This is a genomic window from Arthrobacter sp. MDT2-3 (assembly GCF_059090465.1).
Window position 1 is genome coordinate 1 of the sequence record NZ_JBNHFS010000003.1, and the last position, 55,983, is coordinate 55,983.

The 55,983-nt window shown below is 65.6% G+C and carries 54 protein-coding genes (1 of these 54 only partly in view); 12 read left to right on the forward strand and 42 right to left on the reverse strand.

Features of this window, described 5'->3' with window-relative positions:
• Window positions 1–419: 419 nt before the first annotated feature.
• The 3 genes from tyrS to AC5RUQ_RS10065 form a co-directional block, all read right to left on the reverse strand.
• Window positions 420–1,733 (reverse strand): tyrosine--tRNA ligase, encoded by a 1,314-nt coding sequence (gene tyrS, locus AC5RUQ_RS10055; protein ID WP_493947202.1) that lies wholly within the window; start codon window positions 1,731–1,733, stop codon window positions 420–422.
• 91 nt (window positions 1,734–1,824) lie between these two features.
• A complete protein-coding gene (locus AC5RUQ_RS10060; protein ID WP_493947203.1) occupies window positions 1,825–4,053 on the reverse strand; it encodes a HelD family protein in 2,229 nt (742 codons plus the stop codon).
• 51 nt (window positions 4,054–4,104) lie between these two features.
• A complete protein-coding gene (locus AC5RUQ_RS10065; RefSeq protein WP_493947204.1) occupies window positions 4,105–4,767 on the reverse strand; it encodes a DNA-3-methyladenine glycosylase in 663 nt (220 codons plus the stop codon).
• A gap of 114 nt (window positions 4,768–4,881) precedes the next feature.
• Here AC5RUQ_RS10065 and AC5RUQ_RS10070 point away from each other — a divergent pair, with 114 nt between their 5' ends.
• Both AC5RUQ_RS10070 and AC5RUQ_RS10075 read left to right on the forward strand, forming a co-directional pair.
• The gene (locus tag AC5RUQ_RS10070; RefSeq protein WP_493947205.1) at window positions 4,882–6,429 is read left to right on the forward strand and encodes a DNA-3-methyladenine glycosylase 2 family protein; all 1,548 of its coding nucleotides are present in this window, start codon (window positions 4,882–4,884) and stop codon (window positions 6,427–6,429) included.
• The gene (locus AC5RUQ_RS10075; protein ID WP_493947206.1) at window positions 6,426–6,920 is read left to right on the forward strand and encodes a methylated-DNA--[protein]-cysteine S-methyltransferase; all 495 of its coding nucleotides are present in this window, start codon (window positions 6,426–6,428) and stop codon (window positions 6,918–6,920) included. The genes AC5RUQ_RS10070 and AC5RUQ_RS10075 overlap by 4 nt, the downstream gene beginning before the upstream one ends.
• A gap of 17 nt (window positions 6,921–6,937) precedes the next feature.
• Here AC5RUQ_RS10075 and AC5RUQ_RS10080 read toward each other — a convergent pair whose 3' ends face one another.
• From AC5RUQ_RS10080 to argC, 10 genes are all read right to left on the reverse strand, one after another.
• Entirely contained in the window at window positions 6,938–7,705 is a 768-nt protein-coding gene (locus AC5RUQ_RS10080; RefSeq protein ID WP_493947207.1) for a maleylpyruvate isomerase family mycothiol-dependent enzyme, read from the reverse strand.
• A gap of 10 nt (window positions 7,706–7,715) precedes the next feature.
• Window positions 7,716–8,252: a pyridoxine/pyridoxamine 5'-phosphate oxidase gene (locus AC5RUQ_RS10085; protein WP_493947208.1), complete on the reverse strand. Its 537-nt coding sequence runs from the start codon at window positions 8,250–8,252 to the stop codon at window positions 7,716–7,718.
• Window positions 8,253–8,404: 152 nt separating this feature from the next.
• Window positions 8,405–9,844, reverse strand: coding sequence for an argininosuccinate lyase (gene argH, locus AC5RUQ_RS10090; RefSeq protein ID WP_493947209.1), 1,440 nt, complete (start codon window positions 9,842–9,844; stop codon window positions 8,405–8,407).
• Between the two features lie 5 nt (window positions 9,845–9,849).
• Window positions 9,850–11,055, reverse strand: coding sequence for an argininosuccinate synthase (locus tag AC5RUQ_RS10095; protein WP_163164604.1), 1,206 nt, complete (start codon window positions 11,053–11,055; stop codon window positions 9,850–9,852).
• 45 nt (window positions 11,056–11,100) lie between these two features.
• Complete coding sequence (locus tag AC5RUQ_RS10100) at window positions 11,101–11,631, reverse strand: arginine repressor (protein WP_102976225.1); 531 nt, start codon at window positions 11,629–11,631, stop codon at window positions 11,101–11,103.
• Complete coding sequence (gene argF / locus AC5RUQ_RS10105) at window positions 11,631–12,665, reverse strand: ornithine carbamoyltransferase (RefSeq protein ID WP_493947210.1); 1,035 nt, start codon at window positions 12,663–12,665, stop codon at window positions 11,631–11,633. The genes AC5RUQ_RS10100 and argF overlap by 1 nt, the downstream gene beginning before the upstream one ends.
• Window positions 12,662–13,915 carry an acetylornithine transaminase gene (locus tag AC5RUQ_RS10110; protein ID WP_493947211.1) on the reverse strand — a complete coding sequence of 418 codons (1,254 nt, stop codon included), beginning with the start codon at window positions 13,913–13,915 and terminating at the stop codon, window positions 12,662–12,664. The genes argF and AC5RUQ_RS10110 overlap by 4 nt, the downstream gene beginning before the upstream one ends.
• Window positions 13,912–14,871 (reverse strand): acetylglutamate kinase, encoded by a 960-nt coding sequence (gene argB, locus AC5RUQ_RS10115; protein ID WP_430230722.1) that lies wholly within the window; start codon window positions 14,869–14,871, stop codon window positions 13,912–13,914. The genes AC5RUQ_RS10110 and argB overlap by 4 nt, the downstream gene beginning before the upstream one ends.
• A gap of 45 nt (window positions 14,872–14,916) precedes the next feature.
• Complete coding sequence (gene argJ / locus AC5RUQ_RS10120; RefSeq protein WP_493947212.1) at window positions 14,917–16,083, reverse strand: bifunctional glutamate N-acetyltransferase/amino-acid acetyltransferase ArgJ; 1,167 nt, start codon at window positions 16,081–16,083, stop codon at window positions 14,917–14,919.
• A complete protein-coding gene (gene argC / locus AC5RUQ_RS10125; RefSeq protein WP_493947213.1) occupies window positions 16,080–17,111 on the reverse strand; it encodes an N-acetyl-gamma-glutamyl-phosphate reductase in 1,032 nt (343 codons plus the stop codon). The genes argJ and argC overlap by 4 nt, the downstream gene beginning before the upstream one ends.
• Window positions 17,112–17,277: 166 nt before the next feature.
• On the opposite strand from argC, the gene AC5RUQ_RS10130 reads away from it, so the two are divergent.
• Window positions 17,278–18,243: a quinone oxidoreductase family protein gene (locus AC5RUQ_RS10130; RefSeq protein ID WP_493947214.1), complete on the forward strand. Its 966-nt coding sequence runs from the start codon at window positions 17,278–17,280 to the stop codon at window positions 18,241–18,243.
• A 74-nt stretch (window positions 18,244–18,317) separates the two neighbouring features.
• Here AC5RUQ_RS10130 and pheT read toward each other — a convergent pair whose 3' ends face one another.
• Both pheT and pheS read right to left on the reverse strand, forming a co-directional pair.
• Window positions 18,318–20,861 carry a phenylalanine--tRNA ligase subunit beta gene (pheT, locus tag AC5RUQ_RS10135; RefSeq protein ID WP_493947215.1) on the reverse strand — a complete coding sequence of 848 codons (2,544 nt, stop codon included), beginning with the start codon at window positions 20,859–20,861 and terminating at the stop codon, window positions 18,318–18,320.
• 2 nt (window positions 20,862–20,863) lie between these two features.
• Window positions 20,864–21,925 (reverse strand): phenylalanine--tRNA ligase subunit alpha, encoded by a 1,062-nt coding sequence (pheS, locus tag AC5RUQ_RS10140; protein ID WP_493947216.1) that lies wholly within the window; start codon window positions 21,923–21,925, stop codon window positions 20,864–20,866.
• Window positions 21,926–22,134: 209 nt separating this feature from the next.
• Here pheS and AC5RUQ_RS10145 point away from each other — a divergent pair, with 209 nt between their 5' ends.
• From AC5RUQ_RS10145 to AC5RUQ_RS10155, 3 genes are all read left to right on the forward strand, one after another.
• Complete coding sequence (locus AC5RUQ_RS10145; protein ID WP_493947217.1) at window positions 22,135–22,620, forward strand: hypothetical protein; 486 nt, start codon at window positions 22,135–22,137, stop codon at window positions 22,618–22,620.
• 3 nt (window positions 22,621–22,623) lie between these two features.
• Window positions 22,624–23,394 (forward strand): SIMPL domain-containing protein, encoded by a 771-nt coding sequence (locus AC5RUQ_RS10150; RefSeq protein ID WP_493947218.1) that lies wholly within the window; start codon window positions 22,624–22,626, stop codon window positions 23,392–23,394.
• Window positions 23,395–23,465: 71 nt separating this feature from the next.
• Complete coding sequence (locus tag AC5RUQ_RS10155) at window positions 23,466–24,653, forward strand: Rv2578c family radical SAM protein (protein WP_493947219.1); 1,188 nt, start codon at window positions 23,466–23,468, stop codon at window positions 24,651–24,653.
• Here AC5RUQ_RS10155 and AC5RUQ_RS10160 read toward each other — a convergent pair.
• The gene (locus tag AC5RUQ_RS10160) at window positions 24,650–25,099 is read right to left on the reverse strand and encodes a (deoxy)nucleoside triphosphate pyrophosphohydrolase (protein ID WP_493947220.1); all 450 of its coding nucleotides are present in this window, start codon (window positions 25,097–25,099) and stop codon (window positions 24,650–24,652) included. The two genes, AC5RUQ_RS10155 and AC5RUQ_RS10160, sit on opposite strands and share 4 nt — an antisense overlap.
• A gap of 166 nt (window positions 25,100–25,265) precedes the next feature.
• Between AC5RUQ_RS10160 and AC5RUQ_RS10165 the strand changes: the two genes are divergently transcribed.
• Window positions 25,266–26,474 (forward strand): MFS transporter, encoded by a 1,209-nt coding sequence (locus AC5RUQ_RS10165; protein ID WP_493947221.1) that lies wholly within the window; start codon window positions 25,266–25,268, stop codon window positions 26,472–26,474.
• Between the two features lie 106 nt (window positions 26,475–26,580).
• Window positions 26,581–26,856 (forward strand): GlsB/YeaQ/YmgE family stress response membrane protein, encoded by a 276-nt coding sequence (locus AC5RUQ_RS10170; RefSeq protein ID WP_163164575.1) that lies wholly within the window; start codon window positions 26,581–26,583, stop codon window positions 26,854–26,856.
• 83 nt (window positions 26,857–26,939) lie between these two features.
• Here the strand turns inward: AC5RUQ_RS10170 and AC5RUQ_RS10175 are convergent, their stop codons facing one another.
• The 4 genes from AC5RUQ_RS10175 to infC all read right to left on the reverse strand — a co-directional run bounded on the left by AC5RUQ_RS10175 (window position 26,940) and on the right by infC (window position 29,755).
• The gene (locus AC5RUQ_RS10175; RefSeq protein WP_493947222.1) at window positions 26,940–27,851 is read right to left on the reverse strand and encodes a TrmH family RNA methyltransferase; all 912 of its coding nucleotides are present in this window, start codon (window positions 27,849–27,851) and stop codon (window positions 26,940–26,942) included.
• A 66-nt stretch (window positions 27,852–27,917) separates the two neighbouring features.
• Complete coding sequence (rplT, locus tag AC5RUQ_RS10180) at window positions 27,918–28,310, reverse strand: 50S ribosomal protein L20 (RefSeq protein ID WP_163164571.1); 393 nt, start codon at window positions 28,308–28,310, stop codon at window positions 27,918–27,920.
• Window positions 28,311–28,430: 120 nt separating this feature from the next.
• A complete protein-coding gene (gene rpmI, locus AC5RUQ_RS10185; protein WP_009358635.1) occupies window positions 28,431–28,625 on the reverse strand; it encodes a 50S ribosomal protein L35 in 195 nt (64 codons plus the stop codon).
• A 116-nt stretch (window positions 28,626–28,741) separates the two neighbouring features.
• Window positions 28,742–29,755: a translation initiation factor IF-3 gene (infC, locus tag AC5RUQ_RS10190; protein ID WP_493947223.1), complete on the reverse strand. Its 1,014-nt coding sequence runs from the start codon at window positions 29,753–29,755 to the stop codon at window positions 28,742–28,744.
• A gap of 389 nt (window positions 29,756–30,144) precedes the next feature.
• Here infC and AC5RUQ_RS10195 point away from each other — a divergent pair, with 389 nt between their 5' ends.
• Entirely contained in the window at window positions 30,145–30,531 is a 387-nt protein-coding gene (locus tag AC5RUQ_RS10195) for a DUF1844 domain-containing protein (RefSeq protein WP_104042762.1), read from the forward strand.
• Window positions 30,532–30,681: 150 nt separating this feature from the next.
• Here the strand turns inward: AC5RUQ_RS10195 and AC5RUQ_RS10200 are convergent, their stop codons facing one another.
• The 8 genes from AC5RUQ_RS10200 to AC5RUQ_RS10235 form a co-directional block, all read right to left on the reverse strand.
• A complete protein-coding gene (locus AC5RUQ_RS10200; RefSeq protein ID WP_493947224.1) occupies window positions 30,682–31,980 on the reverse strand; it encodes an MFS transporter in 1,299 nt (432 codons plus the stop codon).
• A gap of 53 nt (window positions 31,981–32,033) precedes the next feature.
• A complete protein-coding gene (locus AC5RUQ_RS10205) occupies window positions 32,034–32,915 on the reverse strand; it encodes an SseB family protein (protein WP_493947225.1) in 882 nt (293 codons plus the stop codon).
• A gap of 28 nt (window positions 32,916–32,943) precedes the next feature.
• Window positions 32,944–33,690 carry a bifunctional 1-(5-phosphoribosyl)-5-((5-phosphoribosylamino)methylideneamino)imidazole-4-carboxamide isomerase/phosphoribosylanthranilate isomerase PriA gene (gene priA, locus AC5RUQ_RS10210; protein ID WP_493947226.1) on the reverse strand — a complete coding sequence of 249 codons (747 nt, stop codon included), beginning with the start codon at window positions 33,688–33,690 and terminating at the stop codon, window positions 32,944–32,946.
• Between the two features lie 67 nt (window positions 33,691–33,757).
• Window positions 33,758–33,916 carry a hypothetical protein gene (locus AC5RUQ_RS10215; RefSeq protein ID WP_181037399.1) on the reverse strand — a complete coding sequence of 53 codons (159 nt, stop codon included), beginning with the start codon at window positions 33,914–33,916 and terminating at the stop codon, window positions 33,758–33,760.
• Window positions 33,917–34,684: an imidazole glycerol phosphate synthase subunit HisH gene (gene hisH / locus AC5RUQ_RS10220; RefSeq protein WP_493947227.1), complete on the reverse strand. Its 768-nt coding sequence runs from the start codon at window positions 34,682–34,684 to the stop codon at window positions 33,917–33,919. It lies immediately after the preceding gene.
• Window positions 34,681–35,307, reverse strand: coding sequence for an imidazoleglycerol-phosphate dehydratase HisB (hisB, locus tag AC5RUQ_RS10225; protein WP_458778959.1), 627 nt, complete (start codon window positions 35,305–35,307; stop codon window positions 34,681–34,683). The genes hisH and hisB overlap by 4 nt, the downstream gene beginning before the upstream one ends.
• 60 nt (window positions 35,308–35,367) lie before the next feature.
• A complete protein-coding gene (locus AC5RUQ_RS10230) occupies window positions 35,368–36,486 on the reverse strand; it encodes a histidinol-phosphate transaminase (RefSeq protein WP_493947228.1) in 1,119 nt (372 codons plus the stop codon).
• A 168-nt stretch (window positions 36,487–36,654) separates the two neighbouring features.
• Window positions 36,655–37,014, reverse strand: coding sequence for a LysM peptidoglycan-binding domain-containing protein (locus AC5RUQ_RS10235; protein WP_493947690.1), 360 nt, complete (start codon window positions 37,012–37,014; stop codon window positions 36,655–36,657).
• A 370-nt stretch (window positions 37,015–37,384) separates the two neighbouring features.
• On the opposite strand from AC5RUQ_RS10235, the gene lexA reads away from it, so the two are divergent.
• Window positions 37,385–38,119 carry a transcriptional repressor LexA gene (gene lexA, locus AC5RUQ_RS10240; RefSeq protein WP_493947229.1) on the forward strand — a complete coding sequence of 245 codons (735 nt, stop codon included), beginning with the start codon at window positions 37,385–37,387 and terminating at the stop codon, window positions 38,117–38,119.
• A 4-nt stretch (window positions 38,120–38,123) separates the two neighbouring features.
• Here lexA and AC5RUQ_RS10245 read toward each other — a convergent pair whose 3' ends face one another.
• Together AC5RUQ_RS10245 and hflX are read right to left on the reverse strand one after the other, a co-directional pair.
• Complete coding sequence (locus tag AC5RUQ_RS10245; RefSeq protein WP_493947230.1) at window positions 38,124–40,181, reverse strand: ATP-dependent DNA helicase; 2,058 nt, start codon at window positions 40,179–40,181, stop codon at window positions 38,124–38,126.
• Entirely contained in the window at window positions 40,174–41,754 is a 1,581-nt protein-coding gene (hflX, locus tag AC5RUQ_RS10250) for a GTPase HflX (protein ID WP_493947231.1), read from the reverse strand. The genes AC5RUQ_RS10245 and hflX overlap by 8 nt, the downstream gene beginning before the upstream one ends.
• A 428-nt stretch (window positions 41,755–42,182) precedes the next feature.
• On the opposite strand from hflX, the gene AC5RUQ_RS10255 reads away from it, so the two are divergent.
• On the forward strand, window positions 42,183–42,806 hold the full coding sequence (locus tag AC5RUQ_RS10255) for a class I SAM-dependent methyltransferase (protein WP_493947232.1): 624 nt from the start codon (window positions 42,183–42,185) through the stop codon (window positions 42,804–42,806).
• On the opposite strand, the gene dapF is transcribed toward AC5RUQ_RS10255, so the two are convergent.
• The 6 genes from dapF to AC5RUQ_RS10285 form a co-directional block, all read right to left on the reverse strand.
• On the reverse strand, window positions 42,778–43,722 hold the full coding sequence (gene dapF / locus AC5RUQ_RS10260; RefSeq protein WP_493947233.1) for a diaminopimelate epimerase: 945 nt from the start codon (window positions 43,720–43,722) through the stop codon (window positions 42,778–42,780). The two genes, AC5RUQ_RS10255 and dapF, sit on opposite strands and share 29 nt — an antisense overlap.
• A gap of 125 nt (window positions 43,723–43,847) precedes the next feature.
• The gene (miaA, locus tag AC5RUQ_RS10265) at window positions 43,848–44,744 is read right to left on the reverse strand and encodes a tRNA (adenosine(37)-N6)-dimethylallyltransferase MiaA (protein WP_493947234.1); all 897 of its coding nucleotides are present in this window, start codon (window positions 44,742–44,744) and stop codon (window positions 43,848–43,850) included.
• Between the two features lie 3 nt (window positions 44,745–44,747).
• The gene (gene miaB / locus AC5RUQ_RS10270; RefSeq protein WP_493947235.1) at window positions 44,748–46,325 is read right to left on the reverse strand and encodes a tRNA (N6-isopentenyl adenosine(37)-C2)-methylthiotransferase MiaB; all 1,578 of its coding nucleotides are present in this window, start codon (window positions 46,323–46,325) and stop codon (window positions 44,748–44,750) included.
• 3 nt (window positions 46,326–46,328) lie between these two features.
• Window positions 46,329–46,862, reverse strand: coding sequence for a regulatory protein RecX (locus AC5RUQ_RS10275; RefSeq protein ID WP_493947236.1), 534 nt, complete (start codon window positions 46,860–46,862; stop codon window positions 46,329–46,331).
• Between the two features lie 108 nt (window positions 46,863–46,970).
• Window positions 46,971–48,026 carry a recombinase RecA gene (gene recA, locus AC5RUQ_RS10280; RefSeq protein WP_066274884.1) on the reverse strand — a complete coding sequence of 352 codons (1,056 nt, stop codon included), beginning with the start codon at window positions 48,024–48,026 and terminating at the stop codon, window positions 46,971–46,973.
• A gap of 190 nt (window positions 48,027–48,216) precedes the next feature.
• On the reverse strand, window positions 48,217–48,441 hold the full coding sequence (locus tag AC5RUQ_RS10285; protein ID WP_493947237.1) for a DUF3046 domain-containing protein: 225 nt from the start codon (window positions 48,439–48,441) through the stop codon (window positions 48,217–48,219).
• A 40-nt stretch (window positions 48,442–48,481) separates the two neighbouring features.
• Between AC5RUQ_RS10285 and AC5RUQ_RS10290 the strand changes: the two genes are divergently transcribed.
• Window positions 48,482–49,015 (forward strand): MarR family winged helix-turn-helix transcriptional regulator, encoded by a 534-nt coding sequence (locus AC5RUQ_RS10290; protein ID WP_493947238.1) that lies wholly within the window; start codon window positions 48,482–48,484, stop codon window positions 49,013–49,015.
• Window positions 49,016–49,188: 173 nt separating this feature from the next.
• Here the strand turns inward: AC5RUQ_RS10290 and AC5RUQ_RS10295 are convergent, their stop codons facing one another.
• From AC5RUQ_RS10295 to dapA, 6 genes are all read right to left on the reverse strand, one after another.
• On the reverse strand, window positions 49,189–49,641 hold the full coding sequence (locus AC5RUQ_RS10295) for a helix-turn-helix domain-containing protein (RefSeq protein ID WP_493947239.1): 453 nt from the start codon (window positions 49,639–49,641) through the stop codon (window positions 49,189–49,191).
• Window positions 49,642–49,789: 148 nt separating this feature from the next.
• Window positions 49,790–50,269: a CinA family protein gene (locus AC5RUQ_RS10300; protein WP_493947240.1), complete on the reverse strand. Its 480-nt coding sequence runs from the start codon at window positions 50,267–50,269 to the stop codon at window positions 49,790–49,792.
• A complete protein-coding gene (pgsA, locus tag AC5RUQ_RS10305) occupies window positions 50,266–50,907 on the reverse strand; it encodes a CDP-diacylglycerol--glycerol-3-phosphate 3-phosphatidyltransferase (protein WP_493947241.1) in 642 nt (213 codons plus the stop codon). Before pgsA ends, AC5RUQ_RS10300 begins: the two co-directional genes overlap by 4 nt.
• 23 nt (window positions 50,908–50,930) lie before the next feature.
• Window positions 50,931–53,837: an FtsK/SpoIIIE family DNA translocase gene (locus AC5RUQ_RS10310; RefSeq protein WP_493947242.1), complete on the reverse strand. Its 2,907-nt coding sequence runs from the start codon at window positions 53,835–53,837 to the stop codon at window positions 50,931–50,933.
• 139 nt (window positions 53,838–53,976) lie between these two features.
• Entirely contained in the window at window positions 53,977–55,668 is a 1,692-nt protein-coding gene (locus AC5RUQ_RS10315) for a ribonuclease J (RefSeq protein ID WP_493947243.1), read from the reverse strand.
• A gap of 41 nt (window positions 55,669–55,709) precedes the next feature.
• On the reverse strand, window positions 55,710–55,983 hold the final stretch of the coding sequence (dapA, locus tag AC5RUQ_RS10320; RefSeq protein ID WP_493947244.1) for a 4-hydroxy-tetrahydrodipicolinate synthase. 635 nt of this gene lie beyond the right edge of the window; only the last 274 of its 909 coding nucleotides appear in the window; the start codon falls outside the window, past its right edge; its stop codon occupies window positions 55,710–55,712.

Sequence of the window (55,983 nt, forward strand, 5' to 3'; positions counted from 1 at the left end):
CACCACGGGGTGGCACAATCCAGTCAATTCAACCAATCAATAAAAAATTGGTATCAACAAACTTGGCACACTATTGAGTTCTCAAACAACAGACACATTCGAATATTCCCGGAACAATTCACTTAGTGAATTTCTATTCCGTATTTCTTCGCTGCGATGTTTCAATCTTATTTTATTCATTTCCACTTTGCAAATCCGGTTGTTTTCCCGGAATTCACTCGGTGGAATGAATTTCCCCATCATAAAGTGAAGCATTTCTTCATGCCGGTGCTTTCGCACACGGAAAAGTTGCTTTACTTTTTGTTGGGGGTCGGTCGCTGTTTTTCCGCTTCAGCGGTGGCGACTCAAAAGACATTACACGCTCCCCCGCGGCCGTGCAAATCGGCTGCGGAAGAGCGTGCAAAGTGTCTCGCGATGGGCTAGGGAACCAGTACTTCCACCGTGGCCAGGTTCTTCTTTCCGCGGCGCAGGAGCAGGTACTGCCCGTGCAACAGCTCCGATTCCGGGATCACCGCTTCCGGATCAGATACCTTCTCGTTGTTGACGTATGCCCCGCCTTCGCCAACCGTGCGGCGGGCGGCGGATTTGCTTTCCGAAAGTCCGGAGGCAACCAGCAGGTCAACAATTCCCATGGCATCCACCTGGACTGTGGCAGAAGGAAGTTCAGACGTGGCCGCCTGCAGCGTCGGCTTGTCCAGGGCCGCAAGATCACCGTTGCCGAAGAGCGCCGCCGAAGCCGCGATCACTTTCTCGGTCGCCTCCACTCCATGGACAAGGGACGTCACTTCGAAGGCCAGCTTCCGCTGGCCCTCGCGGGCAAACGGGCGTTCGGCAACAGCCGTTGCAATGTCCTCGATCTCCGCACGGGTCAGGAAGGTAAACACCTTCAACCGGTCCACCACATCAGCATCGGCGGTGTTGAGCCAAAACTGGTAGAACGCGTATGGGCTGCACATGCCGGCGTCGAGCCAGATGGCGTTGCCCTCGCTCTTCCCGAACTTGGTGCCGTCGGAATTGGTGATCAGTGGAGTTCCCAGGGCGTGGACGCTCTTGCCTTCCACCTTGCGGATCAGTTCGGTTCCGCTGGTGAGGTTGCCCCACTGGTCCGAGCCGCCGGTCTGCAGCATGCAGTTGTAGTCGCGGTACAGCTGCAGGTAATCCATGCCCTGCAGAATCTGGTAGCTGAACTCCGTGTAGCTGATGCCCTCGTCCGAGTTCAACCGGGACGCAACAGCATCCTTGCGCAGCATGGTGCCAACGCGGAAGTGCTTGCCCACCTCACGCAGGAAATCGATGGCACTCAGCGGTGCAGTCCAGTCAAGGTTGTTGACCATCTGCGCCGCATTGTCGCCCTCAAAGCTGAGGAACCTGCGGACCTGGGCCTGAAGGTATCCCACCCATTCCGCAACCGTGTCCTTGGTGTTCAAGGTGCGCTCGGCCGTGGGGCGGGGGTCTCCGATCATACCGGTGGAGCCACCCACCAGACCAAGGGGCTTGTGACCGGCCAGCTGCAGCCGCCGCATCACGAGCAGCTGGACCAGGTTGCCCAGGTGCAGGCTCGGCGCGGTGGGATCGAAACCGCAATAGTACGTGACCGCCCCGCCGGCGAGGAGCTTTTCCAGCTCTGCTTCGTCCGTGGAGACGTGGACCAGTCCACGCCACTTCAGTTCCTGCCAGATATTGGCGAAGGTGGGGTCGTTCTGCTGCGATTCGAGGCTGTTGAGTTCTGACACGCCTTCTAAGTTAGCAGTATTACCCCGCGCCGGCGCCGGGTGCACGGCGCCGGCGCCGCCCCCGGAACGCTCCGGCGCCAACCGAAGAAGCTCAGCGCTTGATGCCTGCCGGCACGGGCTCCGAAGCGATCAGCCGCAGGCGCTGGGTGGCGCGTGTCATGGCAACGTAGAGATCCCCCACCTTGCCGTGCTCATGGTTCAGCATCGTGGCGGGCTCCAGCACCACCACGCCGTCAAACTCCAGGCCCTTGGCCTCGCGCGGGCTAATGACCACGATGTCCTGCTCATAGCTCCCGGCACCGTTGCCAATGCGGCGGCCGTACTCGGCGCGCAGGGCAGCGGCGGCCTCCGGCAACAAGGGGCCGTCCGCGATAACAGCCAGCAGGCCGCCGTCGAGCGCTTCCAACTCCTCCGGCAGAACTTCCACCAGGCGGCTGACCACCTGTCCCGGATCCACCTCGTCGATGACGGGCGACCAGCGCCCTTCCCGCACGGCCTTGGGTGCGGAGACAACGAGTCCGGCCGCGTTGGCCATCCGCACAGCCGCTTCTGCGATCTGTGACGGCGTCCGGTAGTTGACCGTCAGTTCCTCCAACTGCCAGCGGTCGCCGAACATCGGAGCAAGCGCACCCTGCCATGAATTGGCACCGGCCACCGAGCTCGTCTGCGCGATGTCACCAACAATCGTGAAGGACTTCAGGGGGCAACGGCGGACCAGCAGGCGCCACTGCATGGGCGAGAGCTCCTGCGCCTCGTCCACCACAATGTGGCCAAAGGCCCACGTGCGGTCGCTGGTGGCACGCTCGGCAGCGGTCAGCCGCGCTGCCTGTTCCTGGTTCTGCTCGGCCAGCTCCTCGGCGGACATCAGCGGATCCACGCCGGCAGCTTCCATGTTCACCAGGGTCTGCTTGGCGTTGGCAAGGTCGCGGGCCCTGTCGTGCTCCTGCTGCGCGAGGCCGCGCCCGGCTGCCGGGTCCAGCTCACCGAGCAGTTCGGCAGCTTCGTCCAGCAGGGGCACATCGGACTCTGTCCAGGGGGCGTCGGCGGGACGCTGCAGCAGTGCCCGCTCAGCCGCAGACAGGTGGGGGGTGCAGAATTCAAGCACAGCCGGCTTGCTGAACAGCTCCGAGATCAGCTTTTCGGGCGTCATGGGCATCCAGCAGAGGTTGAGGGCAATCCGCACGTCACGGGCGGTGCGGACATCCTCGGCCAGGTAGGAGCGGTCTGCGTTGTTGCCGATGTTCCCGGCTTCCACCAGCTCGGTCATCTGTTCGGTGAGTTCGCGCAGCAGGATCTTGACGAATGTCACCCGGGCCTCGTTATGCGGCTTGCCGGTGGAACGGGCACGCTCGCGGGCACGGCGGACCTGGCGCGGCGTCAGCACGAGCTTGCGGCCGTCCACTTCCAGGATCCGGTCTTCTGCGGGAATCCGTTGCCGGTTGGCCACGGCGTTGGCCACCACAGTGGCCATGTCCAGCCGGCCCTTGATGGCGGCAACGTCGGCGTCGGGTTCCGGCACGGCGTTGATGCCAGGCATCAGCCGGCCCACGCTCGCCATCACAACGCCGGTCTCCCCCAGGGAGGGCAGCACCCTTTCGATGTACTTCATAAAGGACGACGACGGGCCCACCAGCAGCACGCCCGCGGACTTAAGCCGGTCCCGGTGGGTGTAGAGCAGGTAGGCGGCACGGTGCAGCGCGACGGCGGTCTTGCCAGTGCCCGGCCCGCCCTGCACCACCACGGCGCCGGAGATGGATGACCGGATGATGCGGTCCTGTTCGGACTGGATGGTGCTGACGATGTCCGACATCCGGCCCGTGCGCCGGGAGTTCAGGGCGGCCAGCAGGGCGCCCTCGCCCTGCAGCGATTCGTTGTCCGTTAGCATGTCCGCGTCCAGGACATCATCCTCGATGGCCTTGACCTCCCGGCCCTGCAGGATCAGGTGGCGGCGGCGGCGGACGCCCTGCCGGTCGAAGGCCGTGGCCTGGTAGAAGTGCCCGGCTTCGGGCGCGCGCCAGTCGACCATCAGGCGCTGCAGGTCCTCAGTGGTGAGGCCGATGCGTCCGATGTACTGCGCTTCTCCGGAGTCCAGGTCCAAGCGGCCAAAGACCAGCCGGTCATCCACGGCATCCAGCTGCGCCAGGCGGTCCTCGTACAGAGCCGCGAAAGCGTCGCGCTCGGAAACGTTCTGCATGGTGCCCACAGCCCCTGCCCTGCGGACTTGCGCAAGCTGCTTGCGCTTTTCCTCGCGGAGCTCCTCCAGCCGGGCATACAGGCCGGCAACATAGTCCCGTTCGTGGGCCAAATCGGCGTCGAGCATTAACGTTCCCCTATCGCAAAAGACAGACCGTCCATTCTACAACCATTTTCGTTAACGCTGGCGAAAGGGTGCCGGCCTCGGCTTGGCCGCCTTGTACTTGGAGACAGTAGGGTGCCCCGTGATCCAGAAACGCCAGGCGTATTCCTCGGATCCGCCAACGCCGGAAACCCCTACGCGCGGTCCCGAACTGACCTCCGCAACCGGCTTGTCCGGGAGCGCCAGCCCAAAAGGGGGCACCAGTGCGTCACGGCCGCTGTACGCGGTCGTCAGGCCCAGGGCCTTGGCCAGCCGGGCCGGGCCGCTTGCCAGGTCCGCAGGATTTTTCGATGTGGGCCGGCGGTGCTGTGCAAGCTCCAGGCCCTCTACGATCTCCCCGGCACGCAGCAGCAAAGCGGAAGCTACACCGGCCGGACCACACACAATGTTGGTGCAGTGATGCATGCCATAGGTGAAGTAGACGTACAGGTGCCCGGCGGGCCCGAACATCGGGGCGTTCCGTGGAGTGGGGCCGCGGTACGTGTGCGAGCCGGGATCAGGGTGCAGGGAGTCCTCCGGTCCCAGGTAGGCCTCCACTTCGGTGAGCCTGACGGACACCCGGCCCTCCCTCGAATCATGGGTCAGGACCGCCCCCAGCAGCATCGGTGCCAGGGTGCGGGCATCGCCCGAGAGGAATTCCCGCAGCGGTTCCCGGGCATGCGAGGGACTTCTGCTCATGGCCAGACTCTATCCAAAACACGCAGCAATACCTGACGCAACGCCACAAATGGACTCCACGGCGATGTCCGATTTCCGCTAGCCCGCCTCCTCCACTGCTGGCAGGATGGAGGAATGGACTTCTGGCAGCGCTACCGGGCAATAGACGCCCGGGACACCCGGTTCGACGGGCAGTTCTACACTGCCGTCCGGACCACGGGCATCTATTGCCGCCCGTCATGCCCTGCCAGGACTCCCAAGGCTGCGAACGTCACCTTTTACGAGACCTCAGCAGCGGCCCACGACGCTGGCTACCGGGCCTGCAAACGCTGCCTGCCTGAGGCTGTGCCGGGAACGCCTGCCTGGAATGTGCGGCAAGACATCGCGGGGCGTGCCATGCGCCTGATCAATGACGGCGTGGTGAACCGGGACGGCGTGGACGGCCTGGCCGCCCGCCTTGGCTATTCCTCCCGCCAGCTGAACCGAATCCTCAGCCAGGAACTGGGCGCCGGTCCCCTGTCGCTCGCCCGTGCCGGCCGCGCCCAGACGGCACGCATGCTGCTCGTATCCACCTCCATGAAGCTCGCCGACGTGGCCTTCGCGGCAGGCTTCAGCAGTGTCCGCCAGTTCAACGAGACCATGGTGGAAGTCTTCGACCTGACCCCCAGCGCGCTACGCGCCGCCAGGCATCCGAAAGCCCCCGCCGGCTCTACCGCCCTTACCCTCAGCCTCCCCTACCGCGAGCCCTTCGACCCCGGCGTCTTCACTTTCCTGGCGGTCCGTGCCATCCCGGGGATTGAAGCCGGAACCCAAACCTCGTACGCCCGCACGCTGCGGCTTCCACAGGGCGACGCGCGCTTCAGGGTTGAGTACGACGCCGGCGCCCCCGGACGGCCGCTGACCCTCACCATCGGAGCGGTGGACCTTCGGGACCTTCCGGCCCTGTTGAGCCGCGTCCGACGGCTGTTCGACCTCGATGCGGATCCGGTTGCCATCGACGGCGCCCTGGCAGAAGACCCCAGGCTGGCTGCTGCAGTGGCCGGCGCTCCCGGCATTAGGATGCCCGGAGCGCTGGATCCAGCCGAAATGCTGATCAGGGCCATGGTCGGCCAGCAGATCACCGTGGCCGCCGCGCGGACCGCCCTGACCCAACTCGCCGCCGTCGGAAGCTCAAGCCGAAGCCCGGCCGAAGGCCTGGACCGGATGTTTCCCACCCCCGCCGAAATCGCACTCGACGGCTGCGCACTCCTGCGGGGCCCCCGGAAACGCATTGAGGCCCTCCGCGCCGCAGCTTCCGCCTTGGCGGATGGCACCCTCGACTTTGGCTATGGCGACGACGTTGCAAGCCTGGGCGCGAAGCTGCTGCCCGTTGTCGGTGTGGGACCCTGGACCGTTGGCTACCTGGCCATGCGCGTCCTCGGCGCCCCGGACGTCTTCCTTGGCAATGACGCGGCGGTGCGGAACGGGATAAAAGCCTTGGACCCGCCTCGGGATTACCTTGGGGGTGGCTCCGGAGGGGCCGGGACTCGCAGTCCGGATTTCCGCGAAGTCAGCCCATGGCGCTCCTACGCCACCATGCACCTGTGGCGTGCAGCAGCCCGTCCCGCCGCCGGCGCACGTCATGCCACAAGGACGGACGCTCCCGCAGCAGGCAGCAGAACACCAGAGAAAGCGATTCGATGAAGGCCCAGTTGCTTCAGATGTCCACTCCGGACGGCCCGTTTACCATCCTTGCCCAGGACGGGGTGGTCCTCTCCAGCGGCTGGACCGAAAAGCCCGGCGACCTGACCGGGCAGATCCATCCGACCCTGCGGCCCGCCACCCTGGAACTGGTTAGCGACCTTGGGGAGATTTCCGCCGCCGTCGAAGCCTTCTACCAAGGCGATCCGGCCCCTGCAATGCACGTCCCTGTGCGGCAGAAGTCCGGGCCGTTCCGGGCCAATGCCTGGGACGTGCTGCGCCTGGTCCGGCCGGGGTCCCCGGTGACGTACACCGAGTACGCCGGGCTCGCCGGTAATCCCAAGGCTGTCAGGGCGGCTGCCAGCGCCTGCGCCTTCAACGCAGCGGCCCTGTTTGTTCCCTGCCACCGGGTCATCAGGACCGACGGTTCTTTGGGCGGATTCCGCTGGGGGCTTGATATCAAGGAAAGCCTGCTGGCCCGCGAAGCCGCCTGATCCTGGTTGGAAGACCGTTAGTCCTGCTTCGGCGTTGGGGTTCCGGAAGGCCATGGCAGCAGGGTTGGCAGATCCACGCCGTCGGCCGCCGCGGATGCCCTCAGGCTGCCCAGCGTGGGTTCGCGCCCTGCCAGCCACGCCGCAATATCCGTGATCATCCCGCTGATCACGGTGGACCGCTTGCCGCTGCCGATGCTCAACGGCGGAAGGCCCAGTGGCTGCAGCACGAGTTTGTCGTCGGGCTGGACGCGGGCTGCGAGGAAGTCGAAAAGGTGCTCGCAGAACTGCCGGCTCCAGGTTTCCGGTCCCCTGCCCGTCAGCAGGTCCGACATGTGGATGACGAGTTCCCGCCAGAGCGCCAGGCCGCCGTCCAGGACAACTCCCCCACGATAAGAAATGGGTGCGTACCAGCCCGTGCGGTGGGCGGACGAATCCTTGATGCCGGGCAGCGCATCAAACGTTGTGATGACACGTTGGAGGGCCGCGGTCAGGTCTGCAAGATGGGTGGCAGCATCGTGGCCGGCAGCCATGTCGATGGCCTTGTTCCTGCCGTTCATGCCGCCGTCGTACAGCTCGATGGTTTCGCCGCGCGCTGCATACTCGAGCTGCCTCGCCATGGCATTGGAGATCCCGGTCAGGTGGGCCAGCACGTGGCCCCGCGTCCAGCCGGGCAGGGCGGACGCGGCCTTCACGTCCTCGTCACTGAGCTTGGCGACATCGGAGGCAAGGTCATCAGCGGCCTTGTGGAGCCCGGCGAGCAGGACTTCGGGTGCGGGAGCTGTCATGGCGCCCATACTAGCGCCGGGGAAGGCCATCGGGCCCGAGGCGGTGCCGGACGTGCTCGCCGTCGTTGCTGGCCTGCCAGAATTCATACTCAGCGGGCTGGATTGCGTAGAGCTGCCAGTTCGGGTTGCTGCTGCCGTCCGCCCGCGGCCGCTCCGCCCAATCCCGCGCCGATGCCTCGGCGGACAGCTCTATCACGGGTCCTGCAACCCTGACCTGCCGGCCAAGCGACGGCCAATAAAAGTTGAGGGCGGCGTGGGGGTTGGCGTTGAGCTCCCTTCCCTTGCGTGAGGTGCGGGACGTGGCGAAGTGCCAGCCGTCGCCGTCGATGTTCTTCAGGATCAGCATCCTCGACGACGGCCGGCCGTTTCCGTCCACGGTGGCAAGGCTGCAGGCGTGCGGCTGACGTTCCCCCGCGGCCAGGGCCTCGTCCAGCCACTGCCGAAAGAGTTCCCCGGGGTCTGCCGGGGCGCTGGCCGGGTCGAAACCGGGCAGGACGGCCGGGAAGTCGGGCAGCGCGCGGAGTTGCTTGCGGAAGGAGTCGCTCATGGCGCCATGGTAGCGGGGAGGCTTCAGCGTCAACACCCTATAAACACCCGACGCTCTCTCAGTTGACGGGTAAATACCGGCAACGCTCTCTCACTTTCCTGAAGAAAGTGAGAGAGCGTTGGCGAAAAGGCCGCATCAAGGGAGAGAGCGTCCTACCCGGCGTACTCCCGCACGCCGGCCAGCTCGGCTTCCAAGGCCACCAGCTGGCGTTCGACGGCGGCCGGCGCCGTGCCGCCCTGGGAGTTGCGGCTGTTGAGGGAGCCCTCCGTGGACAGGACTGTGCGGACCTCCGGCGTGAGGTGGCCGGAGATGGCGGCGTATTCCTCATCCGTCAGGTCCCACAGCTCTACGCCGCGGGATTCCGCCTGCTTGACGGCCGCACCGGAGAGTTCGTGCGCCTCACGGAACGGAACGCCCTGCCGGACCAGCCATTCGGCAATGTCCGTGGCCAGCGCGAAGCCCTGCGGCGCCAGCGATTCCATCCGTTCAGTGTTGAACTTCAGGGTGGCGATCATGCCGGAGACGGCCGGAAGCAGCAGTTCCAGGGTGTCGGCGGCATCAAACACCGGCTCCTTGTCCTCCTGGAGGTCGCGGTTGTACGCCAGCGGCAGGCCCTTGAGCGTCGCCAGCAGCCCGGTCAGGTTGCCGATCAGGCGCCCTGCCTTGCCGCGGGCCAATTCCGCCACGTCCGGGTTCTTCTTCTGCGGCATGATGGACGAACCGGTGGAGTAGGAATCGTGCAGCGTGACGAAGGAGAACTCCTTGGTAGCCCAGAGGATGACCTCCTCGGACACCCGCGAAAGGTCCACGCCGATCATCGAACACACCCAGGCGAACTCGGCGAACACGTCGCGGGACGCGGTGCCGTCGATCGAGTTGTGCGATGCGGAGAAGAACCCAAGATCGGCCGCCACTGCTTCCGGGTCCAACCCCAGCGATGACCCTGCAAGGGCGCCGGACCCGTACGGGGAGATGCCGGCGCGCTTGTCCCAGTCCTGGAGCCGCTGCACGTCGCGCAGCAGCGCCCAGGCGTGGGCCAGGAGGTGGTGGCTGAGCAGCACGGGCTGGGCGTGCTGCAGGTGCGTCCGTCCCGGCATGGCCACGCCGTGGTGGGTCTTGGCCTGCTCCACGAGCGCATCCACGGTGTCCAGGACGCCGCGGGCGATGATCCGGGCGTGGTCGCGCAGGAACATCCGGCCCAGTGTGGCCACCTGGTCGTTGCGGGAACGGCCGGCGCGGAGCTTGCCGCCCAGCTGCGTTCCGGCACGCTCGATCAGGCCGCGCTCGAGTGAGCCGTGCACGTCCTCGTCGGATTCGGCCGGCACATAGGCGCCGGAAGCAACGTCCTCGTCCAGCCGGGTGAGGGCTGACAGCATGCCTTCCAGCTCGGCGTCGTCCAGCAGGCCGGCCTTGTGCAGCACACGCGCGTGCGCCATGGAACCGGCGATGTCATAGCGTGCGAGCCGCCAGTCGAAGTGCGTGGACTTGCTCAGCGCGGCCAAGGCATCGGCGGGGCCGCCGGCGAACCGGCCGCCCCACAATGCGCCTGTGTTGGTAGCCTCGGCTTTTGGGGTTTCGACAGGGTCAGCCACAGGGGCTACTTTCCCGCGACGCGGATGTCGCGGCCGGAGGCAACCTTGGCGGACATGCCCCACAGCTCGATGAAGCCCTTGGCCATGGACTGGTCAAAGGTGTCGCCGGTGTCGTAGGTGGCAAGGTTGAAGTCGTAGAGCGACGTGTCGGAGCGGCGCCCGTTGACGATGGCCTGGCCGCCGTGCAGGGTCATGCGGATGTCGCCGGAGACGTACTTCTGCGTGTCCTCGATGAAGGCGTCCAGGGAGCGCTTCAGCGGGGAGAACCACTGGCCGTCGTAGACCAGTTCGGACCAGCGCTGGCCAACGGTAGCCTTGAAGCGGGCCTGCTCGCGCTCAACGGTGATGTCCTCCAGGTGCTTGTGGGCTGTGATCAGCGCCATGGCACCCGGGGCTTCGTAGATTTCGCGGGACTTGATGCCCACGAGGCGGTCCTCGACGACGTCGATGCGGCCCACGCCCTGGGCGCCGGCACGGCGGTTGAGTTCCTTGATGGCCTGCAGCGGGGTGACCTTCACGCCGTCGATCGCTACCGGCACGCCGGCTTCGAAGGAGATGGTGACCTCGTCCGGTGCAGGCGGGAACTCCGGGGTGGCGGTGTAGTCGTAGATGTCCTTGGTGGGGGCGTTCCAGATGTCCTCGAGGTAGCCGGTTTCCACCGCGCGGCCCCAGACGTTCTGGTCGATCGAGTACGGGTTCTTTTTGGTGGTCTCGATCGGCAGGCCCTTTTCCTCGGCGAAGGCGATGGCCTTGTCGCGGGTAAGGGCGAGGTCGCGGACGGGGGCGATGCACTTCAGGTCGGGCCCAAGGGTCTGGATGCCCACTTCGAAGCGGACCTGGTCGTTGCCCTTGCCGGTGCAGCCGTGTGCAACGGTGGTGGCGCCGAATTCGCGGGCAGCCTTGACGAGGTGCTTGACGATGACGGGGCGGGAGATGGCGGAAACCAGCGGGTAGTGGCCCTGGTACAGGCCGTTGGCCTTCAGCGTGGGCATGCAGTACTCGTTGGCGAACTCGTCGGAGGCGTCGGCCACGTAGGCTTCGACGGCGCCGCAGCCCAGGGCACGCTGGCGGATGGTTTCCAGGGACTCGCCGCCCTGTCCGACGTCGACCGCCACGGCGATGACCTCGGCGCCGGTGGCTTCACCGATCCAGCCGATGGCTACTGAGGTGTCCAGGCCGCCGGAGTAGGCCAGCACGATGCGTTCAGTCACGGAGATGCTCCTTGTAATTGGGGTTTGTAGATGTTGTCTTCAAGCTTATTGCCCGGCTTCTTCAGCCAGCTGCAGGAACCTGGCGGCAAGGTCCTGGCCGCCCTGCGGGTCCCGGGAGACGAGCAGTACTGTGTCGTCGCCGGCGATGGTCCCCAGGATGGACGGCATCACGGAGTGGTCGATCGCCAGGGCCAGGAAGTTGGCTGCACCCGGCGGTGTGCGGAGAACGGCGATGTTGGCCGAAGCCTCCGCTGTGACCAGGAGTTCACTGCACAACCGGGCCAACCGGGCGTCCAGGATTTCCTGGCTCACCCCGCTCTTGGCGGCCCGCTCCCCGCCTTCACCCGGAACGGCATACACCAGCACGCCCTCCTTGCCGCGGACCCGGACCGCCCCGAGTTCAACGAGGTCCCGGGACAGCGTCGCCTGGGTGACCTGCACGCCGTCGTCCGCCAGCAGGGCCGCCAGCTCCGCCTGGGAACGCACGGACTCCCCCGTCAGGATGGCGGTGATCCGCGCCTGCCGGGCTGTCTTGGTCGCCGGGCTGGAGCCCGGCGACGCCGGTTGGGCGGACACTAGAACGTGCTCTCCCCGGTGCCTTCAACGGGGGACAGACCGTCGACGAATGCCAGGCCGGAGCGGTGCATCAGCCATGCCATCAGGGCCTTCTGGGCGTGCAACCGATTTTCGGCCTCGTCCCAGACGATGGACTGCGGCCCGTCGATGACGCCTGCGGAGATCTCGTAGCCGCGGTAGGCAGGCAGGCAGTGAAGCACGACGGCGTCTTCCGCAGCCTGCGCCATGGCCGCCTCGTCCACGGAGTACTCCCGGAACAACTGCAGACGGGCTTCCTTTTCGGCTTCCTGGCCCATGGATACCCACGTGTCGGTAGCGACGACGTCGGCACCCTTCAAGGCTGCCGCGGCGTCCGTGGTGACCAGCACGGAGCCGCCGGTCTGCGCGGCGCGCTCTTCGGCTTCAGCCACGATGTCTGCAGCCGGGAGGTAGCCCTCGGGGCCGGCAATGCGGACGTGCATGCCCGCCGTCACGCCTGCCAGCAGGTAGGAATTGGCCATGTTGTTGGCGGCATCCCCGAGGTAGCTCATGGTGAGGCCCTTGAGGCCGCCCTTATGCTCCTTCACGGCCAGCAGGTCCGCGAGCAACTGGCACGGGTGGTAGTCATCGCACAGCGCATTGATCACGGGGACGCTGGAGTTTTCGGCCATCGCCACGAGGCCGGCGTGCGGCCCGGTCCGCCACACGATGGTGGATACCATCCGTTCCAGGACCTTGGCGGTGTCCTCCACGGACTCCTTGTGGCCGATCTGGGCCTCGCCCGGGTTGATGATGAGGGCGTTGCCGCCCATGTCCGCGATGCCGGTAGCGAACGAGACCCGGGTACGGGTGGACGTCTTGTCGAAAATCACGGCCACAGTTTTGCGGCTGTTGCCCTCTGCAGCGTAGGGCTGCACACTGTAGGGCGCGGCCTTCATACGCGCGGCGAGCTCCAGGACCTCTGCCTGTTCGGCCGGGCTGAGGTCGGTGTCCTTGAGGAAGTGCCGGGTGGCGTTCTTCCCAGGGGCTGCACTGGTGTGAACTGCAGAAGTCACTGGGCGTCCTTAGCTGTCTGGAGGATGGCCGGGAAGGCGGCCAGGAAGGAGTCCGCCTGGGCGATGGTGAGGACCAGCGGCGGCGCCAGGCGGATGGTACGGGGGCCGGGACTGTTGACGATAAAGCCGGCATCAAGGCCGGCCTGCACCACTGCCGGGGCATCGTCCGCGTCCAGGTCGAAGCCGATAAGCAGGCCTTCGCCCCGGACCTCGCTGACGCCCGGAAGGGCCGCCAGTGCAGAGCGCAGGTGCTCCCCGACCTTTGCGACGTTCGCCAGGACGTCCTGGCTTTCGATCGCGTGCAGTGTGGCGAGGGCGGCCGCCGTCGCCACGGGGTTCCCGCCGAATGTGGTGCCGTGCTGGCCCGCAGCCAACAACGACGACGTTCCGGCACCAAACGTGACCAGGGCACCAATGGGGAAACCGCCGCCCAGGCCCTTGGCGAGCGTGACCGCATCGGGCATGATTCCGGAGTCCTCGCTGGCAAGCCACTTACCGGTGCGGCCGATACCGGTCTGCACCTCGTCCAGGATCAGCAGGGCACCCACCCGGGCGGTCAGCTCCCGCGCTGCCCGGAGATAGCCGGGCGGCAGGGGACGTACGCCCGCTTCGCCCTGGATCGGCTCCAGGAAGACTGCGGACACAGTTTCGTCAACAGCGTCCTTGAGCGCCTCGACGTCGCCGAACGGGATGTGCACCACACCGCCGGGCAGCGGCTCGAACGGCGCCCGGTAGGCTTCCTTGGCCGTCAGGGCCAGCGCGCCCATTGTGCGGCCGTGGAAGGCGCCTTCGAGGGCAATGATTTTGGTCCGCTTCGTCCCGCTGCCACCGGAATTGCGGCGGGCCAGCTTGAAGGCAGCCTCGTTGGCCTCGGTTCCGGAGTTGGTGAAAAACACTTTGGAACCGGCGGGCGCACTGGTGAGCTCAAGGAGCTTTTCGGCCAGCGCAATCTGGGTGGGGCTGGTGAAGAAGTTGGAGACGTGGCCGAGGGTGGCCAGCTGGCTGGAGATGACCGACGTGACGAACGGGTTGGCATGGCCCAGCGCGTTAACGGCGATGCCGCCGAGCAGGTCCAGGTACTCCTTGCCGTCGGCGTCCCAGACCAGGCAGCCGGCGCCGCGGACCAGGACGCGCTGAGGCGTGCCGAATACCCCCATGAGTGAGGTGGAGTAGCGGGCCAGCCACTCGGATCCGGCGTGGCCCTTCGTCTCCACCAGCTCCGTCACCGCTGACTTCTCCATGGCATTCATCCGTTGATCTCCTCGTCCGGGACTACCTGCGTGCCAATGCCCGCCGTCGTGAATGTTTCAAGAAGCATGGAGTGGGGCAGGCGCCCGTCCACGATGTGCGCGCGTTCTACTCCCTCATCGATGGCCTTGAGGCAGGCGGCCATCTTGGGGATCATGCCCGATTCGAGCCTGGGCAGCATGTCCCGCAGCTCAGAGGCCGTGAGGGAGGAGATCAGCGAGGACTTGTCCGGCCAGTTGGCGTACAGGCCTTCGACGTCGGTCAGGATCACCAGTTTGGAGGCGCCCAGTGCCGAGGCGACGGCCGCTGCCGCGGTGTCCGCGTTGACGTTCAGGACCTGGCCGGTGGGCTGGAAGCGTGCGGTGCCGGCCACGCCGTCTCCGCCGTCCACGATCTCTGGGGCAACCGTGGAGATCACGGGGATCCGGCCGGCCTCGAGGATGTCCACGATGCCGGCGGGGTCGACGCCCACCACTTCGCCGACCAGCCCGAGGTCTACCTCTTCGCCGTCAACCACAGTCCCGGTCCGGACGGCGCGCAGCAGGCCGCCGTCCTCGCCGGACATGCCCACCGCGTAGGGGCCGTGGGAGTTGATCAAACCCACCAGTTCGCGTCCCACCTGGCCGGTGAGGACCATCCGGACCACGTCCATGGCCTCAGGGGTGGTAACACGCAGCCCGCCCTTGAATTCGGACTCGATGCCGAGCCTGCCGAGCATTGAGTTGATTTGGGGGCCGCCGCCGTGGACAACCACCGGGTGGATGCCCACGTGGTGGAGGAACACGATGTCCTCCGCAAAGGCGCGGCGAAGATCGTCGTTGACCATGGCGTTGCCGCCGTACTTGATCACCATGATGGTGCCGGCGAACCGCTGGATCCAGGGCAGGGCCTCAATCAGGGTTGCTGCCTTGTCCTGGGCGTCGGACATGCTGGTGGTTTCACGCGTCTGGGTGTTCATGCTGTCACTTTCCGCAACGTTTTTTCAGCCGGGGGCGCGGGGCTCCTAGCTGGAGTACGCGCTGTTTTCGTGCACGTAGTCGTGGGTAAGGTCGTTCGTCCAGATGGTGGCCTCGGCGTCGCCGGCCTGCAGGTCGATTTCCACCAGCACCTCACGCGGTTCCAGGTCCACCAGGCTGCGGTCATCGCCAATGCTGCCGTTGCGGCAGATCTGGACTCCGTTGATGGCCACGTTCAACTGGTCCGGTTCGAACGCCGCGTCGGTGGTGCCGACGGCGGAAAGCACACGGCCCCAGTTGGGATCCTTGCCGAAGATGGCGGCCTTGAACAGGTTGGACCGTGCCACTGAGCGGCTGACGGTTACGGCATCGGCTTCGCTGGCGGCGTTGAAGGTGCGGATGGCGATGTCATGGCTGGCACCTTCGGCGTCCGCGATCAGCTTCCGGGCGAGTTCGGCGCACACCTGGGTGAGGCCGGCGCCAAAAATTTCCGCGGACGGCACGGCACCGGAGGCGCCGGAGGCCAGCAGGACCACCGTGTCATTGGTGGACATGCAGCCGTCGGAGTCGGCCCGGTCAAAGGTGACGCGGGTGGCGTCGCGGAGGACGACGTCGAGCATTTCGGCTTCCACCGCGGCGTCCGTAGTGAGGACCACCAGCATGGTGGCGAGGCCCGGTGCCAGCATGCCGGCGCCCTTCGCGATGCCGCCGATGCTGAATTCCTGGCCGTCTGCGTCGGTGCCGATAAACAGGGCGGCCTTGGGCACCGAATCGGTGGTCATGATGGCCGTGGCCGCAGCAGGTCCACCGTCGGTGCTGAGGGCTGTGGCGGCCGCCTCCACGCCGGGAAGGATCTTGTCCATGGGCAGCTGCTCACCGATCAGGCCAGTGGAGCAGACAAAAACGTCGGTCGCCGAGATGCCGAGGACTTCAGCTACTTTTTCTGCCGTGCTGTGGGTGTTTTGGAAGCCGGTGGGGCCGGTGCAGGCGTTGGCGCCGCCGGAGTTGAGGACCACGGCATCCACCCGGCCGTCCGAAACCACCTGGCGGGACCAATGGACGGGGGCAGCAGCCACGCGGTTGCTGGTGAACACGGCGGCGGCTGTTTTGGCGGGCCCGTCGTTGACCACCAGGGCAAGGTCCGGGTTGCCGGAGGCCTTGAGCCCGGCGGTAACGCCGGCGGCACGGAATCCACGGGGTGCGGTAATGGTCACGGGGCTACTCCCTGCAGGTCAAGGCCGGCCGCTTCAGCCAGGCCGAGTGCGATGTTCATGGACTGGACGGCGCCACCGGCGGTCCCCTTGGTGAGGTTGTCGATGGCGCAGGTGACAATCACCCGGCGGGTGTGCGGGTCAAAGGCAAGCTGCATGGCGGCGTGGTTGGATCCCTGCACGGACTTGGTGGCGGGCCACTGCCCCTCCGGCAGGACGTGGACAAAAGGCTCGTCGTCGTAGGCGTCGGTCCAGGCCTGGCGCAGCTGTTCTGCAGTAACTCCGGCCGCCACCTTGGCCGTTGCCGTGGTGAGGATCCCGCGGCTCATGGGTGCAAGGGTAGGCGTGAAGGAAACGGTCACCTGTTCCCCTGCCGCATTGGACAGGCCCTGCTCGATCTCGGGGGTGTGCCGGTGCCCGCCGCCAACGCCGTAGGGGCTCATGGACCCCATCACCTCGGCACCGATCAGGTTGACCTTCGCTGCCTTGCCGGCACCGGAGGTACCGGAGGCGGAAACGATGACGACGTCGTCGGGCTGGAGGAGGTTGGCGGCGAACCCGGGCGCCAGGGCCAGCAGGGCCGACGTCGGGTAGCAGCCCGGCACGGCGATACGGCTGGCTCCCTTGAGGGCTTCCCGCTGGCCGGGCAGTTCGGGCAGGCCGTAGGGCCAGGTGCCGGCATGCGCCGAACCATAGAATTTTTCCCACGCCGCGGGGTCCTGCAGGCGGTGGTCGGCGCCGGCGTCGATCACCACTGTCCCTTCCGGAAGCTGGGCGGCGATGTCTGCGGATGCGCCGTGGGGCAGTGCGAGGAAGACGACGTCGTGGCCGGAGAGGTTCTCTACGGTGGTGTCCTCAAGGATCCGGCTGGCAAGTCCGTGCAGGTGGGGCTGCAGCTCGCCCAGGCGCGACCCCGCGTTGCTGTGCGCGGTGATCGCTCCGATGGTCACGTCCGGGTGGCCCGCGAGCAGGCGAAGGACCTCTCCGCCGGCGTAACCGCTGGCGCCTGAGACTGCAACAGAAATAGTCATGGCCTCCACCTTACAGCAAACTTATTCACCACGTCCGATATTTATGCATACAGCTGTTCGCGGCAGGGCGTTAGGACACACTGCTGCGGGAGGACGTCCCCGCTCCATCCCTGAAGCCTAGGATGGGTGGACCGGGCAAGGAAACTCCGGCCCGCGGAAGGAATCCATGACGCACGCCATTGTCGCCGGGCAAGCCGGTGGTCCCGAAGTCCTCTCCTATATACCGGTTGAGCGCCCCGTTCCCGGTCCCGGACAACTGCTTGTCCAGGTAGCGGCAGCGGGGGTCAACTTCATCGATACATACAAGCGCAGCGGCGTGTACAAGGTCCAGTATCCGTTCATTCCGGGCTCTGAAGCTGCAGGTACAGTTGTAGGGCTTGGGGAAGGGGTTACGGGATTCGCAGAGGGAGACCGCATTGCTACCGCGGAGGGCCACGACTGCTACGCCGGCCATGCCCTGGTGGACGCTGATAAAGCCTTGCCGGTGCCGGAGGGACTTGACGATGCCACTGCAGCCGCCCTGCCGCTGCAGGGCCTGACGGCCCATTACCTGGTCAATTCCACCTTCAAGGTTCAAGCTGGCCATAACGTCCTGCTCCATGCCGGCGCAGGCGGGGTGGGCCTGCTGCTCATCCAGCTCCTCAAGGCCAAGGGAGCACGGGTCATCACCACCGTGTCCACCGACGAGAAGGAAGACCTGGCGCTCGGAGCCGGGGCGGACCACGTTCTGCGCTACGACGGCTTCGACAATGCAGTGCGGGACCTCACCGGCGGCAAGGGCGTTGACGTGGTCTATGACGGGGTGGGCAAGGATACGTTCGACGGTTCACTTCGCGCCCTTCACGTCCGGGGCATGCTGGCCTTGTTCGGCGCAGCCTCCGGCCCCGTCCCGCCCGTGGATCCGCAGCGCCTGAATGCAGGGGGTTCACTGTTCCTGACCAGGCCCACCATGGCCCACTATTTGCAGGATGCCGCGGAACGGCGCTGGCGCTCGGACGAAATTTTCGCTGCCGCTGCCGATGGCAGCCTCAAAGTCCGGGTCGGCGGCCAGTACCCGCTGGCGGAGGCGGCCCAGGCGCACCGCGACCTCGAAGGGCGCCGCACCACCGGTAAGGTCGTGCTGATTCCGTAGGCTCCTGCCACACGAAAACAGGAGGTCCTGCAGCACCAAGGCTGCGGGACCTCCTGTCTGTAGAAGCTGCGGGCTTAGCGCTGGACGGCGCCGAAGCGCTCGGCCGCCAGGGCCACAGCACCTTCCCGTGCGGCTGATGCCTCGTCCGCCGTGAGGGTACGGTCATCTGCCCGGAACCGGAGTCCGAAGGCCAGAGACTTCTTGCCCTCTTCAATGCCCTTGCCGGCGTAGACATCGAACAGCGCTACGTCCTCCAGCAGTTCACCGGCACCTTCGCGGAGTGCGGCCAGCACGTCGTCGGCCGGTACCTCCGCAGGGACCACCAGCGCCACGTCCTGGGTGGCCACCGGGAACGTGGAAATGTGGCGCGCCACGATCACGTCCGGCGCGGCCTCAAACAACGCGTCGGCGTTAATCTCCAGGGCCACCGAGCGGGCCGGCATATCGGACGCAGCGAGGAGTTTGGGGTGCAGCTCTCCCGCATAACCCACCACTTCCCCTGTCCGCAGGGACAGTTTCGCCGCGCGTCCGGGGTGGAATGCCTGGTGGCTGCCTTGGCTGACCACTACCTCGACGCCCAGGACGTCCCCGGCAAGGCGTGCGATGTCCAGGGCATCTGCCCAGTCCCACACGCGCGGTGCATGGGCCGCCGCGGCAGGGGAATCGTGTCCCGTGAGGACCACGGCAAGGTGGAACGGCTGGGCGGGGACGCCGTCGTACAGTTGGTCCAGTACCTCATCGGCAGGCTTCACCCCGAGCGGCGGAATGGACTCGGTGCCCATCCCCTCGGCCGGCAGGAACACTAGGCCTGACTCGAAGAGTGCCAGATCGCGGAAACCGCGCGAGTGGTTGCGCTTCGCCACCTCGATGAGTCCCGGCAGGATGGAAGTTCGCAGGAAGCCCTGTTCCTCGCTGATGGGGTTCGCCAGCTTGACGGCGCTGCGGGCAGCACCCTCTTCAGGCATACCAAAGGTGTCGTTGGCAGCCTTCGAGACGAACGGGTAGGACAGCACTTCGGTGAGGCCGGCGTCCGCCAGGGACTGGATCAGGCGGCGGCGCTGCTGCTGCACACGCGTGAGGCCGCGGCCGGGAGGGGCCACCGGCAGTGTGGCGGGGATCTGGTCGTAACCCACCAGACGGGCGATCTCCTCGGAGAGGTCCTCCTTGGTTTCCAGGTCGTGCCGCCAGCTCGGGGCAGTAACGCTCCAGCCGCCGTCGTTCTTCACCACGGCTGCGCCAAGGTCCTCAAGGGACGTAACGATCTGCTCTTCCGTGAAATCGATGCCGATCCGGGCGGCAGCAAAGGCCGCCGGAAGTTCAATCGTGACGGAGTCAGGGGCGGTCCCGACGTCGGTTCCACCCTCGTCCGCCGTGCCACCGGCCAGTTCCACCAGGAGGTCGACCACCCGCTGTGCGGCGATATCGGCGATATGCCAGTCCACGCCGCGCTCGAAACGCTTGGACGCCTCGGACGGCAGCTTGTGCCGGCGGCGGGAGCGGGCGATGGAAACTTCATCGAAGTGTGCGGCTTCAACGAGGATGTTCGACGTCGAATCGCCCACCTCGGTTGCCGCCCCGCCCATAACACCGGCGATCCCGATGGGACCGGAAGCGTCGGTGATCAGGAGGTCCTCGGCGTCGAGCGCGCGCTCCTTGTCATCCAGGGTGGTGAACTTCTCACCCGCCAGGGCCCGGCGCACCACGATGTCCCCGGACAGCTTGTCGAGGTCGTAGCAGTGCGTGGGCTGGCCCAGTTCGAACATGACGTAGTTGGAGATATCCACGGGCAGCGAGATGGAACGGACGCCGGCCAGCCGCAGCCGGGAAACCATCCACGGCGGGGTGGGCCGGGTGGCGTCCACGCCGCGGACGGTGCGGGCCACAAACCGGTCGCAGCCCGGCTTCCCGTAGATGGGGGCGTCGTCGTTGATCTTTACGCCGTAGCCGCCCGAAAGCTCCGCCGGAGCGTTCACGCGGGACGCGGGATCGGTGAAGGAGGTACCGGTGGCGTGGGCGTACTCGCGGGCAACGCCACGTATGGAGAAGGCGTAGCCGCGGTCCGGGGTGACGTTGATTTCCGCGGCTTCATCGTACAGGCCCAGGAGTTTCATGGCGTCGGTGCCGATTTCCGGATCCAGCCCGATGCGGGACAGCACCAGGATCCCGTCATGGTCCTCGCCGATACCCAGTTCGCGCACCGAGGCGATCATGCCGGCGGAGAGGTGTCCGTAGGTCTTCCGGGCCGAGATGTGGAAGTTGCCCGGCAGCACCGCGCCCGGCAGCGTCACCACTACCTTGTCGCCTTCCACGAAGTTGTGGGCACCGCAGATGATGCCCTGCACGCCGGAGGGGTCTATGCCCTTGCCGGTGAGGGTCTGTTCCTGCCCCTCGGGGACAACGCGGACCTGGCACCAGTTGATGGTCTTGCCGTTGGTCTGCGGTTCCTTGACCAGGCTCAGGACCTGGCCCACCACGATGGGACCCTGCAGGGTGTCCGTGGGACGGTGGACGTCCTCTTCTTCGAAGCCGACCTTGACCAACTCGGTCATTACCTCTTCGGCCGTAGCTCCGGCCGGTACCTCTGCGAATTCACGCAGCCAGGAAAGTGGGATACGCACTGTTAGATCTCCATCCCGAAATGCTCGCTGAAACGTACATCGCCTTCAATCATGTCGCGCATGTCCCCCACCTCGTTGCGGAACATCAGGGTGCGCTCAATGCCCATACCGAAGGCAAAACCTGAATAGACGTCCGGGTCGATGCCGGCGGCGCGGAGCACGTTGGGGTTGACCATGCCGCAGCCGCCCCATTCGATCCAGCGCGGGCCCCCCTTGGCGCCGGGATGCCAGATGTCCAGCTCCGCCGACGGCTCGGTGAACGGGAAGTAGTTGGGGCGCAGCCGGATCTGTGCTTCGTCGCCGAACATCTGCCGGGCAAAGTGCTCCAGGGTGCCGCGCAGGTCAGCCATGCTGAGCTTCCTGTCGATGGCCAGGCCCTCAAACTGGTGGAACACCGGAGTGTGCGTGGCGTCCAGCTCGTCGGTACGGAACACCTTGCCCGGGCACAGCACGTAGATGGGCAGCTCGCGTTCCAGCATGGAGCGGACCTGCACCGGGGAGGTGTGGGTGCGCATCAGGAGGTGGGCCTCGGGCGGCTCCACGAAGAAGGTGTCCTGCATCTCGCGGGCGGGGTGGTCCGGCTTGAAGTTCAGGGCGTCGAAGTTGAACCACTCCGATTCAACTTCCGGTCCCTCCGCAATCTCCCAGCCCATGCCCACGAAGATGTCCGCGACGCGGTCCTGGAGCGTGGAGAGGGGGTGGCGGGCGCCGGCACGACGACGGCGCGGAGCGGCGGTGACGTCAACCGTCTCCTCGAGGAGGATCCGTGCGTCGTTTTCCGCTTCCAGCTCTGCAGTGCGGTCCGCGAGCGCCTTGTTGACGCGTCCGCGGGAAACGCCCATCAGCTTTCCTGCGACAGCCTTCTGGTCCTTGGGCAGCCTGCCGATTTCGCGGTTGGCGAGGCTGAGCGGTGACTTCTCACCGGTGTGCGCGAGCCTCACCGCCTTCAGCTCGTCAAGGGTGGCCGCGCCGGCGATGGCGGCGGTGGCCTGGTCTACAGCGGCAGTGATGGCGGCTTCATCCGTGGGGTTCGGGATGGCGGCGCCCGGCAAAGTTTCAGTCATCTACTGTTCTTAGCTACGAGTCGTGGCTGCCGGTGAACGGGCAGCCTGCACGGTTCCCCGGCGGCTCGTCCGTCACTGGCAGGTCTTGGATGAATGCCCTATATTCACGTGCAAATATCAGTGCATCCAATGACATGGTCAGGGCATACCGGCAAAGCCGGCGGCCACTGCCCTCCAGTCTAATTGAACGGCCCGGCTACCATGTCCTCATGACACCACGGCAGCCTGCGGAGCTTCGGGCGTCCCTGACTGTGCCGCAGCGGCTGCGGCTGGCAGCCAATGTGGTCAACGGCAGCACTGTCCTCGGACTCGCCGTGGCCACAGCGGCGAGGACGGAACTCAGCAACGGCCCGCGGGGCCTGATTATTGCCGCCGGATACCGGTGGCGGCTGCCGTTTGCCGCCGCGTTCACCCTGGGGAACGTGGTCCTGTGCCGCTGCACCGCAGCCGACCTGGTGTCCAGGCCGGCGCTGCTGGGGCACGAGGAAAAGCACTGCTCCCAGTACGCGTGGTGCCTGGGTATCCCTTTCCTCCCTTTGTACTTCCTCGCCGCCGCCTGGTCCCTGATCCGTACCGGGAATCCGGGCACGGGCAACATCTTCGAACGGCATGCCGGACTGCAGGCGGGCGGCTACCCTGCCCTCGGGACCCGGAGCCGGCCTGGGCGCCCCGATCCCTCTGAAGTGGAGGCATAACCCATGCAGACGGAACCTGACCCCAATGAAGCAAGTGACGACGTCGGGCCTGACGGGTACCAGCCCGGCGGCCCTGGATCCGGTGGGACTCAGTATGGTGACACTGACTCCGGCGGCACTGGCTCCGGCGGCGGGCAGCCAGCGGGTACTGTGAGCGTCACCGGGACCGGCTCGGCGGAGGCAGCCCCTGATCTGATGGTGGTTTCGATTGGTGTGGAGTGCCGTGCCGACTCCGTGGAGGCCGCCTACTCCCGGGCGGGCTCCAGCTCCGAAGCAGTCTCTTCCGCCTTCCGCCGGCACGGCGTTGAGGGGTCCGGCATTCGCACCACCGGCCTTAACGTGCGTGCGGACCTCGCGTGGAAGGAAGGCGAAGGACAGCGCGTCACGGGATACATTGCAGCCAGCACGCTCACCGTAAGGTTGCGCGCACTCGATACCGCCTCCGCCGCAATCTCAGACGCCGTCGGGGCAGGCGGCAACGAGGTCCGCCTGAACGGCCTTGAACTGACCTTCAGCGACGATGCAGCGGTGCGGGCACGTGCCCGGGAGGCTGCGTGGCTGGACGCATTGGAGACCGCCCGCCAGTATGCCCAACTCGCCTCCGCCCGGCTGGGACGGGTGGTATCGGTAGCGGACAACACCCCGGTCCAGGGTCCGGTGCCGCTGGCGCGGATGCAGCGGGCTGCTGCTGTGGAATCCCTCACCGTGGAGGCGGGGAACTCCGAAGTGGGCGCGGCCATCACCGTGGTGTGGGAGCTCCTGACCCGCCCCTAGCCCCGTTGTTATTGATTGCCAGAGCCGCGTGACGCTTGACTTAAGTTCGAACATACATTCGAATTGACCCTATGAGATGGGATGCCCAAGCACTGCTGCCGCCGCCGGCGGAAACCCTTGCAACTGGCGCGCCGGCTGCCTTGCTTCCCCTCGCCGGCCTGGTCAGGTCGGTGACCACACCTGATTTCGCCGGCATCACGTTCCACGAGGTCACCGCCAAATCGGTGCTCAACAAAATTCCGGCCGGTTCACGGATGCCTTTCGAATGGACTATCAACCCCTACCGCGGCTGCAGCCACGCCTGCGTGTACTGCTTCGCCAGGAAGACCCACACCTACCTTGATTTCGACGCCGGGCTGGATTTTGACAGCCAGGTGGTGGTGAAAGTCAACGCGGCTGAGGTCCTGCGGAAAGAGCTGGCCAAACCTTCCTGGACCCGCCAGCAGGTGGCCCTGGGAACCAACACGGACCCGTACCAGCGCGCCGAGGGCCGCTATCAGCTGATGCCCGGGATCATCAGCGCCTTGGCCGACTCCGGCACTCCCCTGTCCATCCTCACGAAGGGAACACTGTTGGCCAGGGACATACCGCTGTTGAAGAGTGCGGCCACGCAGGTCCCGGTGGGCGTCGGCATTTCGCTCGCCATGACCGACGAAGCGCTGTCGGAAGCCGTCGAACCCGGCACACCGGGACCACGGGCGCGGCTGAAACTTGTGTCCCGGCTTCGTGACGCCGGGCTGCCGTGCGGGGTTATGGCCATGCCCATCCTGCCGTGGCTCTCGGACAGTGACGAAGCCCTGGATTCACTCTTCGCCTCCCTCGCTTCCGCCGGAGCCACCGGCGTAACGGCCGGTGCGCTGTATCTGAAGCCGGGCACCAGGGAATGGTTCATGAAGTGGATCGCCGCGAACCATCCCGGGCTCGCCGGCCGCTACCGGCGCCTGTACGGAACCGGTTCCTACGCTCCAAAGGAATACCGCACCTGGCTCGCCGGGAAAGTCCGCTACTTCAAGGCACGGCACGGCTTTTCCCATTCGTCCGGCTTCAGCCACCGGGACTTGGACGATCCCCGCGGCGAGGAAGCGGAGTACCCGGCAGGCATCATCCCGGCCATGGCATCGGAGGGGGCTCCCGGAACAACACCGTCGGGAAAGCCTGCTTCGCTGCCGCCAACCGCATCGAAGTCAGCATTGCGTCCCGCGGAATCCGGTGCGTTGCCCGGCACCTCAGGCCCGGCAGGACAGGAAACCCTCTTCTAGGAGCGCCCTTTTCCTGCTGGCAGGGCCAGCTCCGCCAGCAAGGCACGCACGATGGGAAAGTCGGCAGGAATCCACGGCAGGCCAAGAACCTCGTCGTGGTTGTCCAGGGACACCCACCGCAGCTCATCATGGTCTTCGAGGGGTTGGGGTTCACCGTGGACGATTTCCGCGAACCAGACCCGCATACTGGCCCGTTCGTTCAGCGGCCAGCCGTGGCGGGCTTCGGCCTGAAGCTCCCCGCCCAGGCGCGCCCCGATTCCCAGTTCCTCGGACAGCTCGCGGCAGAGCGCTGCCTCCGGCTCTTCGCCCGGTTCCACCTTGCCACCCGGGAACTCCCAGAACCCGGCCAGCTTCTCCGGCGCACTGCGGCGCGCCACGAGCAGCATGGAAGGTTCCTGGAGGCGGTCAACTACGGCTCCGCCCACCACCTGTATCAGTCCAGTCACCGCCCCATTCTATGGGGGACAATGGAAAGGCCCCTGGCACTCATTCCACGCCCGGGGAATACCTGTATGCCGCCGGGCGTTTTCCCGGGGGTCCAGGCCTCATCCCAGCCCCACTGCCGTGGCTGCAGCCCAACCTTGTATCTCCAGCACTTCGAAAAGCAGGCACATGAGCAGCGTCCTACAGTCGCCCACGGCAAAAAGCACCTCCTCCCCCAATATCGCGATGGCGATCCTCGCCCTGGCGATGGGAGGGGTGGGAATCGGCGTCACCGAGTTCACCATGATGGGCCTGCTCAAGGAGGTGGAACAGGGCCTGGGCATCAGCACGCCCGAAGCCGGGCACCTCATCTCCGCCTACGCGCTGGGAGTGGTGGTTGGCGCACCCCTGCTTGCCGCCGTCGGTGCAAAACTTCCCCGCAAAAACCTGGCACTCGGACTCATGCTCTTCTTTACCGTCGCCAACCTCACGTCCTTCCTGGCCCCGGATTACGGGACCATGCTGGTTTCGCGTTTCGCGGCCGGGCTGCCGCATGGCGCATTTTTTGGCGTTGCTGCCGTCATCGCCGCCTCGCTCGTGCCGCCCACCCGCCGCGGCTGGGCGATCTCCATGGTGATGGCGGGCCTGAGCATTTCCAACGTCGTTGGGGTTCCGGCGGCAACCTGGGTGGGGCAGACCTACGGCTGGCGGCTGCTGTTTATCCTCGTAGGCCTGCTCGGAGTGCTGACCCTGGTGCTGATCTGGCGCTTTGTTCCGTTCCATGAGGCCCATCCTGACGCCAGCATCCGCCGTGAACTGGGGGCTTTGAAGCGGCTCCAGGTGTGGCTTGCCATCATGATCGGCATCGTCGGCTTCGGCGGTTTCTTTGCCACCTACACGTACATCTCCCACACGATGACCCACGTGGCCGGACTCCCGTCGGCGCTGATTCCGCTGGTAGTGGCCCTTTACGGACTGGGCATGGTGGCCGGCAACGTCGTCGGCGGCAGGATCGCCGACAAATCCGTGATGGGTACGCTCTACAGCGTCCTGCCTGCCATCGCGGTGGCCCTGGTGGTCTACGCGATCGCTGCTGAGTGGCCCTGGTCAGCCCTGGTGATGGTCTTTGTGGTGGGCGCTGCGGGCTCCATGCTCGTACCGGCGCTGCAGACCCGCCTGCTGGACGCCTCCCCGGACGCACCATCGCTGGCGTCGTCCCTGAACCATGCCGCCCTGAACGTTGCCAACGCCCTCGGCGCTTTCCTGGGCGGGCTGGTCATCGCCTGGGGATGGGGCTACGTTGCCCCCGCACTGGTGGGCGCATGCCTTGCCGTCCTGGGCCTGGGCGTCGCCGTAATAAGCGGCCTGCTGGAACGCAAAAGGCCGCTGACCGCCTGATTCCATCCACCAGCACCAAACCCTAAGCATGCTGACAGTGTGCAGGCCCCTATGTTAGCTTGATGCTCATCGGGAGGGTTTATCCCGGTCACTATAAGGAGGAGACATGGGTTTTCTTGCTTGGATTATTCTCGGCCTCATTGTTGGCGCCATCGTTAAAGCCGTGATGCCCGGCAGGGTAGGCGGCGGTTGGGTCACCAGCCTCGTTCTTGGCGTGGTAGGGGCAATTGTGGGCGGCTGGATCGGCAGCCTGCTCTTCAACAGGGGCGATCTCGCCTTCTTCGATCTCGGCACGTGGATTCTCGCCATCGTAGGCGGCCTGGTGGTCGCCGGCATCTACGGTGCCATCACCGGGCGCGGCAAAACCTCACGCGCGCCCTGAGTTCCGGGTAAATAGCAAATTTCACACAAGCGAGGGCTCCGGGGAAACCGGGGCCCTCGCTGCGTGTGGGTACGTACGAAAAGCTACGCCGTCAGGGCGGCCGGCAGGTGCTGCGAACGCGCACTGGCGTAGAGGCAGACGGTGGCTGCAGTGCCCAGGTTGAGGCTTTCTGCAGCACCGTAGACAGGCACCGCCACACGGTGGTCCGCCAGGTCTAGCTCCTCTTGGGACAACCCCTGGGCCTCATTGCCGAACAGCCAGGCCGTGGGATTTTCCAGGTCGTACTCCGACGGGGCTCCGTCTCCGGTCAGCCGGCGCCTGGCGTTCTCGTCCTGCAGCGCATCGAGGTTGAGGGAACCGTAGCCGTCAGCAGCCAGGATACCAATTCCCCGCGCCCGGCACGCCGCTGCCAGTTCGTTGACGTCGGCTCCCAGCACCACCGGAAGGTGGAACAGGGATCCGGCCGTGGAGCGGACCGCCTTGGGGTTGTAGATGTCAACGCTGGAGCCGGTGAGAACCACCGCGTCTGCTCCCGCGGAATCCGCCGCGCGGAGGACGGTTCCGGCATTGCCCGGATCACGGACCTGGCACAGTACGGCAATCAGGCGCGGGCCGGCGTCGAGCACTTCTTCAAGGGCCACATCCAGGAAACGGCAGACGGCAATGATGCCCTGCGGGTTAACGGTGTCTGCCATGGCGGCCAGGACCTCGTCTGTGGCCAGCCGCGCGTTTGTGCCCTCAGAGAGCTCCTCGAACTCGGGAAACCGGTCCAGGCAGGCTTCGCTGGCGAACACCTCGGTGACCACCCCCGGGGCTCCCTCGGCGAGGCGCTGTTGGTGGAGCTTCAGCGCTTCGCGGACTGCCTGGGGCCCTTCGGCCAGGAACTGCCCGCGCTTTAAACGCGCCGGGCGCCCGGCAAGTTTTGCCACGTCCTTCACCCGATCTGCTCGGGGGTTGGAGAGTGGAAAATCCTGCGGGCGCCCGGTTTCGTTCATATAGGAAACTTTAGTGGCTAGGGCCACCAGTTCCTGAACTGCCCCTCGCATGAGGGAAGGCAGGTGCTACTGTGCAGCGACAACCTTCTTGGCGGAGGTGTCGGCCGGCAGCGAGTCCTTGGCCACCTGGACCAGCGCAGCGAAGGCGTTGGCGTCCGAGACGGCCAGCTCGGCCAGCATACGGCGGTCAACCTCAACCTCAGCGGCCTTCAAGCCCTGGATGAGGCGGTTGTAAGTGAGGCCATTGGCGCGGGAAGCAGCGTTGATACGCTGGATCCACAGGCGGCGGAAGTCGCCCTTCTTCTTCTTGCGGTCGCCGTAGCTGTAGACAAACGAGTGCAGCAGCTGCTCTTTTGCCTTGCGGTACAGGCGTGAACGCTGTCCACGGTAGCCCTTTGCGCGTTCAAGGATAACCCGGCGCTTCTTGTGGGCGTTGACCGCCCTCTTCACACGTGCCACGTGCGTACTCCTTCGAAAATTCTGCTCCCAAGCATCTACTGCCGGAATTCCCCGGCGGCCTGAGAAGGCTTTTTGGTAGGTGACTTACACCAGGTGGTGGTCCGTCAAAGAACTTGGAAACTAGATGCCGAGCATCTTCCGGATGACCTTGGCGTCGCCCTTGAAGACGATCTTGTCGCCGGCAAGGCGGCGGGTCAGCCTGGAGGACTTGTGCTCGAGGTAGTGGCGGCGGTTGGCCTGCTGGCGGCGCAGCTTGCCGCTGCCGGTCAGCTTGAAGCGCTTCTTAGCACCACTGTGGGTCTTCATCTTCGGCATGGGAACCGATCTCCTTACATGTCCGCAGGCTGGGCCTGCAGTTCTATCGCGCAGCTGCCCCTGGGGGCGGCGTACTGGTTGCTGACTGCCGAAGGGCGACCTCCGGCAGCTGTGGACTAAGTGGTCTTCTTGCCAGCCGGCTTGGGCACTGCCTTGGGGGCAGGGCGGGCGGCGGGCTTGGGTGCAGCGGGCCTGGCCACCGGCTTCGGCGGAGCAGGAACTGCTGCGGGCTTCGGCGCCGCAGCTGCCGGCTTGGCAGCTTCGGGCTTTTCAACAACGGGCTTGGGGGCCGGTGCAGCAGCCTTCGGTGCGGGGGCAGCGGCCTTCGGCGCGGGAGCCTTGGGGGCTTCCTTCCGGGGAGCCTCCTGCTTCGGAGCTTCCTTGACAGCCTCCTGCTGGGGAGCCTCCTGGACAGATTCCTCCGCAGGCGCGGCAGCAGCGGCAGGTTCGACGGCGGGAGCCGCCTCCTGCACGGGAGCTTCAGCGACTGCTTCCGGTTCCGTGGACACCGTGAATCCCTCGGGAAGCAGGTCCGCGAGGGACTGCGTCAAGGGTGCCTGGTCGCTGCCGGAAACGTCGACACGGCCGGTTGCTTTGGCTTCGTTCTGCGCTTTCGCTTCAGCCCGCTGCGTTGCGCGGCGTGCCTCAGCCTTGGCCTCAGCCTTGTTCTTCAACGGGCCAACCACCATGACCATGTTGCGGCCGTCGATCCGCGGGCTGGATTCAACCACGCCAACTTCAGCGACGTCGTCGGCAAAACGCTGCAACAGCCGGATGCCCATTTCCGGACGCTGCTGTTCGCGGCCGCGGAACTGGATCATTGCCTTGACCTTGTCCCCGGCGCCGAGGAAGCGCAGTGCATGCCCGCGCTTGGTCTCGTAGTCGTGGGTGTCAATCTTCAGGCGGAAACGGATTTCCTTCAGAACCGTGTTCGTCTGGTTCTTCCGTGCTTCACGTGCCTTGACCGCGGCCTCGTACTTGTACTTGCCGAAGTCCATCAGCTTGCACACCGGAGGCTTAGCCTGAGGTGCAACTTCAACGAGATCAAGGTCGGACTCGGCGGCCAGACGCAGGGCATCCTCAATACGGACGATTCCTACCTGTTCACCTGCAGGGCCGACCAGCCGCACCTCGGGGACGCGGATACGCTCATTGATTCTTGGCTCGCTAATGTTAAAGCTCCTGTGTTGTTGTGGGATCCCGGCAAATAGAGAAGGCCCCCAATTGCCGGAGCAATCGAAGGCCTCGAGGATTGGCTGTGCGCGTCCCGCTCAAGGGACTGCACGGATGGTTCCGGCATATGCCGGTTCCGCTGCCAACCAGTACCCGGCAACCTTGCGTTCCATGGATCCTGCGGAACAGCGGCTGACGCGGGTGGGAGAGAACTCCGCTTGCAAACTGCATGCCATCTTACAGAAAAAATTCCCGTCAACGCAGTGAAGCGCCGGTGGGAACCTTGATCGTTTGGAACAATCTCTGAAATAACGACATCCAGTCGGTCTGTGTCAAGCTTACCAGTATGAGCACCCCAGACAGTAATTCATACGTTTTCGAGCCTGCGGACGCCGGTTCCGACGTCTCCCAGCAGATTCGCGACATTTCGGAAGTGCCGGCCATCGAGGTCATCACCACCGCAGCCGTTCACCTGATGAGTGCCGCCGCGGTCAAGCTTGGCCTTGCTGCGGAAGACAATGCCGAGGAGCTGAAGGACCTGGACGAGGCCCGGAAACTGATCACGGCCCTGGCCGGTTTGGTGACCGCGGCCGCCCCCGAGATCGGTTCCCAGCATGCAGGCCCGTTGCGCGACGGCCTGCGTTCGCTTCAGCTGGCCTTCCGCGAGGAGTCGCTGATCCCCGACGCTCCGGGCAAGGGCCCGGGCGAGAAGTACACCGGCGCGGTCAACTGACGCCGTAACGCACTACTGAGCAGTTCACGACGGCGGGCCTTCCCTTCCGAGGGGAGGCCCGCCGTCGTGCGTTGACCCTTGGAGTTTTTGTCCAGCTATGCAGGCTTAGACGTATCTCAAGTCCGCATACCTGGACAAAAACTCTGTGCCTTAGGCTGTGATTTTGCTTCTGCGGCGCCGCTGGAGCACCAGTCCGATGAGGCACAGCACCACGCCAGCCGCTCCCACCGAGACAAAGCCCCCGGACGGCCCGATCCGGTCGATGAAGATGCCAGCCAGGGGCGCGCCGAGCGCAACTCCCGCGGTGAGGGCGGAGCCGTACCAGCCCATCGCCTCGCCGCGCCTCGCCTCATCCACCAGGTCCGCCACCTTCTCAGAGGCTGACGAGAGTACCGGGGCGCACAGGAGCCCGGGAAGGATGGCAACCAGGGCCAGCGTCCAGGTGTCATGGGCGAACCCCATGGGGATGGTCAGGGCTGCCATGCCGAGGAGCAGGACAATGGGCGATACGGGCCGGTGCATGGCACCGTAAATGAGCCCGCCCACGACGGAAGCTGCGCACCAGAACAGGAAAACGATGCCGATCTCGGCCTGGTGGCCGCCGGTTTCCAGCGCTGCCACAATCCCCACATCCGTGCCGCTGAGGACCATTCCCGCGCCGGCGGCAACGGCGAAGAGTGCGGCCACGGTGGCGGTGAACCAGGTGAAGCTGCCCGCAACCTTCTCCTTCAGCCCGGCGCTGCGGGCATGGTGGGCCGCAGCCGGGGCCAGGTCCGCGGCGGCTTCCTGCAGGTGGGCCGGGGCTGTGGAGACCACGGCGGCCTCGGCCGCACGCTGCTGGTCCGCCTCACAGTCGTCGCCGGAAGCAGCACTTCGTGTTGGCGGATTGAACCACATCAGGAACAGGCCGGCCAGCGACGTGCAGACGCCCACGATGGTCAGGCCCGCCACGCTGAAGCCGCTGGTGGCGACGATGGCGCCCGCGGCCGGACCGATCATAAAGACGACTTCGGTGGTGATCGCGTCCAGCGCGAAAGCGGTCCGGCGCTGTTCGCCGTCGGCCAGGACGCCGAGGGACTGGCGTACCACGCTGAAGATAGGCAGCGTGAGCAACCCGCCCACAAACACCAGGGGAAGGAGCCACTGGTAGGAGACGTGCGGCACTATGGACCAGATGACGGTCTCGGACACGACAGAGGGAATCAAGGCCTTGCGCAGCCCTACGGTGTCCACCCGCCGCCCCCGCCAGGGAGCACCAAGGGCGATACCAATGGTCATCACGGCAGCGGCCGCACCCGCAGCCGCATACCCCTGGCCCAGGGTGAGGACGATGTGCAGGGTCAGCAGCACTCCGGCCGCCGAGTGCGGAATACGGGCGATCATGCCGACCAGAAGCAACCGCCTGATGGGCTGGACGGCCAGCAACTCCCGGTAGAGAGCGAAATTCACGAAAGAATCCTTCGGTCTGCCGCAGCCGGCCGGGGATCCCCTCCTGGCAGCAGCTAGTGGACAGCGCGCCGCAGTTTAATTTCCATGGAGTCGACCCGCTCACCAAACAATACATTCCGGGACCACTCAGCCTGCAGTCCGGCAACCAGCTGCTGCACCCCGGCGGCGTCCAGGCCGTCTGCCAGATACAGCACCACCTGCAGCTCGGGACCGGCGCCGCCACCGGCAAGGACGGATCCGTCGGCGGTTTGGGTGGCCACTCCCCTGCCCGGGAGAAGCTCCAGGCCGCGTACCGCGGGGAAGCCTGCCGCGGCCCGGCGCATCTCGCCGGCCAGGACGCCATCGGTGTAGGAGGGGATCCAGTCGTGCTGCTGGGCCAGGGCCCACATGGCTGGCCTCCGGACCACAAACGTTACCGTCGCGCCCGGGTCCAGGACCAGCAGCTCGGCACCCTCGGACACCGCGGAAAGTGCAGCCCTGGCTGCGTAGACGGCGACGGGCCTGGCTGCGGGGTGCCAGGCTGCCAAAGCCTCGGCAGACGTGAAGGCAGGCATGGCGGTCCTGCCATCGGCGGCCTTGAGGGTGACCAGGGCCATGTCGGCCTGTTTGTCGGCCTGAAGGCCATCCTGGCCTTCGGCTTCTTCAGCGAGCTGGGCAACGATCGGAATAAAGACGCGGGCGGTGGCCAGCGAGGCGACCACGGCAGCCTCGTCCCCCCGTCCTGCCTGCAGGGCTGCGACGGCGGTGAGATAGCCGGCGTCGGCCGTTCCGTCGTCGTCCTCGAAGTTATGGATCCTGGCGTCGTCACCGGCGAGGCTCCGCCCCGCCCAGGGCTGCCCGGCAGAGTCGGCGGCGCCACCGGCCCCAGCCAATGCGGCGGCGATGTGGCCGGGAAGGTGGCGCTGGGGTGGGGTGCCGGGTTCGTTGCTGGCCATGGCGTCTTGTTCGTGGTCTGCCGACTGCCTAGCGGCGTCCGGCGACGTCCAAGGCCTCGGGCAGCGTAAAAGCCCCTGCGTACAGGGCCTTGCCCACGATGGCACCTTCGACACCCAAGGGCACCAGGGAACGCAGTACCTTGAGGTCATCCAGGCTCGAGATACCGCCGGATGCGACCACGGGCTTGCCGGTCTTTTCGACCATTTGGCGGAGCAACTCCACGTTCGGCCCCTGCAGGGTACCGTCCTTGGTCACGTCGGTGACCACATACCGCGAGCACCCTGCTTCTTCGAGCCGGCCCAAAACCTCCCAGAGATCCCCGCCTTCCTTGGTCCAGCCGCGGCCCGCCAGCGTGGTTCCGCGGACGTCGAGCCCGACGGCGATCTGGTCACCGAAGCGTTCGATGGCCCGGCGGGTCCATTCCGGGTTCTCCAGCGCTGCCGTGCCAAGGTTCACGCGCGCAACGCCCAGGTCCAGCGCCGCCTCAAGCGTGGCGTCGTCCCGGAGGCCGCCGGAGAGTTCAACCTTGATGTCCAGCCGGCCGACAACTTCCCGGAGGAGCTCTGCGTTGGAGCCACGGCCAAAGGCCGCATCCAGGTCCACCAGGTGGACCCACTCCGCACCCTGCTGCTGCCAGTTCAGGGCCGCTTCCAGCGGGGTCCCGTAGCTGGTTTCGCTGCCCGCCTCACCCTGGACCAGCCGGACGGCCTGGCCGTTGACCACGTCGACGGCGGGAAGCAGTTCAAGTACCGGCAGGTCGGTAGCGGAGTTCATCGTAATCCTCAGTGTTAGGGGGCAGGAGGTGCGGCGGACAGCCCGCCGGCCGTTGGTTGAGCAGCAGCTAGTTGGCGGGCAGCGTCAGCAGGTAAGCGGCGAGCAGCGCCATGCCCGCCAGGACGTAGAACGAGACCTGCGTCCAGAGCGGCTTATGCTGCTGCCGGAAGGACAGGGCACCGCCGATCAGCAGGCCGGCGAGGCCCATCAGGATAACGGACCACATTCAGGAATCGCTGTTTTCAGGCGTTTCGCCGGTTTCGCCCGGTTTACCTGCCACGGAAGGTTTGCGGAGAGCTTCCACCCAGTTGCGCAGGAGCCGGGCGCCGGCGTCGCCGGACTTTTCCGGGTGGAACTGTGTGGCGCACAACGGGCCGTTTTCGACGGCGGCGATGAAGGGGGCACCGTGCTCGGACCAGGTGACGAGGGGCGCCGCCATCCGCGGCTGGACAACGTCGAAACTCCACTCCTGCACGCCGTAGGAGTGCACAAAGTAGAACCGCTCGCCTTCGACGCCGGCGAAGAGCTTTGACCCTTCGGGCACCTTCACTGTGTTCCAGCCCATGTGCGGAACGACTTCCGCCGGCAGGAGTTCCACCTTGCCGGGCCACTCACCGATGCCTTCAGCTTCCGTACCGTGTTCCACGCCGGCCTCGAAGAGCACCTGAAGGCCCACGCAAATACCTAGGACGGGGCGGCCGCCGGCGACGCGCCGGCCGATGAGGCGGATGCCGTCCACGGCCTTGAGCTCGCGCATAACGGTTTCAAAGGCGCCGACGCCGGGAACCACCAGGCCATCGGCGTTCAGAACGTCCTCAGGCTTGGAGCTGAGGATCACCTCTGCCCCGGCGCGTTCGAGGGCGCGGACTGCCGAGCGGACGTTCCCGGAGCCATAGTCGAGCACGGTTACCGTGGGTTTGCCCTCGGGCGAGGGCAGCTTCTGTGCCGCTGAGGGATCGATGATGGCGCCGTCCCGCAGCACCTGGCCGCTCACAGTGCGCCCTTGGTGGAGGGGATGCCTTCAACACGCGGATCGGATTCCACAGCGGCGCGAAGGGCACGGGCGAAGGCTTTGAACTGGGCCTCAACGATGTGGTGCGGGTCGCGCCCGGCGATGACGTTCATGTGGAGGCAGATCCCTGCGTGCAGGGTGATCGCTTCAAAGACGTGGCGGGTGAGCGAGCCGGTGAAGTGTCCACCGATCAGGTGGTATTCCTGGCCTGCGGGCTCACCGCCGTGGACGAGGTAGGGACGGCCGGACACGTCAACGACGGCGTGGGCCAGTGCCTCGTCCAGTGGAACGGTGGCCTCACCGAAGCGGCGGATCCCGGCCTTGTTTCCCAGGGCGGTGCGGAGCACCTCGCCGAAGGTGATGGCAACGTCTTCCACGGTGTGGTGGACATCGATGTGGATATCTCCGGTGGCTTTTACTGTCAGGTCGATCAGCGAGTGCTTGCAGAGCGCTGTCAGCATGTGGTCGTAAAAGGGCACCGAGGTGTCGATGTCCGAAATGCCGGTACCGTCAAGGTTGATCTCCACGAGCACGGAGGATTCACTCGTGGCACGCTCCATGCGCGCGGTCCGGGCCACGGCCGCATTGGATCCGGTGGAACTCATGGTCAGGTGTCCTTTGGGGAGAAGGAGTGGTTCAGGGCGTCCAGCGCCGGTACTTCAAGTCTAGGCATGAAGCGTGCGCTGGCCGGCAAGGATGCTTTCCAGGGAGGTGAGGAACGCTGTGGTTTCCGTCTCAGTGCCTGCGGTCACCCGAAGGTGGCCTGGAATCCCGACGTCACGGATCAGGACACCGGCGTCGAGCAGCTCCTGCCATACCTCGTGGGGGTTCTCCAGGCCGCCAAAGAACACAAAGTTGGAATCGGAAGCAGCGGGCTTGAGGCCCATCCGGATCAGTTCAGCCACGATCCGGTCGCGCTGCTTCTTGATGTCTTCAACATCGGCCAGCAGCGCCTCACGGTGCTGGAGTGCTGCGAGGGCAGTCGCCTGGGTTACGGCGGAGAGGTGGTACGGCAGGCGCACCAGACGCAGTGCATCCGTGACCTCCGGAGCGGCCGCCATGTAACCCAACCGAGCTCCGGCCAGCGCAAAGGCCTTGCTCATGGTCCGTGAGACGATCAGCCGCTCCCTTCCCGGCAGGAGGGTCAGGGCGCTGGGCGTACCGTCGTGTGCGAACTCGTGGTAGGCCTCATCAACAATGACGATGGTCTGGCTTGCTTCGCCGGCCTCATACACTGCCTCCACCACGTCGAGCCCCAGGCCGGTTCCGGTGGGGTTGTTCGGCGAGCAGAGAAACACAATGTTGGGTTGCAGCTCCTTCACTTGGAGCGCCGCGGACTCTGCGCTGAGGCCGTAGCCGTCAGCCCGTTCGCCCACGATGTATTCGGTGTCCGTGCCGCTGGCCAGCAGGGGGTACATGGAGTACGTGGGCGGGAAGCCCAGCGCCGTGCGGCCGGGGCCGCCGAATGCCTGGAGAATCTGCTGGAGGACTTCGTTGGAGCCGTTGGCCGCCCAAACATTCGACTCATCCAGCCCGTGGCCCAGATATTCCGCCAGGGCCTTCCGCAACTCACTGAACTCCCTGTCCGGGTAGCGGTTGAGTCCGGCGGCAGCCTCTGTTACTGCTGCGCTGATGGCCGCACGAACGTCCTGCGGCACACCGTGGGTGTTCTCGTTGACGTTGAGGAGGATGGGGACATCCAGCTGGGGCGCGCCGTAGGGAGTAAGCCCACGGAGGTTGCTGCGGAGGGGTAGCCGGTTGAGGCGCTCTAGCTGGTCATTCACCTGAACAGTTTAGTGCCAGCGCCGGGCCCCGGAAAATGTGACGGGCTCCTGTTCGCGCTCAGCGTGCCGCTGCCGCGAAGCCTTTGCAGGGGCTTTCCCGCTGCTACTCCTGCCCGCTTTCCGGGCGACGCTTCCAGTCCCAGGGCGGCGTCTCCAGGCTTCGTGCGGCTACCGGGTGGGGACGAACAGCTGCTGCCCCGGGAGGACCGCGCCGGCAGTCAGATTGTTGAGCTGCACAATGTCTGCCACAACGTCCCGCGCGTCCCGCTCCGGTGCAACGCTTCCTGCAATGGCCCACAGGGACTCACCCGGCTGCACGGTGACGGTGACGGTTGGTGTCACAGCCAGGTCCGCCGGCGAGTCCGAGGCCTTGGCGGGCGAGTTGAAGAAGCCCGCCAGGGAGAGCAGCAAGGCGGCAAGCAGCACCAGGGGGATGCCGATCAGGACGATCTTTCCGCGCCGCGTCAGACGCAGGGGCGGAAGCGGTGCAGGAGGACGAGCAGCCTGCGGCTTGTCCCGCCCGGACATGAGGTGATGCACCGAAATTGAATCCTGCGAAGCAGATGTAGCTGACATGAATAGCCCTCCTGGACCTTTACTGTGCTGCCCGACGTTCCGCTCCGGACCCGCGCTACCCGAGACCCGCTGGTCTGGGTCTTCGAATGGCTACGCTCCGAATAGAACACATATTCGAACTTTGCTTCTCCTGTTTTAGCACCTATCAACGAATAATGTCGAGACTCGCTAGAACAAATGTTTGAAAAAGCAATGTGGCTGGCCTAGCTTTGAAGACAGGAACTACCACCTCGACAGTTGATCAGCAGGGTCTGACAATGACGGCGTGAACTTCAGGTCCGGGCCAAGAAGAGCCCGGGGCAACCGAAAGGCATTGGCGAATATGGCAGCAGCAGCCGCCGGGGGCAGGGCAACCTCCCAACCGAAGAAGACCGCCAAAGGCCTGACGCCGCGGCAGAAGAAAATCCTCGAGACCATCCAGCGCTCAGTGAATGACAACGGTTATCCGCCGTCAATGCGCGAAATCGGGGACACGGTAGGCCTCGCGAGCCTCTCCAGTGTCACGCACCAGCTTTCGCAGCTGGAGAAGCTGGGCTACCTCCGGCGTGACCCGAAGCGGCCGCGCGCCATGGAGGTGCTGATGCCACTCACCTTGGACGGGGGTTCGCCCAAGCAGACAGCCGAGCCGGCTGCGCTCCTGCCTGCCGGCACCGGCAGCGTCACCGCGCTTCCCACCGCCATGGACACTGCCATGGTTCCCCTCGTAGGCCGGATCGCTGCCGGTGGTCCAATCCTGGCGGACCAGGTGGTGGAGGACGTCCTGGCGCTCCCCCGCCAGCTGGTGGGCCAGGGGGAACTCTTTATGCTCAAGGTTGCCGGCGATTCCATGGTGGACGCCGCCATCTGCGACGGTGACTGGGTGGTGGTCCGCCGCCAGGCGGACGCAGCCAACGGAGACATCGTCGCAGCACTGCTGGACGACGAGGCCACGGTGAAAACCTTCCGCCAGCGCGACGGCCACACCTGGCTGCTGCCGCAGAACACGCAGTACGAACCCATCCTGGGCGACCATGCCACCATCATGGGCAAGGTTGTTTCGGTGCTGCGCTCCCTCTAGCCTTTCAGGCGTTCTCCCCCGCCAGCCGTTCCAGCGCCGCAATGGCTGTCTTCCTGTCCGTTGTGGACCAGAACGGCGGCAGGGCACCCCGGAGGAAGCCTGCGTACCGTTCGGTGGCCAGCCTGGAGTCCAGCACCGCCACCACACCCTTGTCCCCCGTTGACCGGATGAGCCGTCCCGCTCCCTGAGCGAGCCGGATAGCGGCGTGGGTGGCAGAAACGGACATAAAGCCGTTGCCTCCGGCCTGCGCCACCGCCCGGGACCGCGCCGTCATCAGCGGATCGTCGGGCCGGGGAAAGGGAATCCGGTCGATGACCACGAGGCGGCATGACCCGCCCGGAACGTCAACGCCCTGCCAAAGGGACATGGTGCCGAACAGGCAGGTATCGGGTTCGTCGGCAAACTGTTTCACCAGTGCCGTCATGGTGGAGTCACCTTGGCACAGGATGGTCATGTCCAGCTTTGGCCGGAGCGCGTCGGCCGCTTCTTCTGCCGCCCGCCGGGACGAAAACAGGCAGAGCGCACCACCATTGGAAGCCCGGATCAGGGCCTCCAGTTCTTCCAGTGCTTCAGGGGACGCCCCCCGGCCAGGCTTGGGCAGGTGCCCGGCCACGTACAGGATTCCCTGCTTCGGGTAGTCAAAGGGCGAGCCAACGTCAACGCCGGTCCAGCTCGGCGCACCCTCGCCCACCAGCCCCAGGCCACCAGCTGCGGGCTCAAACGCGGATCCGATGGCCAGGGTTGCGGAGGTGAGGACAACTGTGTGCCCCGCGAACAACCCCTCCCGCAGTCGTCCGGCGACGGATAGCGGGGCAATATTGATCAGCGCGGGTGCAGTCTCGTCCGGTTGGGAATATCCCTGCTGGGGGTCGAAGGAGCTGGCGCGGGAAAACCACACCACTTCCCGGTTCTCCCGCGCGGCAAGGAGCCGTTCGCAGAGTTCCAGGATGAGCATCAGCCGGGAGCGCGCGAGCTGCCGCCCGCCGTCGGCCGTTGTACTGCTGTCCCCCTTGGAGTCGGACAAGGCAGCACGGCAGGCCTCGCGCAGCTGGTCCACGCAGTCCAGCTGCTCATCGTTCAGTCCGTTGGGGAGCAACCCGTTGGGAACTCCCGCCAGGGCAACTTCAAGGTTCGCGGCAGCGGCGTTGAGCGCATCGACCGTGATGGCAGTGTGCTTTCGGGCGCCGGCGGCAGCTGCGTGGACCATGGCCACCGACAGCTGCCCCGAGACGGCGCCCGTGACCCTGTCCTGGAGTTCGTGGGCCTCATCAACCACAACGACGTCGTATTCGGGAAGCACCGCCAGCCCTTCAAAAGCGCTGACGGCGAGCATGGCATGGTTGGTGACCACAACGTCGGCGTCGGCGGCGTCCTGCCGTGCGAGCTCACTGAAGCACTCCGCGGCCATGGGGCACTTCTGCGCACCCAGGCATTCCATCGACGTGACGGAGACCTGCCGCCATGCACGGTCGGTGACGCCGGGCAGGAGCTCATCGCGGTCACCGGTGGTGGTTTTCTCCGCCCACTCCCGCAGGCGCACCACTTCCTTGCCCAGCTGTGAAGCAGGACCGCCCACCGCCGCAGCAAAGTGCGGGACGCTGGTGTCCTCCCCCAGGGAAAACAACTGGCCCTCCGCCGGCTCCTCGGAGGGAAACCCGCCTTCGAGCTTGTGCAGGCAGACGTAATTGGACCGGCCTTTGACCAAGGCCACTTTTACCGGGCGCTCCAGGGCCGGGGTGATGGTTTTCAGGAGCCGCGGAATGTCCCTGCCCACAATCTGTGTCTGCAGGGCAAGCGTTGCGGTGGACACCAGGGCAGGCTTGTCGCTCTCCAGGGCGTGGGCAATCAGCGGTATCAGGTACGCCAGCGACTTGCCCGTACCCGTTCCGGCCTGAACGAGCAGGTGGTCGCCGGTTTCAATCGCCCGGGCCACCTGCCGGGCCATCTCGTGCTGTCCACTGCGGCTTTGCCCGCCCATGCCGGCAACGGCGCGGTCGAGCAGCTCGATCACGAACTGCTCGCCGGCCTTGCCTGTGGCTTCGTCAGCCACCAGGTCAGTCATTGCTGACGAATGATTCCAGTTCAGCCGCGAGGCCTTCCCGGACTTTAACAACTGCCCGGGTACCGGCTTCATCGTGGTCGACGCTGATGATCTCGGCGTCGGACTCATGCAGCTTGCTGACCAGGTCCCCACGGTCGTACGGAATGAGCAGCTCAAGCTTGACCGACGGCCGCGGAATGGCCTCGCTGATCGCCTTCAGCAGCTCGGGGATGCCCTCCCCCGTGCGGGCCGACACCACAACGTGGCGCGGTTCGCGCTGCTTCAGCCGTTCAACCACAAAGGGATCGGCGGCGTCGGCCTTGTTGAGGACGATGATCTCCGGAACCTTGCGGGCGTCCACTTCGCTGAAGACCTTTCGGACTGCAGCAATCTGGCCCTCCGGGTCCGGGTGCGAGACATCCACGACGTGAAGGATCAGGTCCGAGTCCGCAACCTCCTCGAGGGTAGAGCGGAAGGCCTCCACCAGCTGGGTGGGCAGCGAACGGACAAAACCGACAGTATCGGCCAGCGTGTAACCGAGGCCGTCAGCGGTTTCCGCCTTGCGTACCGTGGGATCAAGGGTGGCGAACAGGGCGTTCTCCACGAGCACTCCGGCGTCGGTCAAGCGGTTCAACAGCGAGGACTTCCCGGCGTTGGTGTACCCGGCGATTGCCACGGAGGGCACCTCATTACGACGGCGGTTGGCGCGTTTCGTCTCCCGGGCAGGCTTCATCGCGGCGATCTCGCGCCGCAGCTTGGCCATGCGGGTACGGATCCTTCGGCGGTCCAGTTCGATCTTCGTCTCACCGGGACCACGTGAACCCATGCCGGCCGCTGCGCCACCCACCTGGCCACCGGCCTGGCGGGACATCGATTCGCCCCAGCCGCGGAGGCGCGGAAGGAGGTACTCGAGCTGCGCGAGCTCCACCTGCGCCTTGCCTTCCCGGCTCTTGGCATGCTGGGCGAAGATGTCCAGGATCAGGCCTGTCCGGTCAATGACCTTAACCTTGACGATGTCTTCAAGGCCACGGCGCTGGGACGGTGCCAGCTCGGCGTCGACCACGACGGTATCGGCACCGGTGGACATCACGATGTCCTTCAGTTCCTGCGCCTTGCCTGAACCCAGGAACGTGCCGGGGTCCGGCTTGTCACGGCGCTGCACGAGTCCGTCGAGCACCTCCGAACCGGCTGTTTCGGCGAGGGCGGCGAGCTCACGCAGCGAGTTTTCCGCGTCCGCGAGGGTTCCCTCCGACCAGATGCCGGCGAGCACCACGCGTTCCAGGCGAAGCTGGCGGTACTCGACTTCGGTAACGTCTTCCAGTTCCGTGGAAAGGCCTGCCGTGCGGCGCAGGGCGCGGCGTTCCTCGAGGTCCTGCTGGTCGCCGTCGAATGTTGAATGTTCTTCATCCAGCCGGGATATGGCCTGGGCCTTGCCCAGCACACCCTTTCCGTCGCCGCGGCTGGTATCGCCTGCCGTGCTGACGCTCTTGGCCGGTACGTCCTTGGAGAGAATCCGGTCGATCACGGCCTGGATTTCCTCAGGACTCATGTCCTGGGCGGCTGGATCGGATCCGGTGTTGGGCTGGCTGGTCATGGTCTCCTTTGAAGATTCGGCAGTTCCAGAATAGTGCCGATTGCTGCTGGTTGGGGAAGTATTCGCGCTGGGCTGACGGCCTGCGGTCATGCAGTTCTCCTGTTTGGTTCGCCGGGCCGGCAAAGCGGCTGGCGGTGGCGGCCACATCGCGTGGAGGTGGCGGAAGGGGGAAGAAGCCGGAGAATCGGCGAAAGAGACAGCGGGAGGCTGACTTTCGAGTATTGTCCGGCGGCCGGAGGAAGCGCAGCTGCGCGGGTCCGGTGCACTGAGCGGAAGGCATGAATACCTGCGTCGCTGTGGGACATGGCTACGGTACGGGCAGGACCCGTGCCGGCTACTCGAAGATCAGGAACATGGGTTCAACATTAGCAGAGGGGCAAAGAACAGGGTTTCACTTTACGCTGCAAGGGGAACTACTCTGGCGAGTTATGGAGTCCGCACACTATTTCAGCGCATCCCCCGCCGGCCCGTTCACGCGGAAGCCGCTCACGGTTGAACTCGCAGGGGAAACGCGCAGGCTGCAGACCTCCACCGGCATCTTCAGCCCGGACGGGATCGACAAGGGAACCGCCGTGCTCCTTGCCGAGGTGCCCGCGCCCTCGCCTACCGGAAACTTGCTGGACATCGGGTGCGGCTGGGGTCCGATTGCGCTCACGATGGCGCTGCGCGCCCCGCATTCGAAGGTTTACGCAGTAGACGTCAATGAACGGTGCATCACGCTCACCAACGAGAACGCTGCTGCGCTGGGGCTGTCCAACGTGATGGCCAGCACGCCTGACGCTGTGGATCCGGAGGTGCGTTTCGACACCATCTGGTCGAATCCGCCCATCCGGATCGGCAAGGACGAACTGCATTCGCTCCTGAGGCTGTGGCTGCCGCGCCTGGCGCCTGGCGGAACCGCCTGGCTGGTGGTGCAGAAGAACCTGGGGTCGGACTCGCTTCAGCGCTGGCTGTCGGCGGAACTGGATGAGTCCTTCAGTGTGAGCCGGGAATCAACCTCGAAGTCCTTCCGCATCCTGAAGGTCAGGAAAGCGTCCCTGTTGCCACAATAACGGCCGGACCGCTGAGCTCCACGTGTTCGTGGCCGCCGGGGCCAGCGAAAAATTTCACGCCCACCACGCCTCCCGGGACGTGCACCTGCCAGCTGTCCGGCGCTTCCGCTCCTGCCCAGTGCCTGGTGGCCACGGCTGCGGCGCAGGCTCCCGTTCCGCAGGACTGGGTCTCGCCTACTCCGCGTTCGTGCACCCGCATGGTGACCGACCCCACGCCGTCGTGTACCAGGGGTTCGGACGGAACCACGAACTCCACGTTGGTGCCGTTGGCCGGCACCGGGTCCACGACGGGTGCGGTGAAGAGGCGGGTCCCTGCAAGTTCGGAGAGCTCGGCGAGGGCCACCACGGTGTGGGGGTTGCCCATGCTGACGGACAAAGCGGGACGGGGAACTTCCAGTCCGTCAGCTGTGACCAGTGAATCCATTGCCTTGGCGGTGGCCTCGCCGGGGAAAATGAACTCCCAGGGGCCCATGTCGACGGCGTAATCCTCACCGGTCCGGACGACGGTCTTGGCTCCGGCGCGGGTGCCGATGGTAAGCGCACCGCCGTCGGGCAGGTGCACCAGGCCCTCTGTGCGGAGGAAGTGGACGAAGACGCGGACGCCGTTGCCGCACATCTCGGACAGTGAGCCGTCGCCGTTGCGGTAATCCATGAACCATTCAGCGCCGGGGGTTGCGGCCAGCAGTTCGCGGCCCTCGGGCAGGAAGCGGGACGGGACCGCGCGGATGAGCCCGTCACCACCAATGCCGCGGTGGCGGTCACACAGGGCTGCTACCTGTTCTGCCCCTAGGGTGTGTACTCCCTCCGGGTCGGCAACCAGGACAAAGTCGTTGCCGGTGCCGTGCCCCTTCGAGAAGCGGAGCCCACCCAACGTGCGGAAGGCGTGCTCTGTTGTCTCGGCAAGGGTTGCGTCCATGGTGTCAAGGTTACCGGTCGGGCGGAGCGTGCCCGAAACCAGAAGTTTGACCGGATACAGCGGCCTCCGGCCGCCGGACCTCCCTTCGACCAAAAACTCCCGGGTCCGCTGCAGAGGTATCCGGTTCAGCTGCAGAGAGCGGCCGCGTGGGCCACCAGCTGCGAATCTTGCCAGTCCAGCCACTGGATCCGAGGATCGGCACGGAACCACGTGAGCTGCCGCCGGGCGAACTGCCGGGTTGCCACGATGGTCTCCTCGGCCGCCTCGGGAACTGTTGCTGCCCCGTCGAGTACCCGCAGGAACTGCGAGTAGCCCAGGGCGCGGGGGGCTGTTTTGCCCTGCCGCAGCCCCTGCGTTTCCAGCCGCTCCACCTCGGCGAGCAGGCCGCCGTCCACCATCCGGTGCACCCTGCTGGCCAGGCGGTCGCGGAGCTCGTCCCGGTCAACGGTGAGGCCGATCTGTACTGCGGGCTGGTGGTACTCGCGCTGCGGCATAAAGGAGCTGAACGGCCGTCCGGTGAGCTGATGGACCTCCAGTGCACGGATGATCCGCCGATCGTCGGAAAGCCTGCCGGCGGATACCGGGTCAACGGCCTGGAGCCGGGCCAGCAGTGCATCAGTGCCGTGAGCCGCCAGCTCTTCCTCAAGCTGACGGCGCAGGCGCGGGTCGGTCCCGGGGAATTCAAGGACATCAAGGGCGGCCCGCACATACAGTCCTGAGCCGCCGGCGAGGATGGCCCGCTTCCCGCGTGCGTGGATGTCCGTGATGATGGCGCGCGCCTGCTGCTGGAACTGGGAAACGCTGGCTTCCTCAGTGACGTCCAGGATGTCCAGGAGGTGGTGCGGCACGCCCCTGCGTTCAGCCATCGTGATTTTTGCGGTACCGATGTCCATGCCCCGGTAGAACTGCATGGCGTCGGCGTTAATGACTTCGCCGTCCAGCTCAAGGGCGAGGCCTACGGCCAGGTCGGATTTGCCGGAACCGGTGGGACCGACGACGGCGATAACCGGCGGGGAGCCCACGCTTCAGCGGCTGCGGACAGGCAGGGCAGGCATCCCGAGGGAAACCCCGCTCCGGCCCTTGGCGGCACCTGGCGCGGGTGCTCCGCAGGAGTCTGCCTGGGACCTGTCCCAGGCGTCGCCGGCGCGGGACCTGCGCAGGCTGTAGTCCTCAAGGGTGGGGTCCGCCACGAGGTGGAAGGAAGCGGCCTCGGTGATGGTGACAGTCACGAGATCACCGGGGCGTGGCGCCGGTGCTCCCTCCGGTACGGAGAAATGCACCAGCCGCTGGTCCTGGGAGCGCCCGGACAGCCGGTGCGTCTCTCCGGCTTTGCGGCCTGACTGCGCGGTCACCATGACCTCTACCCGGCGGCCCAGCTGTTTTCGGTTCTCCTCCGCGGCAATCCGGTCCTGCAGCGCGGTGAGGCGTTCGAAGCGCTCCTGCACTACGGCCTTCGGCAGCTGGTCCGGCAGGTCCGCTGCCGGCGTGCCGGGGCGCTTGGAGTACTGGAAGGTGAAGGCGGTGGCGAAGCGTGACTGCTCCACCACATCCAGGGTTGCCTGGAAGTCTTCTTCGGTTTCGCCGGGGAAGCCCACGATGATGTCAGTGGAGATGGCGGCGTGGGGAATCTTTTCCCGGACCTTTTCGAGGATGCCGAGGAACTTGGTGGACCGGTAGGACCGCCTCATGTCCCGCAGGACCTTGTCCGACCCGGACTGCAGCGGCATATGAAGCTGCGGCATGACGTTGGGCGTTTCGGCCATGGCATCGATGACGTCGTCAGTGAATGCGGCAGGGTGCGGGCTGGTGAACCGGACCCGTTCCAGGCCCTCGATCTCCCCACAGGCCCGCAGGAGTTTTGAAAAGGCCTGGCGGTCGCCGAACTCCACGCCATAGGAATTGACGTTCTGGCCCAGGAGGGTCACTTCAATGGCGCCGTCATCCACCAGGGCCTGGATCTCCGCGAGGATGTCCCCGGGCCTGCGGTCCTTCTCTTTGCCGCGCAGGGCGGGAACGATGCAGAAGGTGCAGGTGTTGTTGCAGCCGACGGAGATGGAGACCCAGCCCGAGTACACGGAGTCGCGCTTGGTGGGAAGCGTGGACGGAAAAACGTCCAGCGATTCCAGGATCTCCAGCTGCGCCTCGTCGTTGTGCCGGGCGCGGTCCAGCAGCGCGGGCAAGGCGCCCACGTTGTGGGTGCCAAAGACGGCGTCCACCCAGGGCGCCTTCTTCAGAATTGTTTCCCGGTCCTTCTGCGCGAGGCAGCCGCCGACGGCGATCTGCATGCCGGGGTTTGCTGCCTTGACCGGGGCAAGGATGCCGAGGTTGCCGTAGAGCTTGTTGTCAGCGTTTTCACGAACGGCACAGGTGTTGAACACCACCACGTCCGCCTGGCCGCCGTCTGCCGGCACGTAGCCGGCGTTCTCCAGCATGCCCGCCATACGCTCTGAGTCGTGCACGTTCATCTGGCAGCCAAAGGTGCGTACCTCATAGCTGCGGGGCTTTCCGGTGCCGCGTTCGGGAGCGGGGGCAGCCGGGGCCGCGGCGCTGGACCCCGAAGACGGGTTGGTGCCGGAAAGAGGGGAAGGAATGGTCAAACTCACCTGTTAAGGGTACCGGTTCGGTGGGTCGTCAGTGTCGGGAGCGGCGTGGGCATCAAGGACTTCGCTGACGATGCGGAAAGCCTGGGACGGCTGGTAGCCCTTGCGGGCCAGCATGGACGCCAGCCGGCGCGTGGCTTTGTCGCGGTCCGCCTTGTCCCCAAGGTCAGTTCCGGGCCGCAGCTTCCGCTCCACCAGGCTTCGTGCGGCGGCTTCCTCGTCAGCGTCGGAGAGCTGCTCAAGGGCTGCGGCGGCGGTTTCCTGGTCGACACCTTTCTCGGCGAGCTCCCGCCGGAGTGCGCCCTTGGCCAGCTTCCGGGACTGCGACCGGCTCCGCACCCACATGTCCGCGAATTCGGCGTCATCGATGAGCCGCGCTTCCTGGAACTTGTCCAGTACCGCCTCTGCGACGTGCTCCGGGATGTTCCGTTCGGCGAGTTTGCGGGCAAGCTGAAGCCGGCTTTTCGCCGACGCTGCCAGCTGCCGGTACACGATGGCCTGGGCGACGGATACGGGATCAGGTTCGGCGTCGCCGGCCACCAGCGAATCTTGATCCGGACCGTCCTGGATGTCAGCCGCATATGAAGCAGCGCGCCGCCCACCGGTTCTGCCCCGGCGGGGACGCGCACTTTCAGTACTGGTCAAGGGCTAGAACCCGTCAACGGCTTTCAGCTTCGGGGAGTCCTTGGACTCAGGCTCCGCCGGCTTCACGCCAACGCCGAGCTTTTCCTTGATCAGGCGCTCCAGCTCGGCGGCCAGCTCCGGGTTGTCCCGAAGGAACCGGCGGGAGTTTTCCATGCCCTGACCCAGCTGGTCGCCGTCATAGGTGAACCAGGAGCCGGACTTCTTGATGATGCCGTGCTCTACACCCATGTCAATGATGCCGCCCTCGCGGGAAATGCCTTGGCCGTAGATGATGTCAAACTCGGCGACCTTGAAGGGCGGGGCCATCTTGTTCTTGACGATCTTGGCTTTGGTCCGGTTGCCGACCGAATCCGCGCCCTCCTTGAGGGTCTGGATGCGGCGCACGTCGATACGGATGGAGGCGTAGAACTTCAGCGCCTTGCCACCGGTGGTGGTTTCGGGGGAACCGAAGAAGACACCGATCTTTTCTCGCAGCTGGTTAATGAAGATCGCCGTGGTTTTGGTCTGGCTCAGGCGTCCGGTGATCTTACGCAGTGCCTGGCTCATGAGGCGTGCCTGGAGGCCTACGTGGCTGTCGCCCATGTCGCCTTCGATTTCAGCACGCGGAACCAGGGCCGCGACAGAGTCGATAACGATGACGTCCAGCGAGCCTGAACCCACCAGCATGTCCATGATCTCCAGGGCCTGCTCGCCGGTGTCCGGCTGGGAGACCAGGAGGGCGTCCGTGTCCACGCCGAGCTTGGCGGCGTACTCAGGATCGAGGGCGTGCTCGGCGTCGATGAAGGCTGCAATGCCGCCCAGCCGCTGGGCGTTGGCCACTGCATGGAGGGCCACCGTAGTCTTACCGGAAGATTCCGGCCCGTAGATCTCTACGACGCGGCCACGGGGCAGGCCGCCAATTCCCAGGGCTACGTCCAACGCAATGGAACCGGTAGGGATGACTTCGATCGGGGCCCGGACTTCGTCCCCGAGCCGCATGACTGAGCCTTTTCCGAACTGCTTGTCGATCTGGGCCAGCGCTGCTTCGAGCGCTTTTGCACGATCCGGGGCTGCCGCCATGGTTCACACCTCTAATGCTTTCTCGCTTTGGAGTGGCCTCAGCGGCCGTTTATTGGTCATCTCTGACGCTAATGGGACCCACTGACATTCCGCCCGGATGAGGGCGGCTATGTGGAAAACCCGCTAGGAAAAGCATAGCTTTACCCGAACAGGTATTCGAACAGCGGCGCGGCGTGTCAGGAGAAACTGCTCATTCCACGCGGGGTTTGATGTCCCTGCCCAGCCGCCGCTCAGAGGGAACGTCCTGGACATCACAGACTGCCAGCCACACTTTCCGCGGCTCCACGCCGGCGGCCAGCGCCTGGTCCGCGGTACGTCCGCCCACCCCGGCAAGAACAAGGGTGCTGCTGAGGACCCGCGAGTACCCGGCGCCAAATTCGTCGTCCATGAGTCGCCAATAGTCGCTGATTCGCACCAGAAAAGTCTCTCACGATCCGCACCCTAGAATTGTTGCCATGAGCAACTCCCCCGCCATCCCGCCCGCGCACGGCCGCGAAGACGATGCCACCGTGGACGCCGCGCTGCAAAACGTGGAACACCAGATCAGCCTCTTCTGGCGGCGGGCACGGGCCATTTCCAACCAACTCTCCCGGCAGGTCCACCCGGACATGGAACCTGCGGCGTATGGGCTGCTGACGGTCATCCGGCGCGAGGGCCCCATCCGGCTCACTGACCTGGCGATGAACATCGGTGTGGGCAAACCTTCGGTGAGCCGGCAGATTGCCTTCCTGGAAAGTATCGGGTTGGTATCCAAGGAGGCCGACCCTCTGGACGGGCGGGCCCAGGCCATCCGGCTGACCCCCAAAGGCGAAGAAAAAATGCACCAGGTCCAGGATGCCCGGCGGCAGGTCTTCCGGGAGCGACTGGGGGAATGGCCGGTGGAGGACCTGCAGGAGCTGGCCCGTTTTATGGCCAAGCTGAACTCAACTTATGAGCGCGACGGTTTCCCGCACGACGGTCCCCCGGCCCAGGCTGCCGGGGAGAAGTAGGCGGCCACGGACAAGTAGGCGGTGCGGGCAAGCAAGCGGACCAAGTACGCGGAACACCCTGGGAAGGTCAGGCACGGAGAGCAGGCACGAAAGTGGCCGGACACAACTGAAGCCCCCGGCACACCGCCGAAGGCTTCATTGTGTTGCAGGGCCACCGGGTGGTGGATCAGCCCTTACCGGGCGCCGGAGAACAGGCCTGTTGAAAGTTCGTCGTTGAGTTCAGTGTTAAGGTCGCTTTCGAGATCACGTCCGTAACGCTGGGAGAATTCCTGGGGTACGGTGTCCGGAACGGCAACGCCTTCGGCAACTGCCACACGGTCACTGACCTCACGAAGCATGCTGGACAACGGGACGTCCAGGGCCGAGCAGATCGAGGAAAGCAACTCGGAGGATGCTTCCTTCTGGCCGCGCTCCACTTCACTCAGGTAGCCCAACGAGACACGGGCACTGTGCGAAACTTCACGGAGCGTACGCCCCTGACGCTGGCGAACATCGCGCAGGACATCACCTATTTCGTGACGAAGTACAACCATCTTGCGCTCCTTCTGTTCGCTCTTAGCCTGATCGGCGAGGCCCACATCCTTCCAGCGGACAACGCCGTTTACGGATACGGGCTGCTTTACCATCTGTATCGCCTTGCTCCTCATAGTCGGTCCGCCGGAGCGGACCATGGTGGTGGTTTTATCCTAGGCGCCCCCGCTCCGCGGAAGCGACACAATGTAATAACTAATCGGTACCGGCTTTTGTTCCCACTAACTTTACAAGCGGGTAACTTCAGGAAGCCAGTGCTTCGAGGAGCCTTTCCAGGGCAGCCCCGCATGCCTGCCCACGGATTTCGGACCGGTTCCCGGCAAACACATACTCAAACCCGGCAGTTCCCGCAGCCGTAGCTATGCCGATGTACACCGTTCCCACTGGCTTTCCATCATGGGCTTCCGGTCCGGCAACTCCGGTGGTAGAGATACCGATATCTGCGCCAAGGGCCGTCCGGGCTCCGGCGGCCATGGCGGCGGCAACACCGCTGTCAACGGATCCGACGTCGGCGAGCAATTCCGGGGGAACCCCCAGGACGCTCTCCTTCACCGAGTTCTGGTAGGCCACCACGCCGCCCTGCAGCATCCCGGAGGCGCCCGGGGTGTCAGCGAGGACAGCTGAGACCATGCCGGCAGTCAGCGACTCGGCCGTGGCCACGGTGCGGCCCAGTTCCAGTGCCTTCCTGACGGCCTGTTCCGACAGATGGTGAAGGTTTGTCATGCCGGCTCCTGCCCGTTGGCCGTTCCCTGCAGCTTTCCCTTGGACCGCAGGCGCAGCGCCTCGACAACGTACTCGACGCCGGTCCAGACCGTGATCAACACGGCCACCATCATCACGGCGAAAGCTGCCCATGACAGCCACGGCATAATGGCCGCCAGCGGCAGGAGGTGCAGGAAGATGGCCGCCGTCTGGACAACCGTTTTGAGCTTGCCACCCCGTGACGCGGGGATGACACCATAGCGGATCACGAAGAAACGCAGCGCCGTGATGCCCCACTCACGGACCAGGATCACCACCGTGACCCACCAGGGCAGTTCGCCGAGCACGGACAGCATGACCAGTGCGGACCCGATCAGCAGCTTGTCCGCAATCGGATCGGCAATCTTGCCGAAGTCGGTCACGAGGTTCCGGCTCCTGGCGATGTCGCCGTCGAGCTTGTCCGTGTAGATCGCGACGGCGAACGCCGCCGCCGCTGCCCAGCGCCAAGGCCCGGCCTCGCTCTGCAGGCCCGGCGCGTCAGCGATCAGGAACCAGACTAAGAACGGCACCAGCGCGATGCGGAGCATGGTCAGGACATTGGGAAGGTTCCAGACCCCGGCACGGCCTGAGCCGGCGGCGGTTGCATCGGTGCTAGTCACCTACCTAGGCTACATTCTTTGGGCTAGCGCCCGGTCAGGGACCAGGCGTCTTCCGAGCCGTCTTCGTCGTCATACCCGCCGGGAGCGGAATCAGACCCGTCGTAGTATTCGACGTTCTGCTTCCGCTGGTCCAGGTCCGCCGCCACCAGGTCCTCGGCGTAACCGCCCTGGGCGATATTGGCGTTGGCGTTGTCGCTGAGGGCTGCCGTCTGGGCGTCCGGTGCCTTCGGCGCCTCCTGGCCCTTCATGGCTGCGAGGACCGGCGCCAGGTCGTCCGGCTTCACCAGGACGTCGCGGGCTTTGGAACCCTCGGAGGGGCCCACCACTCCCCGCGATTCGAGCAGGTCCATTAGGCGGCCGGCCTTGGCGAAGCCGACCCGCAGCTTGCGCTGGAGCATGGACGTGGAGCCGAACTGCGTGGTGACCACCAGCTCGGTGGCCTGCAGCAGCACCTCGAGGTCGTCCCCGATGTCGTCGTCGATCTGCTTCTTGGGCGCATCGACAGCGACGTCGTCACGGTAGGCCGCCTGGAGCTGTCCCTTGACGTGCTCCACCACCTTGTGGATCTCGGACTCCGTCACCCAGGCACCCTGGACACGCATGGCCTTTGAAGCACCCATGGGCAGGAAGAGGGCGTCACCCTGGCCAATGAGCTTCTCCGCGCCCGGCTGGTCAAGAACCACGCGTGAGTCGGTGACGGACGAGGTGGCAAACGCCATTCTCGAAGGAACGTTGGCCTTGATAAGGCCGGTGACCACGTCCACGGACGGCCGCTGCGTGGCCAGGACGAGGTGGATGCCGGCGGCGCGGGCAAGCTGGGTGATGCGGACGATCGAGTCTTCCACATCGCGCGGCGCCACCATCATGAGGTCGGCGAGCTCATCCACGATCACCAGGAGGTAGGGGTACGGGCGGATCACCCGCTTGGAATCGACCGGCGGCTGGACCTTGCCGGCGCGAACCGCCTTGTTGAAGTCGTCAATATGCTTGAAGCCGTAATTCGCGAGGTCGTCGTACCTGGCGTCCATCTCGCGGACCACCCACTGGAGGGCCTCCGCCGCCTTCTTGGGGTTGGTGATGATGGGTGTAATGAGGTGCGGGACGCCTTCGTAGGCTGTGAGTTCCACCCGTTTGGGGTCCACCATGACCATCCGGACTTCGTCCGGGGTGGCGCGCATCAGGATGGACGTGATCATGGAGTTCACGAAGGACGACTTACCGGCACCGGTGGCGCCTGCCACCAGCAGGTGGGGCATCTTGGCGAGGTTGGCCACCACGTAGCCGCCCTCAACGTCCTTGCCCACGCCCATCACCATCGGATGGTCGGTGCGGCGGGCGTTCTGGCTGCGCAGTACGTCACCCAGCGAGACGGTCTCACGGTCCGTGTTGGGGATCTCGATGCCGATGGCGGATTTGCCCGGGATGGGGCTCAGGATCCGCACGTCGCTCGAGGCCACCGCGTACGAGATGTTCTTCGACAGGGCGGTAACCCGCTCCACCTTGGTGCCCGGGGCCAGCTCGATCTCGTACCGGGTGACGGTGGGACCGCGGCTGAAGCCTGTCACCGTGGCATCCACGTTGAACTGCTGAAGCGTGTCGGTGAGGGCAGCGACGACGGCGTCATTGGCCTCCGTGCGCTCCTTGGGGATTGAGCCCGGGGTCAGGTAGTCGGAGGCAGGGAGGGTGTAGGTCACGTCCCCGGCAAGCGACAACTGCTCGGTCCGCTGCGGGATGGGAACGGGTGGCGGTGCGGGAGCCACCGGGTTTGAGGGCACGGTGGGCGCCGCGGAACCCGCCTGGCCGCCGGAGGCGGACATGCCCGGGGTGATCATGGGGATGGCTTCAGTGGCGTTCTCCCCCGCTTCAGGGGAAGCAGCAGCGCCGAGTCCTTGCGCGGCCTTGATCTTCTCGACGGCGATCTCGGCCTGGGTGGGGCGGCGGACCCCAGGGGCGGGGCGCGGCGGCTGCGGTTCGTCGTCGTCGATGACGGCGTGCTCGAACGCTTCGTCGCCCACATAGCCTTCCAGGCCGGCGTCGGCATCCTCGTCCTTGCCGAACAGGCGGCGCTTCTTCTTTTTCGGTGCGGCTGGCGGGGTCCGTTCAAGGTAGCTGCGGTCGTGACGGTCGCTGTCCTCCTGGTCCATCAGGTCGATGCCCATGAGGTGCTCGTAGGCGCCCCGAACCCGCCGGGGGATGGCACCGAACGGCGTAGCGGTGATGATGAGCAGGGATACGAAGGCGAGCAGCCCGTAGAGCACCAGCGGCACGGCCGGATGGATCGCAGCCAGTGGCGAGGCACCCAGGAATCCCAGCATGCCGCCGGCCTGCCGCAACCCGTCAAAACCCTGGGCGACCGTGGGCTGGCCGCCCAGGACGTGCGCAAGGCCGCACCCTGCGAAGGTCATGATCAGGAAGCCAATGCCCACCCTGTTGTTGCCCCGGCCGTCAGAGGGTTGCCGGAACAGCCGGAAGGCGCACACAAAAAGCATCAGCGGGAGCAGCAGCGAGATCCAGCCGAACGTACCGTTCACTACGCTGTAGACGGCGTCCGGGAACCAGCCGGTGAGGCCCCACCAGGCAAAGGTGGCGATGAAGACGCCCAGGGCCAGGTTGAAGAGGGCGGCACCGTCACGGCGCTCGTCTGCCGGAAGGTCGCTGACGTCATGGCCGATGCGCCGCACTCCCCCGCCGACGAGGTGGCCGATCCCCAACCACGCTCCGCTCACTACCCGCAGCAGCCAGGGCTGGTGCTGTTCGACGGCGGGAAGCTGGCGGGTCCGCGCCGTGCCGGAGCTCCCCGTCCGTCCTGATTTGGACGCTGGGGATTTCGCTGCCGTGGAGCCGGAACCGCGGCCGCCGGAACCGCCGGATTTGCTGCCGGAGCTGGCCCTGCTTGAACCATTGGGCGCGGAAGTAGTACGAGTGGCCATATTAGCCACGGTACCGGAACGGCGGTGGTTTTCCGGGCATTTGGGAGCCGGTGGATGCTGGTTCTGAGCGCTTAAACACGTCCGGCCCGCATTCCTGGTCGGGACCAGGAGCACGGGCCGGAGCCGACGGCAAGGAAGACTAGGCCTCAAGCACCACGGGAATGATCATGGGCTTGCGGCGGAGCTTGCGGTTGACCCACGTGCCCACCACCCGGCGGACCACCTGCTGGAGTTGGTGGGTTGTGTGATCCGTATGGTTCAGCACGGCTTCTTCCAGCGCGGCGTTGATCTTGGGGATGATCTCGTCGAACACGGCATCGTCTTCGGCCACGCCGCGGGCGTGGATCTCCGGCCCGGAAACCACCTTGCCCGTAGCTCGGTGGATGACCGTGATGATGGAGATGAAGCCTTCATCGCCCAGGGTCTGGCGGTCCTTGAGGTCGGCCTCGGTGACTTCGCCAACGCTGGAGCCGTCCACGTAGACGAAGCCCACTTCAACCTGGCCCACCACGTCTGCCCGGTGGTCCTTGAGGTCGATCACGGTGCCGTTGTCCGCGAGGATCACACTGGCTTCCGGAACGCCTGACTCGATCGCGATCTTGCCGTTGGCGATCAGGTGGCGGGTCTCACCATGTACCGGCATCGCGTTGAGCGGTTCAAGGATGTTGTAGCAGTACAGGAGTTCGCCGGCGGCGGCGTGCCCGGAGACGTGGACTTTGGCGTTGCCCTTGTGGATGACGTCGGCGCCAAGCTTGAGCAGTCCGTTGATGATCCGGAAGACGGCGTTTTCATTTCCGGGGATGAGGCTGGACGCGAGGATGACGGTGTCTCCCTCGCCCACCACGACGCGGTGGTCGCCGTTGGCCATCCGGGACAGCGCGGCCATCGGTTCGCCCTGGGAACCGGTGGACATTAGCACCACGCGGTTGTCCGGCAGGTTGTCGATGTTCTTGATGTCCACGATGAGGCCAGGCGGGACGTCCAGGTAGCCCAGCTTCTCCGCAATGGCCATGTTGCGGACCATCGAGCGGCCCACGAAAGCCACTTTGCGGTTGTGCTTGGCGGCCGCGTCCAGGACCTGCTGGACCCGGTGAACGTGGGATGAGAAGGACGCGACGATGATCCGCTTGGTGGCCTGGCCGAAGAGGCGCTCCAGTGTGGGGCCGATTTCCTTCTCTGCGGTAGTGAAACCGGGGACATCGGCATTCGTGGAATCCGACATGAAGAGGTCAACGCCCTCTTCACCGAGCTTCGCGAAGTGCCGCAGGTCCGTGATGCGGCCATCAAGGGGGAGCTGGTCCATCTTGAAGTCGCCGGTGTGCAGGACGGTGCCGCCTGCAGTGCGGAGGAACACGGCAAGGGCGTCGGGGATGGAATGGTTGACCGCTACGAACTCGCATTCGAACGGGCCGAACTTCTCCACTTGGCCTTCCTCGACGGTGAGGGTGTAGGGCCGGATGCGGTGCTCCTGCAGCTTCGCCTCGATCAGAGCAAGGGTCAGTTGCGAGCCGACCAGCGGAATGTCACCGCGGAGGCGCAGCAGGTACGGAACAGCACCGATGTGGTCCTCATGCCCGTGGGTGAGGACCACAGCCACGATGTCGTCCAACCGGTTCTCGATGTAGGAGAAGTCAGGCAGGATCAGGTCGACGCCGGGCTGGGTTTCCTCCGGGAAGAGCACGCCGCAGTCCACGATCAGCAGCTTGCCGTCGATTTCGAACACGGCCATGTTCCGGCCAATTTCCCCAAGTCCGCCCAGCGGAACAATCCGGAGCGTTCCCTGCGGCAGGCGGGGAGGGGTGACAAGGCCGGTTAGGGCAGTTTGGGTCATATTGCACTACTTTCCAGGCGCAAGGGCGCCGGTCTCAGCCCTCAGGAAAAGACCAGCCCCGCTTCCGCCAAATCCCCGCGGATGGTTTCGATCTCGGCTTCGTCCGGCTCCACGAGGGGCAAACGGACAATCGAGTTGGGCAGGACTCCCTGCCATTTAAGAATCTGTTTGGCCGCAACGGCCCCCTGGACCCGGGTCATGGTGGCGCGGACCACGGGCTGAAGCTCGAAGTTGATCTTCCGCGCGGTTTCGAGGTCGTTGGCATTGACCGCATCGATGAGGTCGCGGAACTGGCGGGTGGCCACATGCGTGGTG

Excerpts from the sequence above, each read along its gene's own strand:
- AC5RUQ_RS10075 (WP_493947206.1), top strand. The coding sequence starts at position 6,426 with ATGAAGGCCCAGTTGCTTCAGATGTCCACTCCGGACGGCCCGTTTACC.
- pheS (WP_493947216.1), bottom strand. The coding sequence starts at position 21,925 with ATGACTGAAACTTTGCCGGGCGCCGCCATCCCGAACCCCACGGATGAA.
- AC5RUQ_RS10065 (WP_493947204.1), bottom strand. The coding sequence starts at position 4,767 with ATGAGCAGAAGTCCCTCGCATGCCCGGGAACCGCTGCGGGAATTCCTC.
- AC5RUQ_RS10245 (WP_493947230.1), bottom strand. The coding sequence starts at position 40,181 with ATGACTGACCTGGTGGCTGACGAAGCCACAGGCAAGGCCGGCGAGCAG.
- priA (WP_493947226.1), bottom strand. The coding sequence starts at position 33,690 with ATGAACTCCGCTACCGACCTGCCGGTACTTGAACTGCTTCCCGCCGTC.
- hflX (WP_493947231.1), bottom strand. The coding sequence starts at position 41,754 with ATGACCAGCCAGCCCAACACCGGATCCGATCCAGCCGCCCAGGACATG.
- AC5RUQ_RS10080 (WP_493947207.1), bottom strand. The coding sequence starts at position 7,705 with ATGACAGCTCCCGCACCCGAAGTCCTGCTCGCCGGGCTCCACAAGGCC.
- hisB (WP_458778959.1), bottom strand. The coding sequence starts at position 35,307 with ATGAGTTCCACCGGATCCAATGCGGCCGTGGCCCGGACCGCGCGCATG.
- rpmI (WP_009358635.1), bottom strand. The coding sequence starts at position 28,625 with ATGCCGAAGATGAAGACCCACAGTGGTGCTAAGAAGCGCTTCAAGCTG.
- AC5RUQ_RS10295 (WP_493947239.1), bottom strand. The coding sequence starts at position 49,641 with ATGGTAAAGCAGCCCGTATCCGTAAACGGCGTTGTCCGCTGGAAGGAT.
- AC5RUQ_RS10195 (WP_104042762.1), top strand. The coding sequence starts at position 30,145 with ATGAGCACCCCAGACAGTAATTCATACGTTTTCGAGCCTGCGGACGCC.
- AC5RUQ_RS10070 (WP_493947205.1), top strand. The coding sequence starts at position 4,882 with ATGGACTTCTGGCAGCGCTACCGGGCAATAGACGCCCGGGACACCCGG.
- recA (WP_066274884.1), bottom strand. The coding sequence starts at position 48,026 with ATGGCGGCAGCCCCGGATCGTGCAAAAGCGCTCGAAGCAGCGCTGGCC.
- AC5RUQ_RS10235 (WP_493947690.1), bottom strand. The coding sequence starts at position 37,014 with ATGTCCGGGCGGGACAAGCCGCAGGCTGCTCGTCCTCCTGCACCGCTT.
- AC5RUQ_RS10300 (WP_493947240.1), bottom strand. The coding sequence starts at position 50,269 with ATGACAAACCTTCACCATCTGTCGGAACAGGCCGTCAGGAAGGCACTG.
- AC5RUQ_RS10165 (WP_493947221.1), top strand. The coding sequence starts at position 25,266 with ATGAGCAGCGTCCTACAGTCGCCCACGGCAAAAAGCACCTCCTCCCCC.
- AC5RUQ_RS10170 (WP_163164575.1), top strand. The coding sequence starts at position 26,581 with ATGGGTTTTCTTGCTTGGATTATTCTCGGCCTCATTGTTGGCGCCATC.
- AC5RUQ_RS10145 (WP_493947217.1), top strand. The coding sequence starts at position 22,135 with ATGACACCACGGCAGCCTGCGGAGCTTCGGGCGTCCCTGACTGTGCCG.
- argB (WP_430230722.1), bottom strand. The coding sequence starts at position 14,871 with ATGAACACCCAGACGCGTGAAACCACCAGCATGTCCGACGCCCAGGAC.
- AC5RUQ_RS10150 (WP_493947218.1), top strand. The coding sequence starts at position 22,624 with ATGCAGACGGAACCTGACCCCAATGAAGCAAGTGACGACGTCGGGCCT.
- AC5RUQ_RS10215 (WP_181037399.1), bottom strand. The coding sequence starts at position 33,916 with ATGTGGTCCGTTATCCTGATGGGCCTCGCCGGCCTGCTGATCGGCGGT.
- AC5RUQ_RS10290 (WP_493947238.1), top strand. The coding sequence starts at position 48,482 with ATGAGCAACTCCCCCGCCATCCCGCCCGCGCACGGCCGCGAAGACGAT.
- AC5RUQ_RS10175 (WP_493947222.1), bottom strand. The coding sequence starts at position 27,851 with ATGAACGAAACCGGGCGCCCGCAGGATTTTCCACTCTCCAACCCCCGA.
- AC5RUQ_RS10205 (WP_493947225.1), bottom strand. The coding sequence starts at position 32,915 with ATGGCCAGCAACGAACCCGGCACCCCACCCCAGCGCCACCTTCCCGGC.
- lexA (WP_493947229.1), top strand. The coding sequence starts at position 37,385 with ATGGCAGCAGCAGCCGCCGGGGGCAGGGCAACCTCCCAACCGAAGAAG.
- AC5RUQ_RS10060 (WP_493947203.1), bottom strand. The coding sequence starts at position 4,053 with ATGCTCGACGCCGATTTGGCCCACGAACGGGACTATGTTGCCGGCCTG.
- AC5RUQ_RS10155 (WP_493947219.1), top strand. The coding sequence starts at position 23,466 with ATGAGATGGGATGCCCAAGCACTGCTGCCGCCGCCGGCGGAAACCCTT.
- AC5RUQ_RS10310 (WP_493947242.1), bottom strand. The coding sequence starts at position 53,837 with ATGGCCACTCGTACTACTTCCGCGCCCAATGGTTCAAGCAGGGCCAGC.
- AC5RUQ_RS10315 (WP_493947243.1), bottom strand. The coding sequence starts at position 55,668 with ATGACCCAAACTGCCCTAACCGGCCTTGTCACCCCTCCCCGCCTGCCG.
- AC5RUQ_RS10130 (WP_493947214.1), top strand. The coding sequence starts at position 17,278 with ATGACGCACGCCATTGTCGCCGGGCAAGCCGGTGGTCCCGAAGTCCTC.
- AC5RUQ_RS10110 (WP_493947211.1), bottom strand. The coding sequence starts at position 13,915 with ATGAATGCCATGGAGAAGTCAGCGGTGACGGAGCTGGTGGAGACGAAG.
- argC (WP_493947213.1), bottom strand. The coding sequence starts at position 17,111 with ATGACTATTTCTGTTGCAGTCTCAGGCGCCAGCGGTTACGCCGGCGGA.
- AC5RUQ_RS10085 (WP_493947208.1), bottom strand. The coding sequence starts at position 8,252 with ATGAGCGACTCCTTCCGCAAGCAACTCCGCGCGCTGCCCGACTTCCCG.
- dapF (WP_493947233.1), bottom strand. The coding sequence starts at position 43,722 with ATGGACGCAACCCTTGCCGAGACAACAGAGCACGCCTTCCGCACGTTG.
- AC5RUQ_RS10255 (WP_493947232.1), top strand. The coding sequence starts at position 42,183 with ATGGAGTCCGCACACTATTTCAGCGCATCCCCCGCCGGCCCGTTCACG.